Here is a 57,671-nt window from a genome sequence, read left to right on the forward strand (position 1 = left end):
CGCTTCGGCAATCAGGCGAAAATCGCCTATTGGAATTTGGTCCAGCTCGCCAATGCCTTGTATCCCTTGATTATGCGCGCCGAAAGTTTGCAACAAGCTTTATCGGCTTATACCGACACCTTCGACGCCGGCTGGCAGGCGATGATGGCCGCCAAATTGGGCCTAACAAGGTTCGAGCCCAGCGAAGACGAGACCTTGGTGAACGACTTAACCCAGCTCATGCAAGCCGCTGAAACCGATATGACTTTGTTTTATCGGCAGCTGGCTGACGTCGATGTCAGCGCGGAATCGAATTCGCCGGCGCAATTTTTAGCGCTGTTGCAGCGTACCAGCTACGAGCCGTTGAACGACGACCTCATGGAACAAGCTAGCCGCTGGTTCGCCATTTATCGCCTGCGCAGTCAGCGCGACGGCAGGCTACCGCTGGATCGCAGTTCAGCGATGAACGCGGTCAATCCGAAATACGTATTGCGTAATTATCTGGCGCAATTGGCTATTGACCAAGCCGAACAAGGCGATTTTTCTTTAGTCCAGGAGTTACTCGAAGTGCTGCGCCACCCTTACGCCGAACAAGCGGATAAACAGAGTTTTGCCGCTAAACGGCCCGATTGGGCTAAGCAGCGCGCCGGCTGCTCCATGCTGTCCTGCAGCTCCTAACGACTCGTCTCGGCAAATTTCGAACCAAGGTACTATGTCAACTTGTTCAAATTAGCTTATTATTCGGTCACAAAATCACGTTATTTATTTGGAATAAACTTCGGAGCAAAGCATGGCCAAAGAAATCGGCATCGTTAAAATCGCAACTGGCACCGTTACCGCCATTGCCGCCGACGGCAGTAAACGTATTTTGCAGGTCGGCGACCGCGTTTACCCAACCGATCTTTTGACCACTGCCGACGGCAGCACGGTGATGATACAACTTGCCAATGGCTCGTTTATTGATATGGGCGGCAACGACAGCATGCAGCTTGCTGCAGCGCTGCAGGAACAAGGCGAGCCGGGTCAGATCACCCAGAATCCGACACCCGCCGGTCCCAGCGCGGAAGATATTCAGGCGGCCTTACTGGCCGGCGCCGATCCAACCACAATAGCTGAAGCGACTGCCGCTGGCGGTGCGCCGGCAGCAGGAGGCGCGCCTGGGGCAGGTAACGAAGGCCATGTGCCGGTTATCGTCGAATATCTCAACCCTGTAGCACCGGTCACGAATGGTTTCGATACCACCGGTCCCAATGTCGCATTTCCGCCGATTGTGCCCGAAGTTTTGATTTTGAATCCGGAGCAGGCCGCTGCAACCTCCGGCAACCAGCCGCCGATTGCAGGCAATGACAGCGTTACAGGCTTAACACCCGGCAGCAGTGTTACGATCAACGTGCTGGGCAACGACAATGACCCGGATGGCACGCTCAACCCCGCCAGCGTGCAAATCGTCGGCAGTAATGGACCCGGTCAACCACTAGTTGTGCCTGGCCAGGGTATTTGGACTGTCGACACGATTACAGGCTCGATTACTTTTACGCCAACCCCCGGTTTTACCGGCAATCCGACTCTGATCACCTACACCGTCGAGGATGATTTGGGCCTGGAGTCCAATCCTGCCGAGGTCAGCATTGTTTACGTGCCTACTGTCACTGTCAGCGACGTCATCGTGGACGAAAGTGACGCTAGCTTACCCCCTGCCGAGACCGGCACTCTGCGTATTAACGGCCAAGCACCAACATCGGTTGTCTTGTCGGCCAGCGGGGCAACCTGGGACGCCGCTACACAAACCCTGACAGCCAGCGACGGCTCTTATCAGGTCGTTGTGAACAATGACAGTTATACCTTTACCTTGCTAAACGCTTTGACCCACATAAACACGGGCGCACCGGAATCGCCGGCTATTGGCTTTACATTTTCCGCGACGTTAACCGATCAGGACGGAAGGGTCGCCAATACGACGTTTAGTGCGAACGTGTTTGATGATGCGCCCTTCGTCAAAAACAGCAACGGGAATTTACAAGATGCCGCAGGTCAAACATTAACGGGCTTGATTGATTACGATCTGGGTTTTGACGGCTTTGGGAGTGCCGGTGGTGTAAATTTGACAAACAATAATGGGGCGTTAACGTCTCGAGCAGACGGTATTTCTTATTTGATTGTCGATAGCAACGGCGACCAGTTACAAGAACTTTATGCTTTTGTCGATAACGGTGCCCTGACGACCACATTTGCCGACCTCAGCGCTGACCGCATGGTATTTTCGCTGCTGCCGACAGTTAACGGCGCCGTAGATGGTGCGTACAAATTGGAATTGCACGATGTTTTGGATTTGCCTGCTGCGCCGAGCACCACTCTAGATTTTGGCAGCGCCGCGCTGGCTTTCGGTGCCGGAAAAGTTGCTGTAGGGAATTCTCTGCTTGTTGAGGGCAGCAACTTGTTTATCGACTCAGCAAACAATGACGTCGGTGTGGGTGATAGATTTTTGGATGCATCGGAAGTAATAACCTACAGGTTTGGTACTGTCGGCGGTTTCGATATTACATCTCCGCAATTAGTAAACTCGGTACAACTCAATGAAGCCGATGTTGGTAGTGCTTTGGATGTTTTTAGCTGGACAGCTTATAGGGGGCTAACCCAAGTTGATACTGGAACGGTTGTATTTAGCACGCCTGCTGGAGGTGGGCTTACGGACCCGATTGATGTGGTTGGTGGATACGACAGGCTGGAAATCCAGGTTAATTTTGGCAAGCTCGCGGTGGGAGGCCTGCAATATACCAGCGTAGCGCCACAAAACCTGCAATTACAATTTGGTTTTAATGCAACAGATGGTGATGGCGATAGCACCGGCGTTGGTAGCTTTACCGTCGATACCGGCGCATTGCTCAATACAGGCATCAGCAGTGTGCTGCCTGATTTGCAACACCCCGATAGCGTTATTCATTAATCAAGCGCATTTCGCAACAAAAAGCCGGCATAAGCCGGCTTTTTGTTGTCTGGGAACCAGCTTTAATCTGCTTTGCGCTGTTTTCCGTAGCCTACCATACCAATCAGACCAGACAAAAACAGCCATGTTGCGGCCGGCAAAGGTACTGCCGAAGTCGTATACGTAATAGTGGCTTGGACAAAAGGGTTGCTGCCTTGTCCAGCATTCAAGTCCGCGGTCACGTCAGGTGACAGCACCAAGGTGATAAGAATTTTGTTGTCCTGTGTCCAACTCTGCAATAAAGCACCCGGTAGCAGCGTGCTCCGCGACCACTCGACCAAATCGGCGTTTGTAACCGTGCTGTAATTGTTGGCGTCAACAAAGACAGCACTAGAGTTAACGGGTGGAGCAATAGGAGCGAATTTCAGATTGCTGATCACACTTTCGAATGTAACGGCGATGTTCTCAGGATTGGCAGTAGATGCGTTGATCGAGTAATCTCCGCGCGCATGGACAGTGAAGCTGCCGGCCACTAAATCCGCCAAAGGCGCATTATCAATAGCGAAAGTAAAAACCTGTCCATCCAGGGTTTGCTGGAACTCAGTGGAGGTAAAACTGACCAGCCCAGCACTAGCTTCTATGCTTGCCGTAGAAAGAAACAAGGCAACCAAGGGTTTAACTAGTTGATTACGCATAGGGATTTCCTTAAAAATGAGTACTGGCACAAATTTTACGTCATGTCGGCTTGCAAAGCCACCTGTACTTAAGGGCTGAAACTCATTAAATTCAATGCAATTCTGACCATACAATAACCTTTTGCCTGTTTCGAAAAACTAAACCGCTGCGTTTTTTGGCTACATCCAGGTTTTACCTGGATTCTAGCCGGATTTGCCGGTAGCGGATTACTAAAAAAATATGCTCAAACCAGTCATTTCGGGTATCCTTTTTAAGCTAATCCAACGTTTTCCAAGGTTCCGTAATGACCAACAATACCGATATTGCCGCCAAACACGATATTGATCCTGCTGAAACCCTAGAATGGATGGAGGCACTGCAAGCGGTGATAGAAAAAGAAGGCGGCGAACGTGCCAGTTTTCTGATTGAAACCCTGCTCAGTACCGCCAGACAAGCCGGCATGGACATTCCGTTCTCGGCTAATACGCCTTACATCAACACCATCCCGATAGATAGGCAACCCAAATTTCCCGGCAACACCGACATCGAACGCACCATCCGCTCTTACGTGCGCTGGAATGCAATGATGATGGTGTTACGCGCCAACAAATACACCAATGTCGGCGGCCATATCGCCAGTTTCGCGTCCGCCGTCACCTTGTACGATGTCGGTCAAAATCATTTCTGGAACGCTCCTTCGGACAAACACGGCGGCGACCTGATTTTCTCGCAAGGCCATTCCGCTCCCGGCACTTACGCTCACGCCTTTTTGTTGGGCCGTTTGAGCGAAGAACAAATGGACAGCTTTAGACAGGAAGTCGGCGGCAACGGCTTATCGTCTTATCCGCACCCTTGGCTGATGCCGGACTTCTGGCAATTCCCAACAGTTTCGATGGGTCTTGGTCCGATTATGGCGATTTACCAAGCCCGCTTCATGCGTTACATGCAAAACCGCGGTTTTGCCAACACCGAAGGCCGCAAAGTCTGGGCCTTCCTGGGCGACGGCGAAACCGACGAACCGGAAACCCTAGGCGCTATCGGCATGGCCGGTCGCGAAAAGCTGGATAACCTGATTTTCGTCGTCAACTGCAACCTGCAACGTCTGGACGGCCCGGTACGCGGCAACGGCAAGATCATTCAGGAGCTGGAAGCCAACTTCCGCGGCGCCAACTGGAACGTTATCAAAGTAATCTGGGGCCGGCGCTGGGATGCTATCTTGTCCCGCGACAAGGACGGACTGGTCGTCAAACGCATGATGGAATGCGTCGACGGCGACTATCAAACTTTCAAATCCAAGGACGGCGCCTATGTCCGGGAAAAATTCTTCAACACCCCGGAGTTGCAGGAATTGGTTAAAGATTACACCGACCGCGATATTTGGGAATTGAATCGCGGCGGCCACGACCCGATTAAAGTCTTTGCGGCATTCAACTCCGCAGTTAACCACACGGGTCAACCGACCGTCGTTCTAGCCAAAACCATCAAAGGCTACGGTATGGGTGACTCGGGACAGGCTCAAAACACCAGCCATCAACAAAAGAAGATGAGCATGGAATCGATCAAATACATTCGCGACCGCTATCAATTGCCGGTCAGCGACGAAGAATTGATCAATCTGCCTTACCTGCGTTTTGCGGAAGACTCTGCCGAACTGAATTACCTGCGTCAACGCCGCGTCGATCTGGGCGGCTATCTGCCGGCTCGCCGTACCAAGTCCTATCCGCTGGAAATTCCGGCCCTGTCAACGTTCAAAGCGTTACTGGAAGGCACCGGCGAAGGCCACGAAATTTCCACCACGATGGCATTTGTCCGCATCCTGAACATCCTGGTCAAGGACAAACAGATCGGCAAACGCGTCGTGCCTATCGTGCCCGACGAATCGCGCACCTTTGGGATGGAAGGCATGTTCCGTCAATTGGGCATCTGGTCGCAAGTCGGTCAGTTGTATACCCCGCAAGACGCCGAGCAATTGATGTTTTATAAGGAAGACAAACACGGCCAGGTATTGCAGGAAGGTATCAACGAAGCCGGCGGTCTGTGCGACTGGATTGCGGCCGGTACCGCGTATTCGACGCACGGCGTACCGATGATTCCGTTCTTTATCTATTACTCCATGTTTGGTTTCCAACGCGTCGGCGATTTGATCTGGGCTGCTGCCGATCAACGTACCCGCGGCTTCCTGCTGGGCGGCACCGCCGGCCGCACCACCTTGAACGGCGAAGGCTTGCAGCACGAAGACGGCCATAGCCATCTGATGTCCGCCACCGTACCAAACTGCTATTCCTACGATCCGACCTTCGCCTGCGAATTGGCGGTGATCATTCAGGACGGCTTGCGCCGCATGTATGTCGAGCAGGAAGACATCTTCTATTACATCACCCTGATGAACGAGAACTACGACCAGCCGGCCATGCCGGATGGCGCGGAAGCCGACATTCTTAAAGGTATGTATTTGTTCAAAAAAGGCCCCAACAGCAAAAAACCACGGGTGCAATTACTGGGTTCCGGCACCATCTTCATCGAAGTCATCGAAGCCGCCAAACTGCTGCACGATGACTGGGGCGTGGACGCCGATATTTGGAGCTGCCCCAGCTTTACCGAGCTGGCGCGCGACGGCCAAACCTGCGAGCGCTGGAACCGTTTACACCCGACCGAAAAACCGCGTGTCACGCATATCGAGCATTGCCTGGACAGCACCAAGGGTCCGATCATTGCCGCCACCGACTACATGCGCGTATTTGCCGAACAGATTCGGCCTTGGGTGAAACGCACTTACACGGTGCTGGGCACCGACGGTTTCGGCCGCTCGGACACCCGTGCCAAGCTGCGGAGTTTCTTCGAAGTGGACAGATACCACGTTACCGTCGGCGCATTACATAGTCTGGCGCAAGCCGGCGAGTTCGATGCCGCTAAAGTCGAGGTAGCGATTGCCAAATACAACATCAACCCTGACGCAACCGCTCCTTGGTTGATTTAACGGAAAGCAACATATGAGTTCTGTAATCGAAATAAAGGTCCCCGACGTCGGCAATGTCCCTGAAATCGACATCGTCGAAGTGCTGATCCAGCCCGGCGATGTGGTCGCGGTAGAGCAAACCCTGGCAGTGATGGAAACGGATAAAGCGACGATGGATTTACCATCCAGTGCGGCCGGCACCATCAAAACCGTGCATATCAAACCAGGCGATAAGGTCTCCGAGGGTACACTGATCGCCACGCTGGAAGTAGGCGACGCCGCCCCCGCAGCTCCCGCCGAACCGGCACCGGCAGTAACGCCTGCACCTATCGAAGAAGCCCCAGCTCCGGTTGCGGAAGCCCCAAAAGTAGAACCCGCTCAACCTGCCGCAGCGCCAGCTACGCCGGTCTTAACAAGTAACGAAGGGTTTAAAGCACACGCCACACCTAGCGTCAGACTGTTTGCCCGCGAATTGGGCGTGGACCTGAGCAAAATCCCAACCGGTAGCGGCCGTAAAGGCCGCATCCTGCAAGAGGATGTCAAAAACTTCGTCAAGCAAGTCATGGCCTCCGGCGGATCAACCGGTGGTGGCGCAGGTATTCCGGCTATTCCTGCCGTTGATTTCACCCAATTCGGCGAAATCGAGGAAAAACCGCTCAGCAAAATCAAGCGTCTGACCGGCCAAAATCTGACTCGCGTCTGGTTGAATTTGCCATTGGTAACGTATCACGACGAAGTGGCCATCGACGCGATGGAAGACTTCCGCAAGTCGGTCAACGCCGGCCTGGCGAAGGATGCTGTCAAAGTTACCGGCCTGATTTTCATCATGAAGGCCTTGGTCGCCGCGATGCAGAAATATCCGGCGTTCAACAGCTCGCTATCACCGGAAGGTGACAAACTGTATTTCAAAAAATACTTCCACATTGGTATTGCTGTCGATACTCCAAATGGTCTGGTCGTACCGGTCATTCGCGATGTGGATAAAAAAGGTATTTTTCAGCTGTCCGCCGAACTCGCCGAAAAAAGCGAATTGGCCAGAACCGGCAAGTTGAAACCAGCCGACATGCAGGGCGGTTGCATGACCATTTCCAGTTTGGGCGGCATCGGCGGCACCGCGTTTACGCCTATCGTCAACGCCCCGGAAGTAGCAATTTTGGGCGTGACTCGCTCCAAGATACAACCGGTGTGGAACGGCAAGGAATTCGAACCGAAACTGATGCTGCCGCTGGACATCACCTACGACCACCGCGTCATAGACGGCGCCGAGGGCGCGCGTTTCATGGAAGCATTGAAATCTTATCTGGGCGACATTCGGCGCTTGTTGCTGTAAACGGCAAGGATCAACTTTCTTGGGAGGCCCAGTATGCAAACACTGAATTTAGATAAACTACCGGATTTTGCCAGGCACGAATTGGAGGATTTTTATCAATTTTTGTTGCAAAAATACGCGGGGCAACAACAAGACCTTAAGGAATCAGCGCCGTTAGCGCCTCGCTTGGTTAAACCATTCGAGCCGCTGCCGCGCGAAGCGGTGTATGAGCGTTAACTGTTTTGTCGGCTCCAACGTCTGGCTTTATGCTTTCATGGATGAGAGTTCGCCCAAACACCAACAAGCTTTAAAGGTTATCGCACAGCCCGGCGTAATGCTTAGCACTCAAGTCGTGAACGAGGTCTGCAACAATCTGCAGCGAAAAGTTGGGTACACCGAACGGTTTACAGCTAATCAATCCCTTTGTTTGAGACCAATCTCGTGAAAATCGGCATTTTAATAGCGAGTAGTCAAAGTCATGGCCGAAAATCCTAGCAATCAAGGCGTTTATTTCCTGTCGTTATCGGTGGAAAACGTGCGCTGTTTTGCCGAGAAACAGACACTGGATTTGTCGGATGGCAGCGGCAGGCCTGCGCAGTGGACGGTGATATTGGGGGACAATGGCACGGGGAAATCGACTCTATTGGATGCGTTGACTAACTCAAAGCAAGGAATCAGGATAAAGCAAAGTCTGGCAAGAAATCCCTCTATTAATCCTTACATCGAATTCACGTATTCAATTGGCAATGGTCTGAAATTTACTGAGGATAAGCTTCTCGAAGAACGACATCGACTTAAGCCGCCTATTAAAGGACCTATCGATCTAACAAAGCCACCGTATCTTAAATATAAACAAGCGCTGTTTGTTTATAGTGCAAGCAGGAGATTAGAAAAAAAATATCAGTTCGATTTTGGTGAAGGTACCGAAGAATTATCTATCGGTGATGAAGATGAGTTGATCAATTCCGAAGAATGGCTCTTACAAACCGATTACATCGCCAATAAACCGTCTGAAATTCAGAAAATCTATAAAAACCGCCTGACGATTATCAGAGACACGCTGATTGCTTTATTGCCAGATGTCAGCGATATTCGCATTTCGACGCCCAGCGAAAAGTCACCAAACCCCAGAGTCGAATTCAATCTGCCCGACGGCTGGCTGTTGTTATCTCAGCTCAGTCTTGGCTATCAAACCATGACTGCCTGGATGGTGGATTTGGCAGCCCAATTATTCAAACATTATCCCAACAGCCCCAACCCCATCGCCGAACCGGCTGTTGTGTTAATCGACGAAATCGACCTGCACCTGCATCCCAAATGGCAGCGAACGATCATGGCTTATTTGAGCGAACGTTTCGTCAATACTCAGTTTATTGTTACCGCCCATAGCCCCTTAATCGTGCAGGCTGCGGAAAATGCCAATATCGTGGTGCTTAAGCGCGAAGGCGACTCGGTTAAAATTCATCAACATCCGCAAGACGTCAAAGGTTGGCGTATCGACCAGTTATTAATCAGCGACTTGTTCGATTTGCCCAGCGCCCGTTCGCCGCATTATGAAAACCTGTTGAACCAACGCCGGCAGATTTTGAGCCAAGCGCAATTGACCGATACCGATCAAGCCAAATTGTCTGAACTGGAATGTCAAATAGGAGAACTGCCCACAGCGGAAACCCCCGAAGATATTGACGCGATGAATATTATTCGCCGTGCGGCGGAGCTGTTGAAATAGGTCCGATGATTTTTATCCAGCGCAGCCAGGAACCCGCCGTATTGCAAAACAAGGGTAAAGCAGAACAACAGGCTTTTTGTGAGGCTTATGATGCTGGCAAACGCGAATTTAAATTCGATAGTGCGATTTACGGAAATCCCACCGTTAAAACCGCGTTATTAAAAATGCAGTGTGACAAGTGCTGTTTTTGCGAGTCGAAAATTTCCCATATTAGTTATGGCGATGTGGAGCATTACCGGCCCAAGGGCGGCTACAAACAAGCGGAACAGGACGAATTTCATGCTCCTGGCTATTATTGGTTGCCTTATACTTGGGAAAACTTGTTACTGAGCTGCACCTTATGCAATCAACAATTTAAGAAAAATCTGTTTCCTTTGTTGGACCCGCAGGAGCGAGCACTTAACCACCACGACGACATTACGTTGGAACAGCCACTGTTAATCAACCCTTCCGCCACCGATCCTCGGCAATATATCGGCTTTCGGCAAGAGATTCCCTATGCGATTGACGGCAATATCTACGGCAAAGCAACGATTGCTGTTGTGGGATTAGATAGAGAAGCGTTGAATGAAAAGCGGCGTAGCCACCTTGCGTTGATTAATCAATTAATTGCGGTGATAAAACTTGCGAACAAGCAACTCGAAAACACTGAACTTCAATCGGTAGCCGCGCAAGCAAAACAAATAATTGCCGAAGCGATATTACCAACGGCGGAATATTCGGCCATGATAAATGCACAATTACCGGCATTACACTGACGGCTTAAGCCTGCCGGACGATTTTGAATTGATAAAATAACCTAAATAGACATCCTCACTGGAGACAAATCCTATGACTAATTCCGTTACACACGCCGAAGTCTTGGTTCTTGGCGGCGGCCCCGGCGGTTACACCGCTGCCTTCCGTGCCGCTGATTTGGGCAAACAAGTGGTATTGGTCGAACGCTATCCGGTTCTGGGCGGTGTTTGCTTAAATGTTGGCTGCATTCCTTCCAAAGCCCTCCTCCATACAGCCCAAGTGATTCATGAAGCGGAAGCGATGGCGGAACACGGCGTCAGTTTCGGCAAGCCAAACATTGACTTGGACCAAATTCGTGCCTGGAAACAAAGCGTCAGCCAAAGCCTGAATCAAGGCTTGGGCAAACTGGCCAAGCAACGTAAAGTCACTGTAATCCATGGCGTGGGTAAATTTGCCACCGCCAACAGCTTAACGGTGACCAGCGAGGCCGGCGTGCAAACCGTCACCTTCGACAATGCCATCATCGCCGCCGGCTCGCAGCCAACCAAAATCCCCAGCTTTCCGCATGACGATCCTCGCGTTTGGGATTCCACCGACGCACTGGAATTGAAATCAGTACCGGAAGAACTATTGATCGTCGGCGGCGGGATTATCGGCCTGGAAATGGCGACTGTTTACCATGCGCTGGGTTCGAAAATCAGCGTGGTAGAATTGATGGATCAGATTATCCCCGGCTGCGACAAAGACTTGGTCACGCCACTGCAACGCAAAATCAAAAAGCAGTATGAAAACCTGTGGCTACAAACCAGCGTTAAGGCGATGGAAGCTACCGATGCCGGCATTAAAGTCACGATGGAAGGCAAAGGCGCACCGGAATCCGAAGTGTTCGATGCGGTATTGGTGGCAGTCGGTCGCCGCCCCAACGGTAAACTGATAGACGCCGATAAAGCCGGCGTGAACGTCGACGAGCACGGTTTTATCCCGGTCGATAAGCAAGGCCGTACCAACGTCAACAATATTTTCGCAATCGGCGACATCGTCGGCAACCCGATGCTGGCCCACAAAGCCACGCACGAAGGTAAAATCGCTGCAGAAGTCATCGCTGGCCATAAAGCCGGTTTCGATGCACTGACCATTCCTTCGGTAGCATATACCGATCCCGAAGTAGCATGGATGGGCCTAACCGAAACCCAGGCGCAGCAGCAAGGCGTGGAATTCAACAAAGCCGTATTCCCTTGGGCCGCCAGTGGTAGGTCCCTGGCGCTGGGCCGTAGTGAAGGTATTACCAAAATCCTGACCGACAAAACCACCGGCCGTGTTCTCGGCGCCGGCTTTACCGGGCCAGGTGCCGGCGAATTAGTGGCTGAAGCTGTGTTGGCTTTGGAAATGGGCGCGGACGCTACCGACATCAGCCTCAGCATCCATCCGCATCCAACCTTATCGGAAACCTTTGCATTTGCGGCGGAAATGATAGAGGGGACGATTACCGACCTGTATGTAAAGAAATAGTGCTTATTTTGCTAAACGCAAAATTCGTGAGTGGGTTAAACGGCAGCCTGCTATTTTTTGGCGAGAACGCCGACATCATATAGGAAGGAACAGCGAGTGGAAAAATTTGTCTTTGGGGCTGGCGAAGATGACAGAAAAAGGTTGCTGAATTTCGTTGATGCTCTGCAGCAGTTTTTAGAGAAGGTGATAAATAACGGCGAGTATTTTCAGCCGAAATTTCGCGACGATTATAAAAAAGCCTGGATCGAGCTTAATCCGAATTTTTCGGCGTTAAAAGACGGCTTGCAACGTGCTGAAACCCACACCTTGTTAGCGCAAGGCTTATTGGGAACGCAGCTAAATCTAAAGCTCGCCGTCATCAATCATTTTTTAGGCGAGTTTTTGCTTTACGGAATAGAAATTATCGGCGGCCACAAACTGCTTGAAAGACTTTTGGGTGTTGTCAGCAAATTACTGGCAAACATGGCAACCGCAGTGGGCACCGGCTTAGCCATTCAGAGCTTCGTAGATTTTCTTGTTGCCATGATCAAGGAAGACAGCTAGTGATTGTTCGCTTAGGCAATGCCTAAGCGAACGAAACCCGAACCACTAAAACGCTATTCAAGCGGCTTTCTTAACTTCTACGCCTCTAGCCAACAAGCCATCTCGACCTTTCTCCGCCAAAGCCAGGATTTGATAAGCCAAATCTTCGGCGATATTCAATTGCTTTAAAGAGGCGGCCAAATGCTCCATCACGATGTCGTAATGGAAATCTTCAGGACCGAGCTTGATCAAAAAACTATGAGCCGGCGTTAACAACGTGATGCTTCTTATCTCTTGCCCGCCAACGATATCCAGCAGGAAGGCAAAATCGTTGCCGGTAACCAAACTCGGTTTGGCGTTGGTGCGGGCAAACGCTGCCGTAAAATACCCATCCAATGCCTCTAATACTCTCTCATCGGCACTATTGAAACTATTGAAGTAAGCTTTCAAATAGGCTTTTAGCGCATCAGCCTGCTCAGCAGCCGGGCGGGTGAAGAAGAAGCGGTTAATCCGATAGTCGTCCAGCATTTTTGCATAAAACACATCGACTATTTTACCCATCAGGACGTGGTCGCTGAGAGCGGCGCGCAAGGCATGGATCTGAGGTGCTACAGTTGCGTTCATATTTTTCTCCGGATGATAGTTTTAATATACATCCCGAGCTTTCCAGTCACGGTGTTTTTGTCAACCTTTTAACCGGATTAACGCTATACAAAAGCCATACACGTAACTTTGCAAATACTAACCAGCTGACAAAGCGCCTAAAGCCCAAACGGCACTATTTTTTCGGCACATAGCCTTCCGGCAACTCGAAACCACCGGCAAACAAAAACTTCTCGCGCTCGGCTTCCAATATTTTTTTCGCAGCCGGATCGAAACTGGACAGCCGCTGCTCGTTAATTATCATGGTTTGCATCGCTAACCAGTCCTTCCAGGCCTGTTTTGACACATGCTCGAAAATGCGTTGGCCGTTGACACCCGGAAACGGTGGCGCATCCAGACCCTCAGCCTCAACGCCCAGTTTTACGCATTTAATCATTCTCGTCATTTTGATCCTCTGTGACATGTTGTTGCAGCAGACGCTTGATCGGCGCCGGCAGACCTAAAGTATTAATCTCGGCGGTTTTATACCAAACCGCCCGCTCGCCTTCCATCACATTGTTTATGGGGTTTTCCAACTTTGCCAGGATCGGTGTGTAGTCCAGATGATAATGCGAGAAACTGTGGCGCTGGTCTGGTAAAGTCTGCAACGCATGCATTCGGTAATTGCGTTGCAGGCACCAGTCTTGCAAAGCCTGGGGATCGGCAAACTCCGGCAGACTCCATAGCCCACCCCAAATACCGGTCGGCGGCCGCCTTTCCAGTAAAATCCGATTTTCCTTGTCTAGCAGCAGCAAAAAATATAATTGTTTGACCGGTACGTCCTTGCGAGGCTTGGAGCCTGGTAACTGTTTTACTAAGGCCAACTGCCTGGCCTGACAGCCTTCTGCAACGGGACAGATCTCGCATAGCGGCTTACTACGGGTGCAGAGCGTAGCGCCCAAATCCATCATTGCCTGGGTGTAGTCGCCGGTTCTTTGCGTCGGCGTATAGCGCTGACTAATTTGCCAAAGCTGCGCAGCCACTTTATTGTCACCTGGCCAGCCATGCACGGCATGAAACCGCGCCAACACGCGCTTGACGTTGCCGTCCAATATGGGCTGGCTTTGCCCGCAAGCGATGCTGAGTATCGCTCCCGCAGTGGAGCGGCCGATGCCAGGCAAGGCACTTAGCTCTGCGACGGTTTGCGGGAATACGCCGGCATTGCCGGCAACGATTTGCGCGGTTTTGTACAGATTTCTGGCGCGCGCATAATAGCCAAGCCCGGACCAGTGCTGTAAGACTTCGTCCAGTTCTGCGCTTGCCAGGCTTTGCACCGTCGGAAACCTGGCGACGAAGCGATTGAAATATGCAATCACGCTGACTACTTGCGTTTGCTGCAACATAATCTCCGACACCCACACTCGATAAGGATTAATGTCCAGTTGCCATGGCAAATCCTTGCGGCCATGGCTATCAAACCAATTAAAGAGCTTTTGTTGGAATTGTTCGGGGGACATGTCGATTGGGGGAAGGGAAAAATCAATTAGGCATAGCCGCCGAATAGTACCGTAAAGGATTTAGATAAGGCAAAAGCCGTTTTGCGCCTGTGATATCCGAGCCGGAAATAGCCAGACAATGCTTGAGTACCCTGCCAGGTTGTTTAGCAAGGAAGATTATCCGCTTTTTTGTGTGATATTCTCTATTTAAGGAATCAAGCCCGTCCAACGAGCTAAATGATTGATCAAATTCAGTCCCCTACAAACAGGAGTTGCAATGCTTATGTTTTCTCTGATTTCCTCATCTAGCAACGCATGGCAGCGGGCCGCCCAGCTATTCATTACCATTGCCAGCATCCTGACAATAGGCCAGCTCATTACACTAGTACCGGTAATGACGGAATTGGAAGTGGCCGGCGTATTCAAGGCCGCGGCCGTAGTCTGGTTTTTCGCCAGGCTGGCGGCATTAATCTTGTTTTATTTTTTTGCCGGCTACGTGATAGAAGCCATTCCCAATAGCGGCGGTGCGTTGTCGTTTGCCAAGGGCATTGCTGAGCCACTAACCGCTCTGTTGATTTTGATTACCGTACAGGCATTGTTTTGGGAATTATTGGCGCCGTTCGTCGATAGCTTAGGTAGAACGATTTACCATAGTAGCGCGATCATTCTGATCGTAAGTGTCAGTATTTGGTTTGTGGTCAGGGCGTATAGCCATGCAACTTACTTGGTCGATACCGTTGCCAAGCTGGTTGAAATGTTATCAAGGCTTCTCCCCCAACAAAAACTGACCTGTCAGCAATGCGGCGCCGACATTAGCGCAAATACTCATTTTTGTAATGCCTGCGGACATAAAACCCAATCATCCAATACATGTCCCGCGTGCGAAGCGCATGTTTCGGTTGATCAACAATATTGCCAAAATTGCGGATCTAAGCTTGGCAATACAACAGTTACGGACAGCTGAGGAAAGCTAGATCTACAGCTGAAGTCGCGTTGCTCATTCGATAGCTTGACCACACAGCAAAAATCGCCGATGAGTTGATAGGCTCCAAGCCGCCATGGTCAGCACAATTGCCGGCTACCTGTTCCAACTTATTGCATACCAAAGGCAATAGCCTTATGAACCAGCCCGCACTAGCGGCAAGGCTGGTACCAAATTAAATTTGCCAGCTTTTTGAGTTTTGGCAGATCACTCGGAAAGGCGCTTGGCTACTCGCTGATAAGCTTCCTTCAACTCCTCTCCAACGATTTTGGCCTTGGCGATGTACTCTTCGGAAGTCTCTATCGATTCGTCGGCAATTTCAGCGGCTTTACTTTTAATCTGCAACCACTGTTTTTCCGCTTCTGCAAATTCATCCTTGGCATCCATTGAAGCCAGATGCAACTTCAGTTGCAATTCCTCGCGAACCGAATCCAGATTAACGAGCAAACTTTCAAATTCGTTTTTTAATGACATGCCCCACCTCTTTGCTTGATTAAAATTACAAAGTCTTTTGGACCATTGCGGACAATTAAAGTTTAGTCTGCTGAATGCTTTGCTAGAAGCTTTTAAAAGCAATCCAGTGCGTTGAAATGAAACGGGGGAAGAACGAAAGTGGAAACCGCGGTTGATTTCCACTCTATCTAACAAAAAAGCCGTAGGTACCAATTGGCAACTACGGCTTAATCTTTAAACGATGGTTACTTCTTCGGCTTGTGGGCCTTTAGGGCCGCGGCCCAATTTGAACTGTACATGCTGACCTTCGTCCAGCGTTCTGTAGCTGTTGTTTGGGTTCAGAATGTTTTTGAAATGTACGAAAACGTCAGGGCCTTGTTTTTGTTCGATAAAGCCGAAGCCTTTGTCTGCGTTAAACCATTTTACGACGCCAGTTGTCATTGTAGACATAATAAGTCCTATTAAAATTTAGATAATGCCTTAGCTAAAGTAAGGCGGGTCACGCTGGTAAATGTGGAAATTACTTAATGAAAAACTAGGACGAAGGACTACTGAAGAGACATCGAGCTGGTAGACAAAGGGTAAATCGTATTTTCTAGCTGACTTGCATTCTAGGCTGATTCGACTGATTGTCAATTTAAATCGTAAAATCCAATATTTAGATACTTCTGGACTTATCTTCGCTATTCGGCGATTTGCGGGACTCCTCATGCTCAGCATAAACCTTTAACTACCAATGAATGCTTCATTAAAGCGATGCATCAGACGGCAATATTTGTTTGATGTTGGCGCGGCGATTTTGTTTTTCGGGGCGCTAACCCAGCAAGCTGAATTAAGACAAGCCGCGACTATTGCCGTTAGTGAACTAGCGGCGCAAGGCTACAAGATACCTAGCGAGGACGATCCGGTGCGGGTGTTTCCCGCGTTGACCAATGGAGGATTTAGCGGCCGCCATGCCGGCGGCTGGCGGCCCGGCAGTATTTATCTGCGGCAACAACCGCAAGGCGGGCTGAGCGAGGCGGTATATCTGCGTCACGAACTATTTCACGAAGCCAGTCATCGCAGCTGTGGCGGCCGCTTACCGGCTTGGGCTGAAGAAGCGGGGGCGATGTATTTTAGCGGCGAATTGGCGAGCCTAGCACCTGGAGACTGGCCCGGATCGCTTGAACTGCAACGCATCAAAAACCGGGTTAGGCAAGGCGCCGAGTTAGATAGCAATGACCGCGAGGCATTGGCCCGAATCTTGGTCAATACCGGCTGGCCGAACGAACCGTGTGCCGTGTCGGCAAAATTAAATGAAATGCTTGGTCAGGCATTTGATGATGCGGGGGATAGCTCCTTTCTGTTGATGAGCCTGCTGTCCGGGCGGATATTGGTAAGCGGCGGCGACCAAGTCAGCCGCTTACCCCCGGGTTCCTTGTTGAAAATTCCCTATGCGGCGGCATTGGCGCAAGCCGATCCGGATTTGCTAGGTACAGAACTGGCGGCGAGCGATACCGAAAAGCTTTTGCGGCGCCGCGAGCAATTTCAAGGCGAACGCTATCGTCTGTTATTGTCGCCCATTAAAGACCAAAAACTTCCGGCGCAAACTGAACCATCGGACCTGCAGACCTGGCGATCTTACCTGGGCGAACGTAACGCCGACGGCGATTTTGCTTTACAGACCAACTTGCCCGAACTGGCACTAACAATGCGGGCGGCCTTGCTATCGAAGCCGGAATATTTTCGCGGCCTGAGTCAAAACGGTATCCTGCCCAACTCCACCTTGGCGGGGCAACGCGAAACCGATAAAAAATTGTTGCGCCAACTTCAAGTTCTAGCAAAAACCGGCACGGTATCGACTGTTGACGGCCACCCCTTGGCAGGCCACTTAATGCTAGCCTGGCCAGCTACGCACCCGGTATTTCTGGCGATATTTCGGCAACGCGGCGTCAGTGGCGCAGCAATATTAAGCAAAGCTGCCGCCTTCCTAAGCACTTGGCAACGCGACTATCCCAGCCGCTTTGCGGCAGTTAGGGTTAGTTTGTTAACGCCTACCGATCCAGATAGCTGGAGTGCGGAGCCGGACTGTCCGTTAGTGGCTAACCAACACGGGCGCTTTACGGTTTGCGGGCAAATCAGGATCGTTTCCAGCGCACGGGGCAGCCGATCCGAGCGGGTGGTGAAAGGTGTTCTACGACAAACTGATGAACACCGAGTAACCGTGCTGGAAACTGATGTCGACAGCTATGTCGATGGCGTATTGGCTGCCGAGGCCCAAAATTTAGCAGGCAGTGCACGCGACGCGATGCGGGCCGTGATTGCCTGGAACGGCAGTCACGGCAGCCATAGGCACAATGAATCAAGCTCACTTTGCGACACCACGCATTGCATGGTCTATCTCGGCGAGTCGCCTGAGGACAAGCCGCGACACAGCAGCCACACGGATATTGCGTTACTGACGCTTTTGGACCAACTGGCGGCCAAATCCGGATTGAACTGGTTGCCGTTTGCCAACGGCGGTGATCAGCACTGGCAACGGCAGCTCTCAAGCGCCGAGCTAAGCCGGGCATTTGCGGAAAATCAAATTCTGGATATTCGCCGCGAACGGCGCAAAGACGGCGAGTTGTTTATCCGCTTATTTTATCCGACCAGCGAAGAGCTGCTCAGTTGCGAGATTTTTCGTAATACCCTGAAGCTACCTTCTTGCCCTGACTCGGTAATTGCTGCCGATGGTCAAATCTGGCAATTTGCAGGCATAGGCGCCGGGCACGGCCTGGGTTTATCCATCGCCAGAGCTCAGGCTTTGGAGGAGGGCGGTCGAACGGCGGAACAGATTTTGCGGGATGCTTACGGATCAAGCCGTTAGGTCAGGCGCTTCAGCCAGACCTAACGTATTATGCCGCCGAGTTCGATCAAGTGATGACGTCAGGCTCGGTTCTGCCGGTACGTTTTTTGACCTCGCACAACTGCTCGGCAATCTCTATTAATTCCGCCAGCGCGACTTGGGCATCCTGATCGTGCTTGCTGACATCACGCTCGTAGCGTTCCAAATAAATACGCAAAGTAGCGCCGACCGTGCCCGTACCGGACAGCCGGAACACGATGCGCGAGCCGTTCACAAAGCCAATGCGAATACCTTGGTTGCTGCTGACGCTACCGTCGACCGGATCGGTGTAACTGAATTCGTCGGCAAATTTAACTTCGTAATCACCCCAGCTTTTACCAGGCAAGCTGCTTAACTGGCTACGTAAATGCTCGACAATGCCATTGGCGATCTCCGAATCGACCGCTTCGTAATCGTGGCGACAATAAATGTCGCGACCATATTTTTGCCAGTGTTCATGGACAATGTCTTCCACCGATTCGCGTTTGCGCGCGATTAAATTCAACCAAAACAACACAGCCCACAAGCCGTCTTTTTCACGGACATGATTGGAGCCGGAGCCGAAGCTTTCTTCGCCGCAGATAGTAATTTTGTCGGCATCGAGCAGGTTGCCGAAAAATTTCCAGCCGGTTGGGGTTTCGTAGCAAGGCAGGCTTAGCTTATCGGCGACGCGGTCTACCGCCTGACTGGTCGGCATCGAACGCGCCACGCCGCTGATGCCTTTGGCATAGGCCGGGATCAGCTTGGCGTTGGCGGCCATAATCGCCAAGCTGTCACTGGGAGTAACAAATATGTTCGCGCCCATCACCATATTGCGGTCGCCATCGCCGTCTGACGCAGCACCGAAAGTAGGCGCATCGGCGCCGAACATGATTTCGCAGAGTTCGTGGGCATGGGCCATATTTGGATCGGGGTGGCCACCACCGAAGTCTTCCAGCGGTACCGCGTTAAATACCGAGCCGGGCGCCGCGCCCAGGGTGTCTTCCAGAATATGCTTGGCGTATGGCCCGGTGATGGCGTGCATCGCATCGAAACGCAAGGTGATAAAGCCGTTATGGATGCTTTGTTTGAGCAGGTCGAAATCGAATATCTTGGCCATTAATTCAGCGTAATCGGCTACCGAATCGATAATTCGAATTTTCACGCCACCTTTCTCGACTTCACCGATAAGGTCTAAATCTATATCGCCGAAACGGGCTTTTTTGTAACCGGTGATGGTTTTGGTATTCTCGTACAGTTTGTCGGTAAACTTTTCCGGAGCCGGGCCGCCGTTGCCGACGTTGTACTTGATCCCAAAATCTTCTTCAGGGCCGCCGGGATTGTGACTAGCTGATAGAACAATACCTCCGAAAGCATTGTATTTCCTAATAATATTTGATGCGGCAGGAGTGGACAACAAGCCGCCTTGGCCTATAATGAGCTCACCGAAACCGTTGGCTGCCGCCATTTTTATAATGATCTGGATAGCCTTACGGTTAAAGTAGCGGCCATCGCCGCCAATCACCAAGGTTTTGCCCTGAAAATCCTCCAGACTGTCGAAGATGGATTGGACGAAATTCTCTAGATATTTGGGTTGTTGGAAGACTTTGACTTTTTTGCGTAAGCCCGATGTACCGGGTTTTTGATCATCGTAGGGAGTCGTTTTGGTGATTGTTGTTGTCATATGCTACCCTTTGTAATACCTCGTTTCGAAAGGGTTAAATTACACCAAAATTTTGATTATTTACAGATTGCCATGATAAAGAAAAAATTATTAGGTGTTTTGATTGTGGTGGGCTGCACCGTATCGGCGCGCAGTTTCGCTGACCAGGATGTTTGGTTGCTGGTGGATACACAGACACAAAGCATGGAAGTCAGGAAGGGCGACAAGACAGTTGCCGTGCTGGAAAATATCGCTATTGGCCGCAATGGCGCCGGCGAAAAGAATCATCGCGGCGATGACATCACGCCGCTCGGTAACTATCGGATCGGCTGGATCAACGAAAGAAGCGCTTTCCGTAAATTCTTCGGTCTAACCTACCCCAATGTAGACAATGCCGATAATGCCTTGAAAAAAGGCAAAATCGATCTCGACACTTACGAAGCTATTGCCAGAGCGCATTCTGCCGGACAAATTCCGCCGCAAAATACCGATCTCGGTGGGCAAATCGGTATTCATGGTTTGGGCAGCGGTAGTCTGTCCATCCACAGATCCATGAATTGGACACACGGATGTATCGCGTTGACTAATGATCAAATTGATCAGTTAAGTCAATGGGTAGAAAAAGGGACACTCGTAACGGTGAAATAATGTTGGTAAAATCCAAAAAAATGTTGGACAATTACCACCGTTTTTCATTTATTATTTTTTGAAACCACAATCAAGGGGAAAACCATGATGAGAGCTATTACATTATCAGCAGTTGTTGCAATTGCAGCTTTGGCAACCGGTTGCGCAAGCACATCAGACCTGGAAGCTTTGGACGCAAGAGTTGGCACTTTGGAAGGCAAAGTTGCTACTGCATCTGCTGACGCTGCTTCTGCTAAAGCCGCTGCTGCTGAAGCTGCTGCAAAAGCTGCTGCTGCTGAAGCTGCTGCTAACCGTGCTGCTCAATATGCTCAAGACACCAACAGCAAATTGGACCGTATGTTCAAAAAATCACAACACAAATAAGCATTATTGCTGTTGTTGATTTTAAAAAGCCCGTGAGCCGCAAGGCCACGGGCTTTTTTGTTGCCTCTATTTTGCTGCCGGAGCAGCTTGGCCTTGCACGACAGGAGGCGTCTGGGTAGGACGCTCATAAATAGCCACCGGAATACCCGTCGCTTTTTCTACTGCCGCTTTTAAAACAGAACCTTTGATTACCGGCATTTGCCCACCGTTGGCTTGCTCTATCAAATTCAATGCCGTATGCAAGCGCTGTTCATAAGTAGCCGGCGTTTCTTCCATTTCCGGATAGACCTCCATATACAACGTGTCGTGATACCAGCCCACCTTAATGGATTGATTAACAATATTGACCTGAGTACCAACCTTGACCATCGGAAAAAACTGCTCGATGTCGGCCGGATACATTCGAATGCAGCCGTGACTTACCCGCATGCCGACACCGTTGGTTTTGTTGGTGCTGTGAATCAGATAGCCTGGTATGCCAAGTTTAAACGCAAACAGACCCAGCGGGTTATCGGGGCCGGGTGGATAATAAGGCTCCAACACATCGCCATCAGCCAAATGCTCGGCAATGATCGATTTTGGCGGAGTCCAAGAAGGATTTTCGGTTTTACCGGCTATATGGGTTTTACCTAGCGGTGTTTTCCAGTTGTCTTCCCGGCCGATGCCGATCGCATAGGTTACGACCCTGCTAGAATCCGGAAAATAATAAATACGCATTTCCGGCAGATTGATCACGATCCCTTGGCGCGGCGCATTGGGCAGTATAAAGCTACTGGGAATCCGCACCTGCGTGCCTTCGCGCGGCAACCAACGGTCAACATGGGGATTGGCCAGCACGATTTCGTCCTGACCCAGTCGGAAGTTGACGGCGATGTCAATCAGCGTGTCTTCCTGCTTGGCCGCGACATATTTGACCTCATGCGGCGGATTGCCTATCAAACTGTCACCCGGCCTATCCGGTGCCGGCAGCGTCAGTGCCGACGCCGCCGTACTGGCTGTCAGCAGCAAACTGAATAACAAACGGGTTTTCATTAGGCGTTACCTTCAGCAGTAAATAATTCAAGCAGACGCGGCAAAAACTGAGCAAGTTCCGCCGTCATAATAGAAAAATCGGCATCAAACTGCTCGACTTCGTCGAATGCCTCAATATCCGCGGCTTGCTCCTGGATAAGATCAAGAAACTTTAGCCGCTTGACCGCCAAGTTCTCATCCAACACAAACGAAATGCGTTCGGCCCAGCTTATTGCCAGCTTAATCACTTGCTTGCCGCTATCCAGATGATTCTTGATTTCCGGCAAGGCCAAGTCGTGACGCTTGCAACGAATAATCGAGCCTTCTTCTTCCGGCGAACGCAGCTCGCATTCGTCTTCGATCAAAATATCTTTAGGCGAGGTGTTGTCGATCAACCATTGCGTCATCACACTAGCCGGCTTGGCGGTGGCGGTGAGCGGTACGATAGGCAAGGAACCCAGACATTTACGCAATTGGCTGAGCATATCTTCGGCTTTTTTAGCCGATGCCGCATCCACGACCAGCCAGCCACCTTGACTATCGATATAAGCATAGGTTTTGCGGGAAAACGAAAACGCCCGCGGCAAAAGTTCGAATATCAATTCATCCTTAATCCGACTACGCTCTTTCGCGGGTAATTTGCGCGCCTCGCGTTCTTCAATTTCATTGATTCGCTCTTGCAACATTTCGTTGATCACCGATGCAGGCACCACTTTTTCTTCTTTTTTGCCGCATAGCATCAAGAAGCCGTTATTGGCATGCACCAGCGCATCCGAAGCTCTACCCAGTGGCGCGGTCCAGCCGAAACTAAACTCGTCGTGACTGCCACAGGAACGAAACGGCTGTTGTTGCAGTTTTTGCTCCAAAGCAACAGCATCCAAAGTAAATGGCTCGGTAAAACGGTAGACTGCAAGATTTTTAAACCACATGAAATGACTCTTTTTTAAAAACCGGCCATTATCGCAAATTTACGCACACCATATAAGCCAGCCCATTTAAAGACTAGCTAAAAAACACAGTTTGGCCGCAAATTTGCTTGGCGTGTAAACAAGTTATACACATAAAACTGTTTACGACAACACCAGAAAACGCTTGACAAAATAACTCGTTGAAATACAAAGTATCATTTGTAAATCATTGATTATTATTAACTAATGATAGTGACCTAATAATATACAATTTGACCGCAGCCCAGAGCTACCGGGGACCAGCAAAGGCTTTCGACATTTAATACACAGAGTTATCCACAGCTTCTGTGAATAACTGAATTTACCCAACTGCAATAATCGCTTAGCGACAAATCCAGACAAACAACTTTTAATGTGTCGCAGCAAGCAATGTCTTATTGCGTGGCAAGGTTTGCTAGAATGCCGCATAGCAAAGTCCCTCACTCACAACAAAGCGGTCACATCATGCTGTCAACCTGGGAAAACCTGATACTCGGCGCCCTGGCGCTGCTGCTTTTGTTCTGGATGCAGCCTGGCATCAAAGCCGCAATCGCGCGTAGCAAACAAACACCATCCGATTGGCCCAGCGTTATTGGGCCACTGCTGATGGTGGTGATGTTCGTGCTTTTCTTAATAGCAATGGTTTGACATGAACGACGAAGATTACCAAGAAGAATTCGAAGAAGAAGATTATTACGACGAAAGCCATTACGAGGAGGACGACGGCGAAAGCGACGACGACGAAGTCGAACGCTACGCGATACGCCCCAACAAAACCCGCATCAAAAAAGAAATAGCCGAAGTGTTTGCGATGGCTGAGGAAATTTGCGCACTATCCCCTGCACATATTGCCGAATTCGAATTACCCGAGAGCATAGAACAAGCCCTGCGCGACGCCGGCAAAATGGGGCAAAACTCCGCCAGAAAGCGCCTGTTGAAATACATCACCGCGCAGCTCAGAAAGCTGGATACCGCGGCGATTCATGAAAAATTGGCGCGGATGAAAAACCGCAGCGCCCATGGGGTCAGAGAACATCACCAGGCCGAACGCTGGCGCGATTTGTTGCTGGCAGCCAATGGCAATCAGCAACTGACCCAATTTATGGAAGAATTTCCGGGCGCGGATAGCCAACATTTGCGCCAATTGCAGCGTAACGCGCAAAAAGAAGCCAAGGAAGCCAAACCGCCTAAGTCGGCGCGCTTGTTATACAAATACCTGAAAGAACTGATTGCCGATGCATCCGGCCTGCCGCTCTCTGACGAGGAAGCGCAGGATAATCAGGATGCCGAGGATTAACACGCGATCAATTCCCCAATACCCGCATCTGGCCCAAGATCCAGCTTTGGCGTTTATGTACATAAGCGCTGGGCTGATCGGCTTTTAGCAATATTGGGTTCGGCAATGTCGCCGCCAACAGCGCAGCCTGATTGGCAGATAACTGCTGGGCGGAAATACCGAAATAACGGCGACTGGCCGCTTCTATGCCAAATAAATGATCGCCGAACTCGGCAATATTCAAATACATTTCCAGAATCCGCTGTTTGTCCCAAATAGCCTCTATTAATAACGTAAACCAGATCTCCAACGCCTTACGGCCGAAGTTTTTAGCCGGGCTTAAAAACAAATTCTTCGCGACTTGCTGACTGATCGTACTGGCCCCACGCAGTTTACCGCCGCGCAAATATTGGTTAAAAGCCTTGGTGATGGCGTCAACATCAAAGCCGTTATGCTGATAAAACAATTGATCTTCAGACGCGACCACCGCAGCAAAGGCGTGCGGCGAAATATGCCGGCGACTGACCCAGCGCTGATCAATGCCTCTATAGTGTCGGCCTTCGACCAGGTCGTCAACATGCTGATGCAGCATGAATGCCGACGTCGGCGCGGGCAGGTACCGCAATACGCCTACCAGCAGCAGCGAACTGAGCACAAAAAACAGCGCCGCATAAACCAGTCCGCGCTTGCAACGCTGCGGTAAAGAAAGCGCCGTTTTGGGTTGGCGCCAAAATTGGCGATAGCGGGCCGGATGACGGAAATGCTTCACGAGCGATTCGAGCGTTGTGACTGGGATGTTTATTATCCATGATTGAACACGGAATTGACTAACTGCGGCTTTTGCGGGAAATGCCGCAAAGCAAAGCCTTTATTGCGGCAAATAACATAGAAATTAACAGAATGGCCGTCGATTTTAGCGAAAAATCCTGGATCACGTAGCCTCCAGAGTTTGGCATGGATATTGTTATATAAAGACCGGTGTCAAGGATGTTTAAGTTCTCTCCCCCGTGAACATGGAAAACAAGACGCCAAGGATACCTGGATAAAAGCGCGGAAAACCGCTTTTATCCGGGCAGGGACGACGCCAAGCCCTCTACACCTCCTGCCTGCTCCAAATAATCAGTAAATATCCAACTCAACGTAGCGTGAGCCGCAAGACTGAGTTGTCCATACGCCCATCCTCTATCCCAAATAAAGCTCTTGCACGACGATATTCGAAAGGGGCTAACGGCACTGCTCTATCAGCAGCACCATCAACCCGTATTGAATTAATATTCCAATTTCAATGATCCCATGGCGGAAATAGGGGCACCAACGTTAGCGGTAGGCAACCAAGAAGTTGAGCCGGTGTAGTATTCCTTATCCAGCAAATTGTAGACATTGACTTGCGCGGTCAGACGAGTTTTACCTATAGGTTGCACATACGCCATCATGGCGTCCAGCCGGGTATAGCCTGGCAATTGATAGGTATTGGTATTGTCGCCTTCGCGTTTGCCGACGACTACACCGCCGAGACCGGCCTTGAAGTGCTCAGTGAATTGATAAGTACCCCACAGACTGGCTTGATGCTCAGGCACATTCAACAACCGATTGCCCTGCAAGCCGCTGTAATCCTTGGTATATCTTGCATCGGTGTAAGCGTAGGTCGTCACCAGGCTGAATTCATCGGTAATCTGGCCTTTAATATCCACTTCAATGCCCTGACTACGCGCCTCGCCGATAGTTTTTTGATCGGTGGGGTCCGGCGTGCTCAAGTCGAAAGTCATCAGATTATTTTTCGTTAAATGATAATACGCTACTGTTGACGACAGGCGTTTATCGAAAAACTCGGTTTTGAAACCGATTTCGTACTGCTCGGCAGCTTGCGGTGCAAAATTGCCGCCGGTAGCGGAACGGCCGTTATTCGTACCGAATGATTCAACGTAATTGCCATATACAGACAACCAATCCCAAGGCTGGTAAACGATACCTACCCGCGGACTGAATTTGTCTTCGTGTTGCATACTGAATCCAGCCTTGGTTTCATCCCAGGAAGTACCGCCGTAGCCGCCGTAACCTGCCATATCGTAACGCCCGCCGCCCATGATGTGCAGCTTATCCCACAAGGTAATTTGGTCTTGAAAATACACCCCGTACCAATCGTCGCGTGAGCGCCAAAACCAATTGGCGGGCTCGGCGCGCAGGGCGGCCATGTCGAAATTGCCGTATTGGGGATTGTTGATATCGAATGTCGGTATGGTGCCGTAACTAAAGTTATTGTCCGGCGCATCCTGGTTAAAAAAGAACCAATCGCCCCCCACTAAAACATTATGTTTGAGGCCGAAAGTTTGAAACTTTCCGGTGAGATCCAGGCTGGTAGAGTAAGAGCGGCGGTTACTGGTGCCGAGGATGCCAAATCGATCCAGAGTATGCCCATCCGCGTTAATTTTACTATTAGGCGCAACGCCGCCGAATACGATGTCGGTCTCGTCCCACTGAAATTTATGCCTGAGCCCCCAGTCATCATTAAATTTGAAGCTCCAATCCGCATAAATCAGCGTAGTGTCCTGACTGGGTTTGATGGCCGGATCGCCGGTAAATAAGGATCTGCGGTTTGTAATAGGCCGATTGCCCGATACCGGCACACCATAATCTTCCGTGTAATTTTCATGGCGTTTCTCTATTTCGACATTGGCCTCGAAGCGGTCGTTGGGCCGCCAAGTTAATTTCGGCGCAATAAATACCCGCTCGTGATCAACAAAATCTCTGAAAGAATTACCTTCGTCGTAAGCGGCATTAAACCGGTACAACAGGGTTTTATCCTTATCCAGCGGCCCGGTTGCATCCACCGTGGTACGAAATTCACTGAAGGAGCCAAATTGCTGCTGCAAGGAATAGTAAGGCACATCCAACGCCTTTTTGGTCACGTAATTTACCATACCGCCGGGTTGCAACCTTCCATAAAGCACGGATGCCGGGCCTTTCAATACCTCGAGCTGTTCGATATTCGCCGGATCGAACTTGCCCATCGAGCGCCTGAAACCATTGCGGTACATTTGATCGTCGGAAGCAAAGCCGCGAATGATGAAGCTTTCGTACATATCCGCCGTACCGTAAGCCCGTTGCACCCCACTGACGTTTTGCGTCAAGGCGTCTTCGATGCGGATCGCTTGCTGATCGTTCATGATCGATTTGGGCACAACCTGGATAGATACCGGGGTGTCCATGATCGCAATATCGGTTTTGGTCGCCGTTGATGCATTCGGCACCGCATAGAACTGGCTGAAAGGGTCGTTAGGGTCATATACCTTTTTACCCACCACATTCACCGCCGGCAAGGCCGTAGGGTCCTGTTTGTAATTCAGAGACTGTCTTTCGATCACTATATTGCCGTTCTCAGCCATGCGGTAACTCAATCCGCTGTCTGCCAGCAAACGTTGCAACGCGGCTTCCGGGGTGTAATGGCCGCTAAGGCCCTTGCTTTGCAGACCCTCGGTGATTGCCGTGTCGTAGACCAGTTGCAAGCCGCCGGATTCCGCCAAGCGATTCAGCGCGGTAGACAGAGAGCCCGCGGGGATACTGAAAGCCCGACTAACGCTATCTGCCGCCGCGGTACCGGAAACCGCCAACACAGCCCCTAATACCAGTGCCGAAGCATGTCCAAACAGGCCGCCGCTAAATGTTTGTTTCAACGCCATGAATTTCCCTCGCTGTTGTTAAATAATGACTATCGTTGTTTTGACGCACGACAGGCAGAAAACAGGAGGTGAGGCACAAAAATTCATGGCAACTAAGTGGCTGCTGCTGACATTGCAGGCCCCGACTCATCGAACGCTTTTCTCGGCATTTCGCTAAGCCGCTAATCAGTCCCCCTATTTTGCTTTCCGGTATCGTACCGGCCACCATCAAAAAATAGGTTATATGCCGCGCCAGATGCGCCATATAACCTATTCAACACCGGTTAAATCTGTGCGGGTAGCGCGCATGCGAACCGCCGATTTTGGATCCAAGCCAGCAATATCAGGATATTCAGCGCCTTGGTCCGCATTTGAATCATTACTGGCACGAATCAGGCATGGGACGGAGCTTCTGAAACCACTGAAACCCAGCCCTGCCTCATGACCCCGGACATCAGCTCGCTGTATCGACTGCATTGCAAGGAGCTGCTGCACCATTTGCTGCGGATAGTCAAATGCCCGGAAACCGCGGAAGATTTGCTGCAAGAAAGCTATCTGATCTTGGCCCGCACCGCCAACGATACCTCCATAGACCACCCGCGCGGATTTTTATACCGCACCGCCAGCAATCTGGCGATGGATCACCTGCGCCACCATAAAGTCGTCGAGCGTCATCAGGAAGCGGCGCGGCATCTGGACGAGCCGCAACTGGCCGGAGTAGAAGCCGAATTAGCCGATCAGCAATGGCGCACCCTGTTGCAGCAAACCATCTACGAGTTACCGCCGCGCTGCCGAGATGCATTTATCCTGCATAAAATTCATGGATTAAGCTACCGGGAAGTGGCTAATTTTCTGGATATTTCCGAGAGCGCCGTGGAGAAACACATTATCAAAGGCTTGATGTATTGCCGCAAACAGCTAGGCAGTCATTTCGGCCGCCCCTATCGGACCGACTGAGGTTTTTGCCGCCTTAACCGTCGTACCGATATTACCCAGGCATACGCCTAGCCCAGCGCCTTATAATGCAGCCATGACCGAAAACCAACCGTCCTCAGACTCTGATAAGCCCGATGCCATTAGCGAGCAGGCGATAATGTGGTTTGTCCGGCTGCGTGCCGAGTCGGTAACGGTAGACGAACGCCGGCTATTTCAAATCTGGCACCAAGCCAACCCTGCTCACCGCGAGGCCTATGCCGAAATCGCTGCATTTTGGGAGGATGCCGATTTCCACGCCACGCTGGACGCCGCCACGCTGTCGCCACAGATTTCGCTGAATAGTAAACCAGCCAACAGCCCAAGGCGGCGTTTAGATATCGCCCCCGACGCCAAACCGTTGTTAGCCGCAGCCGCCTGCCTAGTCATCGCCGCGCTTATTTATCAGCCGGCATTAAGCTGCTGGCAGGCCGACTACTGCACCGCCGTCGGCGAAATAAAAACCGTACAGCTCAGCGACGGCAGCCAAGTCACTTTAAACTCCGGTACCGCGCTTAACGTTAACATGCGTAATGGCCGGCGCCATGTCCAGCTAGTCCGGGGCGAGGCATTTTTTGAGGTGCAACACGACGCTCAACATCCTTTTCAAGTGGATGGCCGCTACAGCAACACACAAGTACTGGGTACACGTTTCGTGGTTAAGGAAGACGCCGACAGCGACACGGTCAGCGTGGTGAATGGGGTAGTGGAAGTCAGTCGGGATCGGCAAAATCCGGCCACCTTGAACGCCAATGACAGCGTGGAGGTCGGCGCTCGCCACCAAGGCGAAATCCGCCACCAGCCGGCCGACAACGCCACGGCATGGTTAAAAGGCAGCGTCTCGTTCGATAATGTGCCGCTCAAGAAGGTGATTGCGGAAATTGGCCGCTATCGACGCGGTAGCCTGATAATCCGCAATCAGGTATTGCAGGACATGAAAGTCAGCGGCCGTTTCGATATTCGCGACACCGATAAAACCCTGGAGTCGTTACAACAAACCCTGCCAATCCGGATTTACCGATTTACACCGTGGCTGGTGGTGATCGATTGAGCATCACAAAGCTTATTGCCTAGCCAAATCGCCCGACAAAGCTCGCCGCCATTCAGCCATATCTTCTTAGCTTCAAAAAATAGTTTTACCGTCAAGCTGAGGGAAAACGCATTTCGCCCGTCTCCATTGCAACCCCAATCTTTCGGGGGATCAATTCATTCGCTAAGGGAGAATCTAATGGCATCTTATCCGTTCCGCAAAGCCCACCGCAAAAGCAAGCCGACCCAATATAATCGTTGGCCTTTGTCGCTGACAATCGCCGCTGTGCTCAGCACACCTGCCGTCATTGCCGCCGAACAAAACATCGCTTTCGACATCCCCGCACAAAGCTTAAGCGGCGCATTAAATGCCTTTGCCGACGCCGCCAACGTACAGCTTAGTTATCCGGCGGAAATGACGTCAGGCTTGAAATCGCCCGGTGTCAGCGGCCAATTGACGGCCCGGCAAGCCTTACAAAAACTGCTGGCCGGCACCGGCGTAGTAGCCGGTGCCACCAGTAACGGCACCATTACCCTGCAAAAAGCGCCGGACTCGCACAACGATGTTTCAACCTTGTCGGCGGTCACGGTGTCCGGCAATCGCACTCGCAACACCGCCGCCGATCCTTACAGCAAGGACTATGCGGTGACAAAATCCTTTGCGTCCACTAAAACGGACACGCCATTGATGGAGAATCCCACGTCCGTGCAAGTGGTGTCACGTGCAGTGATGGACGACCAGAAAACCACCAAGGTCAAGGATGCGCTGGAAAACGTCAGCGGCGTGCGCGCTAATCCCTCGCTGGGTGGTGGCGTGGGCTTCATCGTGCGCGGCTTTCGCAACAACAACATTTACCGTAACGGCTTAATGGCCAGCGAGGCCTTCTTTGGCGACTTCGACGCCGCCAACCTTGAAAATATCGAAGTGATCAAAGGTCCGGCACAACTTTACGGCCGCACCGAACCCGGCGGCATGATCAATCTCACCACCAAACGCGGCCTGGATACGGCGTACTACTCGCTGGAACAGCAGTTCGGCAACTACGACCACTACCGGACCCAATGGGATGCCGGCGGGCCGCTGACCAGCGACAAGTCTTTGGTGTATCGCTTTTCCGGCGCCTACCAAAGTAACGGTTCGTTCCGGGATTTCGTGTCGGTGGACCGGATGGTGTTCAATCCCAGCATTACCTGGCGGCCCAGCGATTACACCGACGTGACGCTGGATATCGAGGGCACCGAAAAGACCGCACCGGCCGATTTCGGCATTCCATTTATCGGCAATCGCCCGGCCTCAATTCCGATCAGTCGTAACCTGGGCGATCCGAATACGCCGAACGGCGAGCAATCCGGCGTCAAAATCGGCAGCGAAATCAACCATCGCTTTAACGACGACTGGGCGATACACAACCGCTTTCTGGCCAGTCTCGCGGAAGGAGGTACTACGTTTGTCAATCCGGGGCCCGCATTTGACGCCGCAGCAGCGTTGAACCAGACTACCGGCTTGATGCAACGCAATATCTTCCGGCAAATCACCGATCAAGAACATTACGCTACCAACCTGGATCTCACCGGCAAATTTCAAACCGGCGATCTAAAACATGACATGTTGGTCGGATTCGACTTTTACCGCACATTCAACAAGTATGGCGGCGACGGCCGTTGGAAGAGCGCCGATCCGGCATTGGCGATCAACATCTACAACCCCTATCCCAGCTACGGCATTTCCCAGTCGACATTCAATAGCGCATTTGCGACTACCGGCGACACATTCGGCACCGCAGCGAATGGCGGCATCGGTAATCGCGCTTCAATCTACAACAGCTGGTACGGGGTGTATTTCCAAGATCAAATCACCTTTTGGGATAAGCTGCATATCATGGGCGGCGGCCGTTACGACTGGACCGAAACCGGCCGCGGCAACGGCTTTGATTTTGCTACCGCCGAGAGTCGTATCAACCAGTTCAAACGCGAGGACCAAGGTTTCAGCCCTAAAGTCGGCATCCTTTATGAGGCCATGGACGAACTCAGTCTTTACGGCAACTGGACCACTTCGTTCGGCGCTAACAACGCGCCAGCCGCTGATGGCCGCAGTTTTGATCCGCAGATCGGCGAGCAATTCGAAGTGGGTTTGAAAACTCAATTGTTTGACCAACGGCTATTGGCAACCTTGGCGTATTTCCATCTGGAAAAAGACAATATTCTGGTTGCCAATAATGCAACCCCCGATCCTTTCGACCGTATCGCCAACCTGCAACGCAGCCAAGGCATTGAGTTGGACGCCACCGGGTATTTGACCGACAAATTCAGTTTGATCGGCAGCTATGCGTTTACTGATGCGAGGATCATCAAGGACTACAGCGGCGGCACTCAGGGCAATCGAATGAGCAACGTGCCGGAGCATTCCGGTAGCCTGTGGCTGCGTTACGATATGAACGGCTACGCCGCCAAGGACGGTTTGAGCGCGGGTTTTGGCGGTGTTGCTGCCGGCCAACGCGAGGGAGACAATACCAACACTTTCCAAATGCCGGGCTATGTGCGGCTGGACGCTTTTTTGGCGTATAAGCAAAAAGTCGGCGGTTCCCGCATCACCGCCCAGTTCAACATCCGCAATTTGCTGGACAAGGAATATTACGAGTCCACCGACCCCGATTCCAACGTCGCGCCGGCCCTCGGCGTGTATCCCGGTGCGCCGCTGACGGCTATCGGCTCGATTCGGGTGGAATATTGAGGTAAATTGCCCACCTGTCCGCCACCGTCGAGAACCATCATGCGCCACGCCAAATTGATTACAAACACCCTTGCCGGCCTGTTGCTGTTTGCCGGCATCAGCCAATCGCTTTTGGCCAAACCGCTGCCGTTCCGCGAGTTGGACCTGCCGGTGGCCGGTTTCAGCCAGCAGCACCATTTGGCCAAGACCGCCGATGAGCATTTGATTGTCAGCTGGGTGGAAACCGACGCCGAAACCAGTACCGCCAAGTTCGCGGTCCTGGAAGACGGGGGCTGGAGCATCCCGCTCGCCGTCGTCCAAGTGAAAGGCAAGCTGGCCGATCCGCCGGTGGTGATCGGCTTGAGCGACGGTAGCCTGGCGGCGGCCTGGATGCCTTATCGGCAAGGTGCTACTGATCGCTATGCGGCGGACATCTTACTGGCACGTTCTATCGACGGTGGTTTAAGCTGGAGTCCGGCGTTAAAACCATACGGCGACGCGGCGCGAATTTATGACGCACAAATGTCTTTGGCCGCGCTTCCCGATGCACGGCTGGCGCTGGTCTGGACCGACATGCGCCACGCCAGCCACGACCCGGCGGCGGATAAGAAAACCAACCGCTATCAACTGATGGCAAGCGTCATCGACAAAAACTGGCAAGCCAGCCCGGAGATCGTGCTGGATGACGATGTCTGCTCCTGCTGCCGCAGCTATACCGACGCACAAGGCGAGCAATTGGTCACGGTCTACCGCGATCATGCCACCGGGGAAATTCGCGACATCAGCGCAGTGCGCTGGCAGGCTGGCGGCAATCCGCAAATCGCTAACGTGCATGCGGACGGCTGGGTGATCGGCGGTTGCCCCAGTAATGGGCCATCCATTGATCTGACGCCCACCGCCGGTGTGGCGGCTTGGTTCACTGCCGCCGACGGCAAAGGCCGGGTGAAATTGGCTTTCTCCACTGACCAAGGCGCGCATTTTAATTCGCCTATCGAGCTGGATGCCGACGCCAGCGGCTATACCAACGCCTTGCTGCTGGACGACGGCTCGGCCTTGGTCAGCTGGCGCGGCCGCAATGGTCCCGACGATGAGCTAAGGGTTGCGAAAGTGACCAGCAAGGGCAAAGTCAGCCGGCAAACCACGGTGTATCGCGGCAGCTTCCCGAAATGGCCCAGCAAATACCTGGCGCTGGCCCGCGTCGGCAAGCATGCTTTTGTCGCCTGGACCGATCCGCTTCAGAAGAAAGTACGCCTGGTCAGTTTATCCCTCGACTAAACAAGCCCCTAAAAGAGCAGATTGGTCTTGAGATATTCTCGTCCCGAGCCCTTCGCCAGCATTCCCAAACGCGGGATATGACACAGTTTATCCAGTTGTTTCGCCGCGTATTGCCCGCCGACTTCTCCCAATTGCCTTTAGCGGTTTGCGCCATCCCTCAAGCCCGGCGGGCTTTCCGGACAATCTCACGCTAAAAAACCTCTCTTTTCTAAGTTTGGGTGCAAATATTGCTTGCTTATTAACCCAGCCCTTAATGTCGCTCGCCTTAGCGCTCTTAAGGTACTGAGCCAGCCCGAACGGCATACCCGCGACAAATAGGGCCGGTTTAATCAACACCCTATTTGGCCGCCTACCTAAACTATCCGATGCTTGAATTGACTGCCGCCGACATTGCCGATCTGATGCACAAGCATCGCCACGAGTTATTGCGGTTTTTATCGCAACGCATCAGCTGTACGGATACGGCGCAGGATATTTTTCAAGAAACCTTCATTCGCTATGCTGGTTACGGCGGCAAAGATAGCGTGGAAAATCCCCGCGCCTTCATTTTCCGCATCGCCGCCAATCTGGCTACCGATTATCTGCGCAGCCACAGCCGCCATGCCGGCCCAGACCTGGAAGCCGCCGAAAATGAAGAGGCTGAAGTAGGCGTACAATCTGCGCTATCCGCCGAACGGACTGTCATGTCGCAACAACAACTAGAGCAACTGGTCACTGCGTTGGATGATTTATCGCCCAAATGCCGAGAAGTGTTTATCTTGCTCAAACTCAAGCATTGCAGTTACGCAGAGGTGGAACAAAGGCTGGGCATATCACAAACCATGATCTTTAAATATTTGACCCAGGCCATGCGCCATTGCCGAGCGAAGGTTGGCGATCTGGATTGACCGGGTTTGTTTATTAAGCCATCCATGACCATTCCCGACACTCGGCTGACCCTGTGTCCTTCAACACACGCCGGGCCAGCGGCATTTCAGGTCGGGTGAATAGTTTTTGCCCATCGGGCCTGAGTTTAACAACAAGCGTTTTATAATCAGGACACCGAGTTGACAGCACAGCCTCTTTCGATATGAACCCTTCCTTCCCGCCTTTTCCCGACGCCAGCGCCGAAGAGCAAGCCGAATACTGGCTGGCCCTGCGCGAATCGCCGTTCTACGACAGTGAACAGGAAAAATTGTGGCTGGCCTGGCTGGCGGCCAGCCGAGAGAATCGGGAAGCCTGGCAACAAACACAGCTTTTTTTTCGGCGCGTGGAGACCTTGCATCCGGCCCAAGTTCGCCGAATCGAACGATCAGTACAAAAAGCCGGCAGAGCAGTTGCGGCCGGGCCGGGTCTATGGCGCTGGCCCATTGCCGCCTGCCTGATGCTGGCAGTATGTTTGGGCTGGGCGTTTAGTGCCGGCTATTTTGCCGACTTCCGCACCGGCACCGGCGAGCAGCGCCGAATTCAGCTCAGCGACGGCTCGACGGTGATTTTGAATACCGCTTCGTCGTTGTCGGTGGATTTTTCCGAACAACAGCGGGTGATTCGATTGCACGGCGGCGAAGCCTATTTCAAAGTGGCCGCCGATGCCGCAAGACCGTTTGAGGTCGTTGCCGGCGGCGGTAGGGTTCGCGCTTTGGGCACGGCATTTGACGTTAAACAGTGGCGAGGCGATCTGGCAGTCACCGTTTACGAGCACAGTGTGCGCGTTGCGTTCGCCGACGGCGCGACCATCGAGCGCCTGCCGGAGGGCCAGCGCGTCGCGTCGCTCAACGGTAAAAGCAGCGCGCCGGAACAGGCCAATCTCAGGCAAGCCGCCGCTTGGCAGGAGCGGCGCCTGGTGTTTAAGGAAAAGCCGCTGCAACAAGTCATCGACGACTTGAACCGCTACCGTCCGGGAAAAATCGTCATCGCCGATCCCGACTTGGCCGCGCATTTGGTGACCGGCGTATTCGATGCCAACGACCCGGAAGCGGCGTTGACGGTTATCGAGACCACCTTGGCGGTTAGCGAAACCCGTCTGACCGACGCATTAATCGTTCTGCACCGCCATTATTGACCCGGCCCTATTTATCGGTGAAATGCCGTTCGCACCCTCAGGGGCATAAAGGTGAACGGCATTTTTGGGCCGGATTAATAATTTTTAGCCCCTGCCAATAAGCCCTGGATAAATTCGCCAGTACTGCCTACACGGGATTATTGACCGGGTGAATTTCATAGCTTTTACGGAGCGGCGTGGCGCCGAGCCTAGGCCCCATCCGGTCGCTGAGGGCATTGCGCTGCGCCCTCGGCCAAAAATATTTTCTCAGCCAGGTTATAAAACCCATCCCTCCCTTCGTCTTTGCTTTGGAACCCCTGCGGATACGCCGACGGAACACCTTCCCTCGCCAACCGCCGTCATCACAATCACAAGCCAGGATGCCCAATGAGTCAGCGCACAATACCGCCCTTTAACCCGTTCTGTTTAACCGTTTTTGCCGTCGCGATGAGCGCCAGCCCCTGGTGTGCGGCGGAAACTGCCATCGAGTTTGCCATCCCGGCCGCACCGTTGGCGGATGCCTTGCTGCAATTTTCCGAAACCAGCGGCATCAAGGTGTTCTTCAGCTCTCAATTGGCCGGCAACCTGCGCGGCAACGCCGTACAAGGCCGCTTTACAGCGCAACAGGCGCTGGACAAACTGTTGAGCGGAACCGGTCTGACACCACAAACCGCGACCGATGGCACCGTGACGCTGGAAAAGTCGGCAAAGCCAATCGAACCGCAATCGGCGGCCGGTACGACAACTTTGCCGAGCGTGACGGTGCTCGGCAAAACCCTGTCGGACCCTAACGATCCCTATAACTCGGACTATCACCTACCCAACGCCAGTGCCGCCACGAAAACCGATACGCCGATCATGGAGTTACCGATGTCGGTACAAGTTATTCCCAAACAAATATTGAAAGACCAACAGGCAATTCGAATCAAGGATGCGCTGAAAAATGTCAGCGGCATAAACTGGGCGACCGACCCGATGTACGAAGGCTTTCAGTTACGCGGTTTTCAGAGCGATGGCACCACCACGGTTTATCGGAACGGACTGCGCATCCGGCGTGCCGTGCAAGAGGTGGCCGATCTGGAACGCTTGGAAGTCCTGAAAGGTCCGGCCGCGGCTGCGTATGGTCGGATCGAACCCGGCGGCTTGATCAACATTGTCACCAAAAAACCGCTGGATACCCCGTATTACGCATTGGAACAGCAGTTTGGTTCCTACGATATGTTCCGTACCACGGCGGACGCGACCGGGCCAATCAATCAGGACCGCTCATTGTTATACAGAGTCAATTTGGCCTATCAGAACAATGAATTTTTCATCGATAAAATGGATCAGGAACGGGTGTTTTTCGCGCCGTCCCTCACATGGAAGCCCAGCGACCGCACCGAAATCAATTTGAATTTGGAGTATCTCTACGATACCCGCACCAGTTATACCGGCTTACCCGTACAAGGCAATCGTCCGGCCAATGTACCGATCAGCCGTTACTACGGTTTTGGCTCGGATAATGAAAAATCGGTATTCGACAAGTTTTTGATCGGGTTTGATTGGTCGCACCAATTCAACGACGATTGGAAAATCCAGCATCGCTTTCACTACTACAAGCTGGATTACCAAATCAACAATTCTTCATTTTTCCCAGGACCGGTCAATCCCGCTAATAATCGCACCTCGGTTAGAAATGTGACCGATAGGCCGATCGACATTACCGATACCGTCGCGACCAGTATCGATCTCACCGGCAAATTCAAACTATTTGGAACCGAGCATCGGGTATTGGCGGGATTCGATTATTTTTGGGAAGACTTCGAAGGCCAGGGTTTCTTCGGTGCCCCCGCGCCGGCCAGCCTTAGGCCGGTGGTCGATATTTTCAATCCGGTCTACGGACAAGTTCCATCCGCTGCCAGCCGGGGTTTCAATAATTTCAGCACCTTAGAACAATATTGGTACGGCGCTTACTTTCAGGATCAAATCACCCTGTTCGATAAGCTGCATATCATGGGTGGCGGGCGCTACGATTGGGCAACGCGCAGCAGCGGCGCAGCCTCGACTTCCATCGCGGCCGCCAGAAACAGTGAGACTGAAGTTAAAAACGAGGCTTTCAGTCCGCGCGTGGGTGTGGTCTATCAACCCTGGCCCTGGCTGTCACTGTACGGAAATTACACGGAATCGCTGGGCGGGGCGAACAGCGCGTTGGCATCAACCGGCAAACCGCTGGATGCCGAAACCGCGCAGCAGCACGAGGTTGGATTCAAAACCGAATGGTTCGATAAGCGGCTGATGACCACGGTTGCCTTTTACGAATTGACCAAACAAAACATCGCGACGCCGGACCCGGTAAATACCCGGTTTTCCGTGCAAACCGGCGAGGCCCGCAGCCGTGGTATCGAAGTAGACATATCGGGCCAGATTACCGATGGCCTGAACTTGATCGCGACTTACGCCTATACCGATGCAGTCATCACACAAGATAACAGCGGTAATCAAGGCCGCAAGCTATGGAACGTGCCGGCTAATTCGGGCAGCTTCTGGGCCAAATACGCATTTCAAGATCCCGCTTTGCGTGGCCTAAATGTTGGCGCCGGCGCCTATCTGGTTGGCGAGCGCCAAGGTAATAATTTGAATAATTGGCAAATGCCGGGCTACGTCAGAGTCGATGCTTTGCTCGGCTATTCCTGGGAGATAGGCAAGTCCAAAGTGACCGCGCAGTTGAACGTCAATAATCTGTTGGATAAGACCATTTATGAAACATCGGCATTCAACGGCTATTTAACTCAGCCGGGCGCGCCGCGCAATTTCATGGGCTCGATCCGCGTGGAATTCTGACGCCGGATGGCTCGGTCATGCTATCAAGCCGATCATGGTGAGCCAGTTCAAACCATGATCGGCTTGGTTTCAAGGTAAAGGTATTTGGCTTGGAGAAATTCCGATTAACGCCTTGCCGGTCTAACTCGTAGCGCGTGAGGAATTTTGGCCCGGAAACGTCTTATCCAAATGAAACACATAAAAACAAGGGTTAGCGAATTTGGATACAAAGCCCTGACTCTTCAAATTCTCAACTCAAATCTGTTACTGCGATGAATGTAACCAATCCTCAATCCGGCCTTATCGTTCGCAGCGAACCAGAGCACCATTCGCTTGCCCGCCTCAAAGCCCGCCGCCAACGTTGGCTAACCGTGCATCTTTGGTTGGGGCTGACGCTTGGCTTGTTACTGTCTATTTACGGCATCACCGGCAGCGTCTTGGTGTTTTATCCCGAGATCGACGAATCGTTGCATCCCGAGATGTTGACGGTACAACCGCCGGAACATGCCGAGTATCGGCCCCTGGCTGAAATTTTCGCGGCCGGCAAAGCTGCCATGCCACCACAAGCCAAACACAACTTCGCCACGTATCCGCGTAACGAGTTTGCGAGCTTCAAGCTGCGCTTCGCGGTGGCGGATGCCAACGGTGCGGTGGAACGCTGGGAAGTAGGCGTTGATCCTTACACCGCGAAAGTCACCGGTAAACAGCTCCAGGAACGATCCGGCGATTGGTTGCCCAACACCTTCATCGGCCTAATGTTCAAGTTGCACTATGCCTTATTGTTGCCCAAAGACATCAGCACAGTAGTGGTCGGCCTGTCCGGCATATTATTGATCATCTCCACGCTGACCGGCCTAATCGTCTGGTGGCCGCTGACCAGCAAATGGCGGCAAGCACTGGTATTTAAAGCCGGTGCCGGCAAGGTGCGCTTCAATTACGACCTGCATAAAACCAGCGGCTTTTACACCGCGTTGGTGATGATTCCGGTGCTTTTTTCCGGGGTTTACATGGTGCTGCCGCATAACGTGGTGCCGGTGCTGGAATTGTTTTCGCCGGTGACTTACCGCTACTGGTTTCATTCCACGCCATCTACGCCGGATGCGCCGACCATCGGCATGGATCAAGCCGTGGCTATTGCATTGAAACAATACCCAACAGGCCGGCCACACTGGATTTACGGCGCGCCGAATCCCAGCCAGACTTACACTGTATGCCAGGACGGCGTCGATGCACCCGACAGTATCTTGCAACGCCGCTGCACGGTAATCGACCGTTACAGCGGCAAGATTCTGGACTTGGACGATCCCAGCCTGCCGACCGCCACGGCCGGCGAAATCTTCACCCATTGGCAATGGCCGCTGCATTCCGGCCAGGCCTTCGGCATGACCGGGCGGATTTTGGTGTTTATCACCGGACTGGCCTGCCCGGTGCTATTCGTCACCGGGGTGATTCGCTGGCGGCAAAAATCCAGGACCAAGCAAGTACGGAAGGGCTGATTCCGATCCGTTATCAGGTGCCGAAACGAGTGGTCAATATTTTCGACCGACACGAGGTGCCTGAATTTGCCGCTCCGCAAGGCGTGCTTAGAAGCAGGATGCGCAATTTAAAAGTGCGTGATATGCCGCACTTTGCTCGTCGCGCTTTCGAGGGTTTTGGCATCAATCCCGCCGACTGACGGATCAAGCGCCGTACAACACTGACTTCCCAGGTTAGTGGCTTAAAAGTTGCTGCAGCGGAAGACGTTTCATTGCCGACTATGTGTTCATGGATGCAATTACCGATTCCGATTTACTGGCCAGCTTTCTGCTCTATCAGAAGGAGCTCCAGCAATTTTTGACGCATAAGGTCAATTGCGCGGAAACCGCGGCCGATTTGATTCAGGAAACCTATCTGCGCATCGCCCGCTATTCCGCCGACGGCGAGATCGTCAACCAGCGGGCGTTTGTGTTCCGCATCGCCGACAATCTGGCCCTGGACCATTTGCGCAGCCGGGCCAGACACGAGCAACGCGACGGCGGCTTGGTCGAGGAAGACCTCGTTTGCAGACAACCGCAACCGGACAGCATGCTGGAGGGGCAGCAACAAATGGAATTGTTCGAAAAACTCATCTACGAACTGCCGCCGCAATGCCGCAAGGTGTTCTTGTCGTGCCGAGTGGAAGGCAAGCGTTATTCCGAAATCGCCGCCGAGCTGGGCATATCGATACGTACCGTGGAGGCCCATATGTACAAGGCCTTGAAGCATTTGAAAGACCGCATCGATTTCCTTTGATGCGCCGTGCGTTCGTATCATGCAACTTAACCCCGTTCTAAAATCGTGGCATCATGCCTGCCTCGGCTCAACGCTTCGCGCTCCCAACCATGTCCGATAAGCTCCAATCCGCGTCTTCCGATTTGCTCTCGGACCAGGCACTCGCCTGGTTTGCCCGCTTGCAAGCGGATGACGTCAGCGACGATGTGCGCCGCCAATTTGAAATTTGGTACCACGCCGATCCTCGGCACGCCGAAGCCTACGATAAATCCCGCAAGCTATGGAGCCTGCTGCAACAGCCGGCGGAGCGGGTTCAACAACGCCTGCAAGCGGATGCCGCCCAATTTAAAACCGAGACTTTTTCCACCGGAAGGGCGCTGGGTGTGGGGCGCTTACAATCGTCGGCGAGCGGCCGAAACCTGCTGCGTTTTGCTTCAGCCTGCCTGGGGCTGTTGTTGCTGGTGGCCGGCTGGCGCTTACCGGAGCACTGGCAAAACTGGCGCAGCGATTACCATACCGCAGCCGGTCAGCAACTCAGTATCGAATTGGAAGACGGCTCTCGGCTGACTTTGAACACCGATACGGCACTGGCGGTCCGTTACAGCGACAACTTGCGGGAGATCGAATTGTTGCGCGGCGAAGCCTATTTCGAAGTCGCGCCTAATAAGCAACGGCCGTTCGTCGTCGACGGCGGTCAGGCGACCGCGCGCGCCGTCGGTACCGCCTACAGCGTTCGTAAACAAGCCGACGAGTTGCGCGTCGTTGTTAGCGAAGGCACCGTAGAAGTTGACGCCGATAGTGCTAAGGCGTTGGTGCACGCCGCCGAGCAAGCCGAATACCGGCAAGGCCGGCTGCAAGCCGTTGCTCGGCTCGACAACGACGATGCATTGGCCTGGCGACGACGCCAAACTGTGTTTCACCGCCAACCTTTGACGCAAGTATTGGAAGAAATTAACTGCTATCGCAGCGGCCGGATTGTCGCGGTCAATCCGCGGTTGGCCGAGCGGGTGGTCAACGGTGTCTTCAACAACGCCGACCCCGATGCTGTGCTGGCCGCGCTGACCACCACGCTGCAAGCCAAGGCCTTGCGGATGCCGGGCGATTGGGTGTTGTTGTATTGACGTAATAGATGGGCGCGCCTTGCGCCGTTAGCCAACGAATATAAAAATATTTTTCTCGGCACTAAGGGTAAGCCCGAACCCGCGTCGTCTTTGTCGGTAACACCTGCCATCGACAAAGGAGATAGACGCATGAAATACCCCGCACACACTTGCCGTGCCCCACTCTACGTAGCACTTGCTGCCGGCCTATTGACGCCTACTGTTATCCTGTCTGCCGAGCAAACCGCGCAAACCTTTGATATTCGCTCCCAAGCGCTGTCCTCCGCGCTGATCCGGTTTTCCGCACTCACCGGCTTGCAAGTGCTGTATGAAGGCGACATTGCCGAGCGCATCACCGCGCCGGAATTAATCGGCCGTTATACGCCGGAACAGGCTCTGCGGAACTTGCTGCGCGGCTCCGGGCTGCAGTACCGGTTCAGCAACGGCAATACCGTCACCTTGGAAAAGGCGGCGGCGGTGGAACCGCAGTCCGCCGCCGGTACGACAACCTTGCCGACGATGACGGTGACGGGTAAAGCCTTAGCAAGCGAAAGCCCAAGCCTGACTACGCCATCGCTCCAAGAATCGCAAATCAAACTGAATCGCGTGGCGGGCGGTACGTCGGTGATCGACGGCAAGCGGATCGAAGAAGGCGCGCCCTTGTCGGTCAGCGATGCCTTGGCGACGGCGCCGGGCGTTTATGTGGGCGACATTAGTGCCGGCGCGACCGGTGGATCGCGCATCTCCATCCGCGGTTCGGACGGCAATTCCGATATTTCGCCGATTCGCGGAATAAAATTTCTGCGCAACGGCATGCCGTTTACTCACGCCAACGGGACGTTCGATGTCGAGGCGCTCAATCTTTATGCTATCGAGCATATCGAAGTCTATCGCGGTGCCAATGCCTTGGAATACGGCGGCAGCAATTTGGGCGGCGCCATCAACTACATCACGCCGACCGGGTATACCGCCAATGGGTTGAAAATCGGCATCGTCGGCGGCACCAACGATTATTACCGACCTTATTTCAGCGGCGGTAAAGCGTTTGAAAACGGATTGGATGTTTTCGGCACGTTTTCCTACGTCAATACCGATACGACCCGGGAAAACAATCATCAAGAGCAGTTTTTAGGCCATGGCAATGTCGGCTACCGCTGGAACGAAAATCACGAAACCCGTTTGTATTTCGATGCGCAAAACCATAATTTCTTGTGGCCGGCAACGCTGAGCAAGCGACAAATCGACCAAAATCCCCAGCAAAACCCCAACGATTGGTCCTTACCTAACGGCTTTTCATCTTACCGCTTCGATCTAAAGCATTCGGTAAAATTGCATGGCGGCGATCGACTCGATGTCGGCACTTATTACTCGATCAATAACTATCGTTACGACTATACCGATAGCGGCAATCACGACCAGTGGCAGGATGTCGGCTTTAACTGGCGGCATGAGATCAACGGCCAGTTATTGGGTTTAAATAACCGGGTAGTTTGGGGCGGTCTGACCCAATGGCAATTTATCAACGATAAAAACTACGGCATCGTCGGCAGACAGCTTGGGCCGTTGTTGACGGCGGAGCGTGACCGCTGGCTGAATGTCGAAGCGTTTATGGAAGATCAATTGAGTTTGACCGACAGGTTTACCTTGATTGCCGGCATTCAATTGAATTATCGCGATGTGAATTACGAACGGTACGAAGGTTATGTGGCTAGTGCCGCCAGACCCAGCAACCAAGCCAATCAAGATTTCTTCACGGCTAACCCCAAGCTGGGCTTTACTTGGCAAGCCACCGACGAAGCACAGATTTACGGCAATGTCAGCCGTAGCGCTGAACCGCCAAAAATGGCCGATCTTGCCAACATTTATCTCCAACCCAAACGAAATCTGCAAACTGCCAGCACCGTGGAAATTGGCACGCGCGGGCAAGCCCAGCGCTTGAAATGGGACTTGGCTTTTTATCAGTCCTGGGTTAACAACGAGTACTTGATTGTTTCCAATCCCAGAAATCCAACGGCCTTTTCCTCCACCAACGCCGATAGCACGACCTTGCATCGTGGTGTCGAACTCGGCTTGGAAACCACTTTACCGCTAAATCTGGCGGCGTCGGGCGATAACTTACGGCTCAGCGGCAACTACACCTGGAATGACTTTACGTTTGACAGCGACCCCGCGCTTCGCAATAACCGCTTGCCCGGCATTCCCGAACACAATGCTTTCGTCGAAGCGCTGTACCAGCATCCCAGCGGCTTTTACATCGGCCCCAATGCCCGCATCGTCAGTTCCAATTATGCGGACTTCGCCAACACCCTGGCCGCCAAACCTTATGCGCTGTTGGGCGCACGCATGGGTTGGGATGACGGCAAACATTGGAAGTTGTTCGTCGATGGCCGAAATTTGACCGACGAGCATTATGCGTCGTCGGTGTGGGTTCTAGGCAATGCGAATGGTGCCGATTTGGACCAGTTCAATCCCGGCGCGACCCGCTCGGTATTCGGTGGCGTGGAATACCGGTTTTAAGCACTGGCGGGTTGTCAATTAGTAGGCCTAAACGTGCCGGGGCATACCGCTCCGGCCCGAAATGACGGTGGGAATGGCACTTAGTTCCCGCCAAACCCGGTCGATACGATGCGGATTTCCTACGCCTAAACGTCTTATGCAAGAAAGGCAGCCAGCGCTTGATCCGGACAAGAGCAGTATCTGGTTCCCTGGCTTCTTTTTCGAATATTGACGATAACCGTACTCCCATCATGAACAGTAATCTCTATCAACCTGACACGCTTATCCAATCCAAGCCGCAAAACCGAGAGTTGTCTCGCCTGAAAGCCCGCCGCCAACGCTGGCTGACCGTTCATTTATGGTTGGGTCTGACGCTGGGTTTGCTCCTGTCGATTTACGGCATCACCGGCAGCATCCTGGTGTTTCATGCCGAAATCGACGAATGGTTGCATCCCGAGATGTTGACGGTGCAGCCACTGGCGCATGCCGAATATCGACCCTTGGCGGAAATTTTCGCAGCCGGCAAGCAGGCGATGCCGCCAGCCGCGAAGCATACCTTCGCCACTTATCCGCGCAACGAATTCGCGGCCTTCAAACTGCGGTACGCGGTTGCTGGTGCTGACGGCTCGCTGGAAAACTGGGAAGTTGCCGTTGACCCGTATACGACTAATATCACGGGTAAGCAACTCAAGAGGAGCTCCAGCAACTGGCTGCCCAGCACTTTTATCGGCTTGATGTTTGAATTGCATTTCGCCTTGTTGATTCCGGGAGAACTCAGCGAGCCGATAGTCGGTATGTCCGCCGCGTTATTAATTATTTCGACCTTGACCGGCCTGGTCGTCTGGTGGCCGTTGACCGGACATTGGCGCAACGCCTTGACCTTTAAAGCCAAGGCCGGCAAGGTGCGCTTCAATTACGATCTGCATAAAACCAGCGGATTTTACACCGCCTTGGTGATGGTGCCGGTGCTGTTCTCAGGGATTTACATGGTGCTGCCGCATAACGTGGTGCCGGTACTGGAACTGTTCTCGCCGGTCACCTACCGTTACTGGTTTCAATCCCAACCGCCTTATCCAAACGCCCCGGCCATCGGCATGGATCAAGCCGTGGAGATTGCCTTGAAACAATATCCGACGGGCCGGCCGCACTGGATATACGGTGCCACCGAGCCTACTAAGACCTATACGGTTTGTCAGGACGGCGTCGATGCGCCAGGCAGCATTTTGCAGCGCCGCTGCACGGTGATAGACCGTTACAGCGGCAAGATTCTGGATCTGGACGACCCTAGCTTGCCGACCGCTACGGCCGGTGAAATCTTCACCCACTGGCAATGGCCGCTGCATTCCGGCCAAGCTTTCGGCATGCCGGGAAGAATTTTGGTGTTTATCACTGGATTAGCTTGCCCGGTGCTGTTTGTCACCGGGGTGATCCGCTGGCGGCAAAAGCGCAGAGCCGGCCAAAATAGCCGCAAAGATTTTGCCGTGTGATATGCCGCGACTTTTTCAAAAACCGCGGCATATCACACAGCGCTCAATCAGTGGGTATAGCCAAGCACCGACGCAAGCTAGCGTAGCGGTCGGCGCAAACCGCTACCTCAGGTCGTTTTCAGCGTCATGGCCTGAACATTGCTGGTTTCGCGCCAGCCGTCCCTCCGCAAACAATCACCAATGCCCAAAGACCTTTCCGGATTTCTGCACACGCTGTTTCTGCAACACGCGCACGAAATCGGCAGCTTTTTACGCGGCCGTTGGCCGAGAGAGCCCGATGTAAGCGACATTGTGCAGGAGACTTTTCTGCGCTTATCGCAATATCCCGATCCGCAAACCATTCATAACCCCCGGGCATTTTTATTTCAGACCGCCGCCAATCTAACGGTTGACCGGCATCGCCGCCGCGAAACGCGCGCACGCTTCGATGACGCCGACGCAGACATCGAGCATGTTGCCGACCAAAGCCTTTCGCCCGAGCATTATTGGCAAACTCATCAGCAATTGGAGAAATTCTCCAGCTGGTTGGACGAATTGCCGGAATTGCGCCGTCATGCCTTTGTTTTATACCGGATCGAAGGCTGTTCCCATGCCGAAATTGCCCGGCGCCTGGGCATTTCGGTACGTTGCTCCGAGCGTTACGTGATGCTGGCAATGCAACATATCAGCGCCAAACTCAGCGCTGAACCGGAGCACGCTTGGCGGTAATTGCCGTCTAGCCCGTCTATGCCTATGTCCGGTAAACTGCTGCCCCACTCAATTGAACAGAAGACCAGCGTGACCAGCATTCAATCTTGCAGTCAAGCGACCCGCGAGCAGGCGATAAGCTGGTTGCTGCGTCTGCGCGATGCGCCCGGCAACCCGCAAATCCGCCAGGAATTTGCTGATTGGCTGGCAGCCGATCCACTGCATGGGCAGGCTTACCAACAGGTTGAAGCGCAATGGGCCTGGATGGAACCGTTCAAACAACAAGCCTTCCTGGCGCGCAACGAGGCCTTACGTTACCGGCCGCCTACTCGCAGGCCGGTTTGGCTGCGCTGGGCAAGCTATAGCGCTGCCGCGATTGTCTTGCTGGGCGTCGGCCTGGCGTTATTCTCGCCGCAAGGTTGGTACGGATTCCCCCATAGCTATGGCACCGGCAAGGGCCAAAGACAGACCTTGACGCTAGCAGACGGCTCCAGCCTGGAACTCAACACCGACACCGAGGTGCGAGTGCATTTCAACCGTCGTCAGCGCCATGTCGATCTGGTGCGCGGCGAGGCTTTTTTTAACGTGACTCACGATGCCGAAAGGCCATTCACCGTGCATGTTGGCAATGTCAGCGTGCGCGACATCGGTACGGCATTCGATGTCTACAAACAATCCGACCGGGTCAGCGTCGCTGTGCAGGACGGTTTGGTAGAAATGACCGGCCAAGGCAGCAGCCGCGAATTGCACGCCGGTCATCAGTTGGCTTATAGCCATGACCAGCGCTTCGTCGAAGCATTGCAATCCGACATCGCCACCGTCACTGCCTGGCGGCAGGGCCAGCTGATTTTTCGCGGCCGGCCTCTTGGCGAAGCGCTGGCGGAAATCGGCCGTTATCACGACGTACAAATCCGCCTGCCCGATCCTAAACTGGCCGAACTGCGCGTCAACGGCAGCTTCCGCACCGAGCAACTGGACAATATGCTGAACGCGGTTGCCATGTTGTTGCCGGTCAAAGTTAAACATGTCGGCGAGCGCGAAATCGTGCTGGAAGCAGCATCATCGCGCAGCGCGAATGATTAACTCGGGGTTTGAAAACTGTTCGCCTTTATGCAGCTTGGCTACATACCCGTTTAAGACGTGACCCAACGGGCGTTGACAACACCAGCCCCGAGCGCAACCAAAGCGCCCAGCCCAAACGAGAATAGCGGCCATACCTAAGGCCGACTCAATCATTCGCCCCTAACGCCGGGTCGTCGCAAAATAAACTATCGTTTTGCTGGCGGCTTTTTTGATCGACTGCGTCTATGCCCATGACCCCTTAACCAATGGAGACATGGGGCATGACATTGACGATAAAACGCCTGGCGACCGCAATCGCGCTGATCTCGGCGCAAGCCTACGCCGAGGACGACAAACGCCATTTCGATATTCCCGCCCAAAGCTTGGCCTCCGCGCTTCAACAACTGGCAAATCAATCCGGCAGAGCGATGCTGTATGCCGAACAATCCGCCGCCGGCAAGACCAGCCCGGCGCTGCAAGGCGAATTTAGCGTCGAGGAAGCCGTCCGTCAGTTAATAAACGGCAGCGGCTTGACTTATAGTATTGGCGCGGATGGTACTGTGACTTTGAAACCAGCATTCTCCGGCAGCGATGCGACAACTTTAGGCGCGGTGTTAGTCAAAGGCACGAGTGACCCGAGCGATCCTTACAATAAAGATTACGCAGTCTCCAACGCTGTGACCGGCACCAAAACCGATACGCCTTTGTTCGACACCCCCATTTCCGTGCAAGTGCTACCCAAAGCCATCATCGACGACCAGCAAGCCATCGGGCTGGAAAATGCCCTGAAAAACGTCAGCGGCGTTGCCAAGGGCTGGGGGTTTGGTAACGATAAAGATGAGAATCTCTATATTCGTGGCTTCACCAATACCAATAATATTTATCGTGACGGTGTATTAACACCCAATACGCCCATTTCACTGGCTAATGCCGAGCGTATTGAGGTGTTGAAAGGGCCTTCGGCCATGCTCTACGGTCGTGCCCAACCCGGAGGTCTAGTCAATATCGTGACTAAACGACCGCGAACAGATGCATATTATTCGCTACAACAGCAATTTGGTTCCTTCGATACTTACCGCACCTTGCTGGATGCCACCAATAAAATCACCGAAGACGGTGCATTGGCCTATCGTCTGAATTACGAACATTTGGACGGCGCGACATTCAGGGATAACCATCCGGTCACTCGTGACTTTGTGGCGCCGAGCCTGACTTGGAATATTAGCGACAAAACCCGACTGGATCTGGATTTTATGTATCAGAACATCAAAGACGTCGCCGATTCCGGCATCCCTTACAGCTTGCAGCAGTCAGGAGCGATTCCAGGCAAAATTCCATTTCACTTTTCCGGCAACGAACCGACCGACTTTGCCGACAAAGAGGCTTATACCGGCGGCTTAACCCTGACCCACGAGTTTAATCAAGACTGGAAAGTGCGGGCAAAATATTCAACCCATAACCAAACATTTTTAACCGCACAGACTTCTTCGAATGAAAACGTCGATCTTCTGGGTAATTTGGCTAGAGGTTTTATCAAGACCAGCGACGATTTTCAAAATCAATATGGCACCGTGGACATAACCGGTCATGTCGAGACGGGACCGTTGAAACATGCTGTTTTGCTGGGTGCGGATTACTACCATTCCAAGAACAGAAATCTGTTTAGCGCTTATACGACCGCTCCCAATATCAATGTCTTCAACCCACAATACGGATTTACCGAGTTGCTGGACCTGCCGCTAGGAGGACAGAACGATACCGTCAATGAGTGGTATGGCATTTACATTCAGGACCAAATCTCGTTGTGGAATCAATGGCATTTATTGCTGGGCGGACGCTTCGATAATGCCATGCACAGCAATTACGATGCGCAAGGCGTTTCCACCAATCACACCGACGACGACAACTTTAGTCCGCGCATAGGTTTGTTGTACCAACCCGTGCCGTGGCTAGGTGCTTATGTTAATTACGTCAACGGCTTCAACGCCTTTAATGCCGGACGGCCTATTGACGGTTCCGCCTTCGCCCCGGAAAAATCCAAGGAAATGGAGTTTGGCTTGAAAGGCGAATGGTTGGATGGACAATTGCGCGCCAATCTGGCGTTCTTCGAATTGACCAAAAACAATATCAAATCGCAGCTGCCAGCCCCTAACAACAGCTTTTACGCCACAATCGGCGCGGCACGCAGTCGAGGCATCGAGTTTGACTTGCAAGGGCAGTTGACCGATTACTGGAACATCATTGGCACTTATACCTACATCGGCGCAGTTGTCACCAGCGGCAACGAGTCTCCGTTCAGCGGCGTGGGCAAAGCCGGCAATCGCCTGGAGAATATCCCCAGAAATACCGCCAGTTTATGGTCCACCTATGATTTTTCAGGTCTGGGAGCACAGGGCTTCAGTGCCGGCGCCGGGGTTTACGTGGTTGACAAGCGCTCCGGGGATGTCGATAACAGCTTCGAAATACCCGGCTATACCCGCGTCGATACGATGTTGAAATACCAGCACAAAGCCGGACCTTCCCGTATTACCTGGCAATTTAATATAGAAAATCTTTTGAATAAGGAATACATCGCATCCAGCAACGGTTACGGTAATTTTATTTACCAAACCATGCCCAGTGCCCCACGGACTTTCTTGGGCTCGGTAAAGGTGGAGTTTTAGTCACATAGGCCGGGTTAGCTCGATAAAGCGCAACTCGGCCTACGTTTCATCGTTTTGACGCCGGCGACGGATCAACGCTTATCTTGCCTGAATTCATTCATATCGCGGTTATCGACCCGGTCGTAAATGTCTTCCACGTTTAAGGTCAAACCTATGGATTCGAATGTGACCGCATCGCCCAAAAAATAATATTCCGACAGCCAGTGCTTGTTCCGGCGCAACACCTGCACCGAAACGATGTCCTGTTCTATCAACACATACTCCTGCAAGGACGGCAAATTGATGTAGCGCAGCAGTTTGGTGGTGGTGTCGGTTTTGCGGGTCGAGCGCGACAGTACTTCGACGATGATCACAGGAGACGTAGAGAAAACATCGTCGCCGGCCATTTTGCTGCAATCCACCAGTACATCGGGATACACGTAATCCTTACCCATCCGCACTTTGATGTCGGCCATGAACGTTGCAAAGGGCGTGCCTTTTAAGTGGTTTCGGAATTCGCCCAAAATATTGGCCGAGATACAGTTGTGGTTATAGCCGGCCCCGGCCATCGCATAAATCCGGCCGTCGATATATTCGCGCTTAACGTCGGAATGTATCTCCGTTGTCAGATACTCCTCTTCGCTCAGATAAAAACTGTCTTGCTCTTGCTGTAACGCCATGACTCGCTCCCAACTATGCTTGCGTTGCTTGAAGATATTGTTAGGGACCTGGCCTGGGAATACAAGGGGGAATTCTCGACTAACGGCAGCAGGATTGCTCAGGTTTGAGCATGCCGCGCTCGGCAATTGCCCCTGAAATTGATAATGCGGAAAAAAACCTGTGTGATTTGGCGTATCTAAAAGCCATTTTGCGTGATCTAACGCACCCGGTTCCACAAAAACTCCCGCCGCCCAAACACAAGCAACCACCGTTACGGGTAACTCAAGCAACTGTTTGCAAACGGTTTAATCGCAGCCAAAACCTGTCTATCGATTTGAATTCGGCCGGATGGAATGTTTTTTGCGAGGTATTCCGTTCGATCAACCCCACCAAACCGGAATTGGTCCGGCTGCCACGCCGTTAAGTCCAGCTTGGTAGTTTGCCTAACCGTTATCTTTTTCGTCACCGAGTCTTGTTAGTGCCAAAATCCAAACCATCGCTGTTTGATCGGCTATTTCAGCGGCATAGCCAGGAACTCCGGGTGTTTGCCGGCCTGCGTAGCGGCAATGAGTTTGCCGAGGATTTGGTACAGGAAGCTTATTTGCGGCTGATGCAGCATCCCGAACCGGAATCAATCGATAATGCCAGGGCCTTTCTATATCGAACGATCGCCAATCTCAGCGTCGATCAACATCGCCGGCAAAACGTCCGCGACCGTTTTCATGCCGAAATCAACGACGACGACCAGGTACTGCATGACATACCGACTCCCGAGCCATTACCGGAAGATAAATTAGCCTCGCAACAGGAGTTGCATGCCTTAAACAGCATTTTGCAGGAATTGCCGGAGGCAACCCGCAACGTCTTCGTGCTTTACCGGCTGGAAGGGTTGTCACACAAGGAAATTGGCCGGCGACTGGGCGTTTCCGAACGTAATTCCGTACGCTTGCTCGGGATCGCCGCGCAACACGTTCTGCTGCGCTTTGCTTCGTTGGATGACTGAGCGCATGGGCGGCGCAACGGCTTTTCTCACCGCTTCATTTGCCGGATTTTAAATGTTGGGCGGCTACGTGATAATGCTCGCCAAGCGCAACCTAATGTCCTCTGTTTAACATGCCCAACATCCAGACCTCAACCGTTATCCAGCAACAAGCCATAGAGTGGATTCTGCGGCTGGATTCGGCTACCTGCACGCCTGCAGATCGCCAGGCCTTCGCAGAGTGGCTGGCGCTAGGCGAAGACCGGCGACGCATTTATCAGCAGTTGGCCAGCCGTTGGAACAAACTGGATCGCTATAAGGGCCGGGATTTTCCGGTGCGTCGGCAAGTGCTGAGCTACCGGGCACCTCACAAGCGAACGCGCCGCCTTAGCACGCTGGCGTTAGCCGCTTCGCTGCTATTGGGCTTGGGCATCGCCACTTTTTCGGAGTACGGCTGGTACGGCTACCCTCGCCACTATGCGGCCGAGCGCGGCAGCCGCCAAACCGTACATCTGGCCGACGGCTCGCGTTTGGAACTGAGCGGCGATACCGAGCTGACTCTGCGAGTCAACCGTTGGCGGCGCTCGGTTGAATTGATCAAGGGCGAGGCATTTTTTAGTGTGGCCCACAACCCGCAACAGCCGTTTGAGGTGCAGGCCGGCCATGGCAGTATCGTTGATATTGGCACCGAGTTTGACGTGCGCTTGCAAAATCGGCAGGTCGCTGTCGCGGTGCTGGAAGGCGCGGTAAAGATTGTGACGAGCGGCAGCCGGGAAATCAGCGCCAATCAAGTACTCGCTTACGATCAGCGCGGCGACTTTCTGGAAAGCCAAGACAAACCGGCCACTATCACAGCCTGGCTACGCGGCCAACTGGTGTTCGAAAACCGGCGGCTGGATGAGGTATTAAGCGAACTGGAACGCTTTCACGACACGCGCTTGACCCTGGCCGACCCGAGCCTGGCCAAGCTAAGGGTCAGCGGCACCTTCCATATCGGTAATCTCGACGGCGCGCTGAATGTGATCGCGATGACGCTGCCGGTCAATATTCAGCGGCCTTCGCCGGGACAGGTAATATTGGCCGGACGCTGAGGCCGCCAAGACCGCACAGCGCGTCTTCCCCTCCAATAATTTTTGGCGTCTTTTTCGGCTTGGTGCGTTTCATTCTGGAAACCCAAGCAAAAGGAGAAGATGGATGAAGTTTTTAATACAACCGGCGTTGCTCGGCGCCTTATTGGCCACTGCCTGCGAAGTGCGGGCAACCGAAACTACCTACAGCTTTGACATCCCGGCCCAGGAACTGGCGGCGGCGTTGCCGAAACTGGCGGCGCAATCCGGCGTACAAATTTTTTACGCTCACGATAGTGTGGCAGGCCGCAACGGACCGGCGTTACGAGGCGCGATGACGCTAAACGAAGCACTCAGTAAACTGCTGTCGGCCAGCGGCCTGAGTTTTGCGATTGCCGGTGACGGTTCGGTATCGATCAAGGCGGCGGGCAAGGACGCGACGATGTTACAACCGGTGAATGTTATCGGTCAGACGGTTTACAACGCCACCGATCCCTACAATACCGATTACAACCGCCCCAATGCCACGACGGCCACCAAGACCGATACCCCGATCATGGAAACCCCGGTTTCGATTCAGGTAGTGCCTAAAGCCGTGCTGGCGGACAAACAGTCCATGACCTTGCCCGATGCGGTCAACGGCCATGTCAGCGGCGTATTGGGCCGCACGGGCGGCGGCTTTTTGTACGACAACTTCATCATTCGCGGCCTTGCCGGTTCCGGTTTTGGCGATGCCTACCGCAATGGCTTGTTCAATCGCCAAGACATTTACGATATTGCCAATATCGAGCAGGTGGAGATATTAAAAGGCCCGGCCGCAGTGCTTTACGGGCGGATCGAGCCCGGCGGCTTGGTGAATTATGTGACCAAAAAACCGCTGGATACTGCTTACTATTCTCTGCAACAACAGTTCGGCTCTTACGATCAATATCGCACCCTGGTCGATGCCACCGGACCAATTAATGACGACAAGACGCTGCTCTATCGATTCAATGGCTCTTACACGGATAATCAGTCGTTCAGGGATTTTGTCGGCAACGAACGAGTGTTTGTGGCGCCGGTCGTCACCTGGCGGCCGAATGAAAAGTTCGAAACCAATCTCGAGCTGGAATACAAGCATGACAACTTTAACGCCGATTTTGGCATTCCCGCGATTGGCAACCGCCCGGCAGCCATTCCCTTCGACCGCAGCCTAAAAGATGGCTTTCAGCGCCAAACCGTGGAAAGTACGCTGGTGGGCTACGACTGGACTTACCACTTTAACGACGATTGGAAAATCACCCAGCGTTATCTGTTTAAGGATTGGTCGCTAAGCGGTCCGGCCATTTTCAACGGTGGCTTACAGGCTAACAACCGCATTCTGAATCGTTCCGCCTCCGTGGGTGTACAAGATGTAAGGACCCATTCCGGCAACATCGATTTGAACGGTAAATTCGAAGTCCTGGGCAGCAAGCACAATCTGTTGATTGGCGTCGACGGCTTTCACGCCACGACCGAGGCGCCATCGGCAAATGGCTCAGCTGCTTCTATCGATATATATAACCCGGTTTATGGGCAAGTAAACTTTGCCGCCTTGTCGACCTACAACAGATTCTTTTATCGCGAGGAATCGTGGGTGGGCGCATACGCCCAGGACCAGATAACGCTATTTGATAAGCTGCACATTTTGTTGGGCGGTCGCTACGACAACGTCACCACCGGCGCTATCGCCTCGACGGCCTCCCTGGATGCGGCCAAAGCCGGACGGATAGAGCGGGAAGACAACGCTTTTAGCCCGAGAGCCGGTATTCTTTACCAAGTCCAGGATTGGCTGTCGATTTACGGCAGTTATACTAAATCTTTCAGCGGCAACAATGGCGTGAGCGTCGGCGGCACCAGTTTTGAACCGCAGATTGGTAAGCAATATGAAATCGGCCTTAAAACGGAGTCACAGGACAAGCGCTTTTCATCGACCCTGGCGTTTTTTCATTTAACCAAGAGCAATCTGCTAACCGACGATCCTAACGAAGCCAATCCCGACTACCAGATTCTGGCCGGCAAAATCCGCAGTAAAGGTATTGAGTTGGATCTGGCTGGGCAAATTACCGAGCAACTGCATTTGTTGGGGACGTATGCCTATACCCAGGTTAATTATGTGCAAAGCTTCAGCGGACTAAAAGGCAATCGCTTGGAGAATGTACCCGAGCACCAGGGCAGCCTGTGGGGTACCTGGCAGTTTACCGATACTTTTAAAGCGGGCTTAGGTGCTGTTGCAGTTGGTAGCCGGCCATGCGACACCGCCAATACCTGCTCGTTGCCCGGCTATGCTCGTGTGGATGCGATGGCGGCGTATAGCCCTCGCATTGGTCAACACAAGCTTACTTTGCAGCTGAACATCAATAATGTTTTGGATAAGGATTACTACGCAAATACGTCGGGCGGACGCCACACCAGTATTCCCGGCTCACCCATCAGCGTATTGGGTTCGTTGAAATATGAGTTCTAAAAGCCGCTAAGGATAAGGATGGACGAAAAACTCCGCGCATCCACCACCCCAAACCGTTCATGTATCGACTGAATTCTCGACACTTGCTCTCACTCCTGCATCCATGCGAATCGAGCATGAACGGTTTGGCGGGAAAAGTCATTCGGGACGTTATTTTTTAGCGAAATCCTCTTAACCAGGCCCTATTTATCCCGAACATTCCGTTCGAGCTGAGGGCCGGGTAGTAATCGGCGACAAACCGGGCGAGTTGTTGAGCAGGGCCGGCAGCACGTCCTTGATGATCACCGGCGACATGGAAAAAACATCGTCGCCAGCCATTTTTCTGCAACCCAGGGATAAAGCGGGATAAACATCATTACCCATCCGCACGTTGCCCCCGACCACAAAAACGGGCCATTTTTGCGCAATGCGGCACTGTTATTCAAAAAACCAAGCGCATCGGCAACATTTGAGAAACGCTGAAACCTTGTCGCTGGTAAAAGCGCTGAGCTTGCAGATTATCGGCATCGGTCAACAAGCTGAGCCGGCGACAGCCATTTTGGCGGGCAAACGCGACCGCGTGTTCCAACAACCGGCTACCAAGACCTAGGCCGCGAACCTCGCTTGACACGACCATATCTTCCAGCCAGGCCACCCGTTCGCCCAGCGCGGTGGAGACGGTGTAAAGCAGATTCACCATACCGACAATTTGGCATTCATGCCGCGCCACCAGAATATGGCCGATGTTTGGGTCTGCAATGATGCGCGCCAAGCCCCGATGCTGAGCGGCATAATCGGGCTGGAACTCGGCTTCTTGACTGAATAATTCGCCTAGTAGCTGACAAAGCGCCGGGATGTCGGCCGCATTGGCTAAGCTTATTTCCATCCCCGTCTCCGGCTAAGCATTAAAAGCGTTGTGTAACACCCGATTTCGGCGCAAGGTAAAGATTGGTTCGGCATTGAGCAAAGCGCTGGGCAACTTAATCCTTAACAGCTTCAACCTGGATGAGCACCTTGACCTCATCGCCCACCGCCGGCACATATTTGTCGACGCCAAACTCAGAGCGTTTTATCGTGCCCACGGCATCGGCGCCACAGGTGTACTTTAATCTGATGACATTCATCCCGCAGTAAAAGCGCTCGACGTCCAAATGCACGGGCTTGCTGATGCCGTGCAAGGTCAAAATGCCGTCGGCACCGACCAGTTTCTCGCCTTGAAAACTGAGCGTGTCAGATTTAAAGGTCATCAGCGGAAATTGCCCGCTATCGAAAAACTCCTTGCCGCGTAAATGCTCTTCCAACTCCTTCAAACCGGTACTGATAGACGCGGTGTTGACGCTGATGTCTATGCTGCCTTTACCCGCCGCGGCATCCAATGTCACTTTGCCGCTGGTTTCGTTAAAACGGCCGCGTTGCGTGGAAAAACCCAAATGGCTGATTTCAAAGCTGGGGAAGGTGTGATGGCTATCGATGGTATAGCTATCGGCGGCCAGCACGCTAAAACTCAACAGGCCGGCAGCGGTTATGGAGCAAAGTTTTCGAATCATGACTATCTCCTTTGTGGGTTAAAAAACGAGCGACACTGCATTATTGCAGAGACTTTGTGATAATAGATCAGCTTAACTCTATCACTCTGGTCATTTGCCGCTCTCATGCAACGAATCTATTACTATTACGCGGCCTTGGTGGGCTTCTTCGGCCTGTTTT

49 protein-coding genes (2 of these 49 only partly in view) are annotated in these 57,671 nt (G+C 52.7%); 34 read left to right on the forward strand and 15 right to left on the reverse strand.

Annotated features, from left to right (window positions below; genetic code table 11):
- Positions 1–657, forward strand: the 3' portion of a protein-coding gene (locus JWZ98_RS21125; protein WP_205451692.1) for a protein adenylyltransferase SelO. 948 nt of this gene lie to the left of the window's left edge; 657 of the gene's 1,605 nt are visible here — the last part of the coding sequence; the start codon falls outside the window, past its left edge; it ends in the stop codon at positions 655–657.
- 112 nt (positions 658–769) lie between these two features.
- On the forward strand, positions 770–2,923 hold the full coding sequence (locus JWZ98_RS21130) for a retention module-containing protein (RefSeq protein WP_205451705.1): 2,154 nt from the start codon (positions 770–772) through the stop codon (positions 2,921–2,923).
- Positions 2,924–2,985: 62 nt separating this feature from the next.
- On the opposite strand, the gene JWZ98_RS21135 is transcribed toward JWZ98_RS21130, so the two are convergent.
- Entirely contained in the window at positions 2,986–3,597 is a 612-nt protein-coding gene (locus tag JWZ98_RS21135) for a VPLPA-CTERM sorting domain-containing protein (protein WP_205451707.1), read from the reverse strand.
- A gap of 284 nt (positions 3,598–3,881) precedes the next feature.
- Between JWZ98_RS21135 and aceE the strand changes: the two genes are divergently transcribed.
- The 7 genes from aceE to JWZ98_RS21170 all read left to right on the forward strand — a co-directional run bounded on the left by aceE (position 3,882) and on the right by JWZ98_RS21170 (position 12,361).
- Positions 3,882–6,554: a pyruvate dehydrogenase (acetyl-transferring), homodimeric type gene (aceE, locus tag JWZ98_RS21140; RefSeq protein WP_205451715.1), complete on the forward strand. Its 2,673-nt coding sequence runs from the start codon at positions 3,882–3,884 to the stop codon at positions 6,552–6,554.
- A gap of 13 nt (positions 6,555–6,567) precedes the next feature.
- A complete protein-coding gene (aceF, locus tag JWZ98_RS21145; protein WP_205451717.1) occupies positions 6,568–7,863 on the forward strand; it encodes a dihydrolipoyllysine-residue acetyltransferase in 1,296 nt (431 codons plus the stop codon).
- 33 nt (positions 7,864–7,896) lie between these two features.
- Positions 7,897–8,079, forward strand: coding sequence for a hypothetical protein (locus JWZ98_RS21150; RefSeq protein ID WP_205451718.1), 183 nt, complete (start codon positions 7,897–7,899; stop codon positions 8,077–8,079).
- A 241-nt stretch (positions 8,080–8,320) separates the two neighbouring features.
- Positions 8,321–9,571 carry an AAA family ATPase gene (locus tag JWZ98_RS21155; protein WP_205451720.1) on the forward strand — a complete coding sequence of 417 codons (1,251 nt, stop codon included), beginning with the start codon at positions 8,321–8,323 and terminating at the stop codon, positions 9,569–9,571.
- Positions 9,572–9,576: 5 nt separating this feature from the next.
- Positions 9,577–10,329 (forward strand): hypothetical protein, encoded by a 753-nt coding sequence (locus JWZ98_RS21160; protein ID WP_051670268.1) that lies wholly within the window; start codon positions 9,577–9,579, stop codon positions 10,327–10,329.
- Positions 10,330–10,402: 73 nt separating this feature from the next.
- Positions 10,403–11,818 (forward strand): dihydrolipoyl dehydrogenase, encoded by a 1,416-nt coding sequence (gene lpdA, locus JWZ98_RS21165; RefSeq protein ID WP_205451722.1) that lies wholly within the window; start codon positions 10,403–10,405, stop codon positions 11,816–11,818.
- A 96-nt stretch (positions 11,819–11,914) separates the two neighbouring features.
- Entirely contained in the window at positions 11,915–12,361 is a 447-nt protein-coding gene (locus JWZ98_RS21170) for a hypothetical protein (RefSeq protein ID WP_033158250.1), read from the forward strand.
- Positions 12,362–12,418: 57 nt separating this feature from the next.
- Here JWZ98_RS21170 and JWZ98_RS21175 read toward each other — a convergent pair whose 3' ends face one another.
- From JWZ98_RS21175 to mutY, 3 genes are all read right to left on the reverse strand, one after another.
- Positions 12,419–12,964, reverse strand: coding sequence for a hypothetical protein (locus tag JWZ98_RS21175; RefSeq protein WP_205451724.1), 546 nt, complete (start codon positions 12,962–12,964; stop codon positions 12,419–12,421).
- A gap of 154 nt (positions 12,965–13,118) precedes the next feature.
- On the reverse strand, positions 13,119–13,388 hold the full coding sequence (locus JWZ98_RS21180; RefSeq protein WP_205451726.1) for an oxidative damage protection protein: 270 nt from the start codon (positions 13,386–13,388) through the stop codon (positions 13,119–13,121).
- Positions 13,372–14,439, reverse strand: a complete 1,068-nt coding sequence (mutY, locus tag JWZ98_RS21185; protein ID WP_205451727.1) for an A/G-specific adenine glycosylase — start codon at positions 14,437–14,439, stop codon at positions 13,372–13,374. The genes JWZ98_RS21180 and mutY overlap by 17 nt, the downstream gene beginning before the upstream one ends.
- Before the next feature lie 256 nt (positions 14,440–14,695).
- Between mutY and JWZ98_RS21190 the strand changes: the two genes are divergently transcribed.
- The gene (locus tag JWZ98_RS21190; RefSeq protein ID WP_205451729.1) at positions 14,696–15,382 is read left to right on the forward strand and encodes a zinc ribbon domain-containing protein; all 687 of its coding nucleotides are present in this window, start codon (positions 14,696–14,698) and stop codon (positions 15,380–15,382) included.
- A gap of 225 nt (positions 15,383–15,607) precedes the next feature.
- Here the strand turns inward: JWZ98_RS21190 and JWZ98_RS21195 are convergent, their stop codons facing one another.
- Complete coding sequence (locus JWZ98_RS21195; RefSeq protein ID WP_020484270.1) at positions 15,608–15,874, reverse strand: hypothetical protein; 267 nt, start codon at positions 15,872–15,874, stop codon at positions 15,608–15,610.
- A gap of 213 nt (positions 15,875–16,087) precedes the next feature.
- Complete coding sequence (locus tag JWZ98_RS21200) at positions 16,088–16,294, reverse strand: cold shock domain-containing protein (RefSeq protein WP_033158255.1); 207 nt, start codon at positions 16,292–16,294, stop codon at positions 16,088–16,090.
- Between the two features lie 295 nt (positions 16,295–16,589).
- Here JWZ98_RS21200 and JWZ98_RS21205 point away from each other — a divergent pair, with 295 nt between their 5' ends.
- On the forward strand, positions 16,590–18,701 hold the full coding sequence (locus JWZ98_RS21205; RefSeq protein ID WP_205451731.1) for a hypothetical protein: 2,112 nt from the start codon (positions 16,590–16,592) through the stop codon (positions 18,699–18,701).
- A gap of 46 nt (positions 18,702–18,747) precedes the next feature.
- Here JWZ98_RS21205 and JWZ98_RS21210 read toward each other — a convergent pair whose 3' ends face one another.
- Positions 18,748–20,382, reverse strand: a complete 1,635-nt coding sequence (locus JWZ98_RS21210; RefSeq protein ID WP_205451733.1) for an alpha-D-glucose phosphate-specific phosphoglucomutase — start codon at positions 20,380–20,382, stop codon at positions 18,748–18,750.
- Between the two features lie 72 nt (positions 20,383–20,454).
- Between JWZ98_RS21210 and JWZ98_RS21215 the strand changes: the two genes are divergently transcribed.
- Both JWZ98_RS21215 and JWZ98_RS21220 read left to right on the forward strand, forming a co-directional pair.
- Positions 20,455–21,009 carry a L,D-transpeptidase gene (locus tag JWZ98_RS21215; protein WP_240348124.1) on the forward strand — a complete coding sequence of 185 codons (555 nt, stop codon included), beginning with the start codon at positions 20,455–20,457 and terminating at the stop codon, positions 21,007–21,009.
- 84 nt (positions 21,010–21,093) lie between these two features.
- The gene (locus JWZ98_RS21220) at positions 21,094–21,372 is read left to right on the forward strand and encodes an Lpp/OprI family alanine-zipper lipoprotein (protein ID WP_165385904.1); all 279 of its coding nucleotides are present in this window, start codon (positions 21,094–21,096) and stop codon (positions 21,370–21,372) included.
- 66 nt (positions 21,373–21,438) lie between these two features.
- Here the strand turns inward: JWZ98_RS21220 and JWZ98_RS21225 are convergent, their stop codons facing one another.
- Both JWZ98_RS21225 and rdgC read right to left on the reverse strand, forming a co-directional pair.
- A complete protein-coding gene (locus JWZ98_RS21225; protein WP_205451741.1) occupies positions 21,439–22,404 on the reverse strand; it encodes a L,D-transpeptidase family protein in 966 nt (321 codons plus the stop codon).
- Positions 22,404–23,312: a recombination-associated protein RdgC gene (gene rdgC / locus JWZ98_RS21230; RefSeq protein WP_205451748.1), complete on the reverse strand. Its 909-nt coding sequence runs from the start codon at positions 23,310–23,312 to the stop codon at positions 22,404–22,406. Before rdgC ends, JWZ98_RS21225 begins: the two co-directional genes overlap by 1 nt.
- A 438-nt stretch (positions 23,313–23,750) precedes the next feature.
- On the opposite strand from rdgC, the gene JWZ98_RS21235 reads away from it, so the two are divergent.
- On the forward strand, positions 23,751–23,978 hold the full coding sequence (locus JWZ98_RS21235; protein ID WP_225892965.1) for a hypothetical protein: 228 nt from the start codon (positions 23,751–23,753) through the stop codon (positions 23,976–23,978).
- Between the two features lies 1 nt (position 23,979).
- On the forward strand, positions 23,980–24,627 hold the full coding sequence (gene yjgA, locus JWZ98_RS21240) for a ribosome biogenesis factor YjgA (protein ID WP_205451750.1): 648 nt from the start codon (positions 23,980–23,982) through the stop codon (positions 24,625–24,627).
- 7 nt (positions 24,628–24,634) lie between these two features.
- On the opposite strand, the gene mtgA is transcribed toward yjgA, so the two are convergent.
- Both mtgA and JWZ98_RS21250 read right to left on the reverse strand, forming a co-directional pair.
- A complete protein-coding gene (gene mtgA / locus JWZ98_RS21245; protein ID WP_033158262.1) occupies positions 24,635–25,375 on the reverse strand; it encodes a monofunctional biosynthetic peptidoglycan transglycosylase in 741 nt (246 codons plus the stop codon).
- Positions 25,376–25,874: 499 nt separating this feature from the next.
- Positions 25,875–28,283: a TonB-dependent receptor gene (locus tag JWZ98_RS21250; protein ID WP_205451752.1), complete on the reverse strand. Its 2,409-nt coding sequence runs from the start codon at positions 28,281–28,283 to the stop codon at positions 25,875–25,877.
- A gap of 420 nt (positions 28,284–28,703) precedes the next feature.
- On the opposite strand from JWZ98_RS21250, the gene JWZ98_RS21255 reads away from it, so the two are divergent.
- From JWZ98_RS21255 to JWZ98_RS21325, 15 genes are all read left to right on the forward strand, one after another.
- The gene (locus JWZ98_RS21255) at positions 28,704–29,219 is read left to right on the forward strand and encodes an RNA polymerase sigma factor (RefSeq protein ID WP_205451754.1); all 516 of its coding nucleotides are present in this window, start codon (positions 28,704–28,706) and stop codon (positions 29,217–29,219) included.
- 73 nt (positions 29,220–29,292) lie between these two features.
- The gene (locus JWZ98_RS21260) at positions 29,293–30,285 is read left to right on the forward strand and encodes a FecR domain-containing protein (RefSeq protein WP_205451756.1); all 993 of its coding nucleotides are present in this window, start codon (positions 29,293–29,295) and stop codon (positions 30,283–30,285) included.
- Positions 30,286–30,462: 177 nt separating this feature from the next.
- Positions 30,463–32,994 (forward strand): TonB-dependent receptor, encoded by a 2,532-nt coding sequence (locus JWZ98_RS21265; protein WP_205451758.1) that lies wholly within the window; start codon positions 30,463–30,465, stop codon positions 32,992–32,994.
- Between the two features lie 39 nt (positions 32,995–33,033).
- On the forward strand, positions 33,034–34,248 hold the full coding sequence (locus tag JWZ98_RS21270) for a sialidase family protein (RefSeq protein ID WP_205451760.1): 1,215 nt from the start codon (positions 33,034–33,036) through the stop codon (positions 34,246–34,248).
- A gap of 365 nt (positions 34,249–34,613) precedes the next feature.
- On the forward strand, positions 34,614–35,135 hold the full coding sequence (locus tag JWZ98_RS21275) for a sigma-70 family RNA polymerase sigma factor (protein WP_171696894.1): 522 nt from the start codon (positions 34,614–34,616) through the stop codon (positions 35,133–35,135).
- A gap of 182 nt (positions 35,136–35,317) precedes the next feature.
- Positions 35,318–36,289 (forward strand): FecR family protein, encoded by a 972-nt coding sequence (locus JWZ98_RS21280; RefSeq protein ID WP_205451761.1) that lies wholly within the window; start codon positions 35,318–35,320, stop codon positions 36,287–36,289.
- Positions 36,290–36,655: 366 nt separating this feature from the next.
- Positions 36,656–39,091, forward strand: coding sequence for a TonB-dependent receptor (locus JWZ98_RS21285; protein ID WP_205451763.1), 2,436 nt, complete (start codon positions 36,656–36,658; stop codon positions 39,089–39,091).
- 251 nt (positions 39,092–39,342) lie between these two features.
- Positions 39,343–40,566 carry a PepSY-associated TM helix domain-containing protein gene (locus tag JWZ98_RS21290; RefSeq protein ID WP_051670272.1) on the forward strand — a complete coding sequence of 408 codons (1,224 nt, stop codon included), beginning with the start codon at positions 39,343–39,345 and terminating at the stop codon, positions 40,564–40,566.
- Between the two features lie 268 nt (positions 40,567–40,834).
- Positions 40,835–41,341: a sigma-70 family RNA polymerase sigma factor gene (locus JWZ98_RS21295; protein ID WP_033158272.1), complete on the forward strand. Its 507-nt coding sequence runs from the start codon at positions 40,835–40,837 to the stop codon at positions 41,339–41,341.
- Positions 41,342–41,430: 89 nt separating this feature from the next.
- Positions 41,431–42,441, forward strand: a complete 1,011-nt coding sequence (locus tag JWZ98_RS21300) for a FecR family protein (protein WP_205451765.1) — start codon at positions 41,431–41,433, stop codon at positions 42,439–42,441.
- Positions 42,442–42,570: 129 nt separating this feature from the next.
- Entirely contained in the window at positions 42,571–44,937 is a 2,367-nt protein-coding gene (locus tag JWZ98_RS21305) for a TonB-dependent receptor (protein ID WP_101053886.1), read from the forward strand.
- 230 nt (positions 44,938–45,167) lie between these two features.
- Complete coding sequence (locus JWZ98_RS21310; protein ID WP_205451767.1) at positions 45,168–46,403, forward strand: PepSY-associated TM helix domain-containing protein; 1,236 nt, start codon at positions 45,168–45,170, stop codon at positions 46,401–46,403.
- Positions 46,404–46,583: 180 nt separating this feature from the next.
- Positions 46,584–47,111 (forward strand): RNA polymerase sigma factor, encoded by a 528-nt coding sequence (locus JWZ98_RS21315; RefSeq protein ID WP_101053880.1) that lies wholly within the window; start codon positions 46,584–46,586, stop codon positions 47,109–47,111.
- A gap of 69 nt (positions 47,112–47,180) precedes the next feature.
- On the forward strand, positions 47,181–48,173 hold the full coding sequence (locus JWZ98_RS21320; RefSeq protein ID WP_240348126.1) for a FecR family protein: 993 nt from the start codon (positions 47,181–47,183) through the stop codon (positions 48,171–48,173).
- Positions 48,174–48,433: 260 nt separating this feature from the next.
- Positions 48,434–50,815, forward strand: a complete 2,382-nt coding sequence (locus JWZ98_RS21325) for a TonB-dependent receptor (protein ID WP_205451768.1) — start codon at positions 48,434–48,436, stop codon at positions 50,813–50,815.
- Between the two features lie 71 nt (positions 50,816–50,886).
- Here JWZ98_RS21325 and JWZ98_RS21330 read toward each other — a convergent pair whose 3' ends face one another.
- A complete protein-coding gene (locus JWZ98_RS21330) occupies positions 50,887–51,474 on the reverse strand; it encodes a Uma2 family endonuclease (RefSeq protein ID WP_205451769.1) in 588 nt (195 codons plus the stop codon).
- Between the two features lie 458 nt (positions 51,475–51,932).
- Here JWZ98_RS21330 and JWZ98_RS21335 point away from each other — a divergent pair, with 458 nt between their 5' ends.
- The 3 genes from JWZ98_RS21335 (at position 51,933) to JWZ98_RS21345 (ending at position 55,985) form a co-directional block, all read left to right on the forward strand.
- Positions 51,933–52,457, forward strand: a complete 525-nt coding sequence (locus JWZ98_RS21335; RefSeq protein ID WP_240348127.1) for a sigma-70 family RNA polymerase sigma factor — start codon at positions 51,933–51,935, stop codon at positions 52,455–52,457.
- Between the two features lie 110 nt (positions 52,458–52,567).
- Positions 52,568–53,524, forward strand: a complete 957-nt coding sequence (locus JWZ98_RS21340; protein ID WP_171696903.1) for a FecR family protein — start codon at positions 52,568–52,570, stop codon at positions 53,522–53,524.
- 103 nt (positions 53,525–53,627) lie between these two features.
- A complete protein-coding gene (locus tag JWZ98_RS21345) occupies positions 53,628–55,985 on the forward strand; it encodes a TonB-dependent siderophore receptor (protein ID WP_205451770.1) in 2,358 nt (785 codons plus the stop codon).
- Between the two features lie 186 nt (positions 55,986–56,171).
- On the opposite strand, the gene JWZ98_RS21350 is transcribed toward JWZ98_RS21345, so the two are convergent.
- From JWZ98_RS21350 to JWZ98_RS21360, 3 genes are all read right to left on the reverse strand, one after another.
- A complete protein-coding gene (locus tag JWZ98_RS21350) occupies positions 56,172–56,348 on the reverse strand; it encodes a hypothetical protein (protein WP_205451771.1) in 177 nt (58 codons plus the stop codon).
- Between the two features lie 58 nt (positions 56,349–56,406).
- Entirely contained in the window at positions 56,407–56,850 is a 444-nt protein-coding gene (locus JWZ98_RS21355; protein WP_205451772.1) for a GNAT family N-acetyltransferase, read from the reverse strand.
- Positions 56,851–56,944: 94 nt separating this feature from the next.
- A complete protein-coding gene (locus tag JWZ98_RS21360) occupies positions 56,945–57,511 on the reverse strand; it encodes a YceI family protein (protein ID WP_205451773.1) in 567 nt (188 codons plus the stop codon).
- A gap of 105 nt (positions 57,512–57,616) precedes the next feature.
- Here JWZ98_RS21360 and JWZ98_RS21365 point away from each other — a divergent pair, with 105 nt between their 5' ends.
- On the forward strand, positions 57,617–57,671 hold the 5' portion of the coding sequence (locus JWZ98_RS21365; RefSeq protein WP_205451775.1) for a DUF2069 domain-containing protein. The gene runs 290 nt beyond the window's last position; the window shows 55 of its 345 coding nt (coding positions 1–55); it begins with the start codon at positions 57,617–57,619; the stop codon falls past the right edge of the window.

Source organism: Methylomonas sp. EFPC1 (assembly GCF_016925515.1).
GTDB lineage: Bacteria > Pseudomonadota > Gammaproteobacteria > Methylococcales > Methylomonadaceae > Methylomonas > Methylomonas defluvii.

Coding starts and splice junctions, on each gene's coding strand:
- JWZ98_RS21155 (WP_205451720.1), top strand. CDS start 8,321: ATGGCCGAAAATCCTAGCAATCAAGGCGTTTATTTCCTGTCGTTATCG.
- JWZ98_RS21350 (WP_205451771.1), bottom strand. CDS start 56,348: ATGGGTAATGATGTTTATCCCGCTTTATCCCTGGGTTGCAGAAAAATG.
- aceE (WP_205451715.1), top strand. CDS start 3,882: ATGACCAACAATACCGATATTGCCGCCAAACACGATATTGATCCTGCT.
- JWZ98_RS21160 (WP_051670268.1), top strand. CDS start 9,577: ATGATTTTTATCCAGCGCAGCCAGGAACCCGCCGTATTGCAAAACAAG.
- JWZ98_RS21280 (WP_205451761.1), top strand. CDS start 35,318: ATGAACCCTTCCTTCCCGCCTTTTCCCGACGCCAGCGCCGAAGAGCAA.
- yjgA (WP_205451750.1), top strand. CDS start 23,980: ATGAACGACGAAGATTACCAAGAAGAATTCGAAGAAGAAGATTATTAC.
- JWZ98_RS21275 (WP_171696894.1), top strand. CDS start 34,614: ATGCTTGAATTGACTGCCGCCGACATTGCCGATCTGATGCACAAGCAT.
- JWZ98_RS21315 (WP_101053880.1), top strand. CDS start 46,584: ATGCCCAAAGACCTTTCCGGATTTCTGCACACGCTGTTTCTGCAACAC.
- JWZ98_RS21255 (WP_205451754.1), top strand. CDS start 28,704: ATGACCCCGGACATCAGCTCGCTGTATCGACTGCATTGCAAGGAGCTG.
- JWZ98_RS21210 (WP_205451733.1), bottom strand. CDS start 20,382: ATGACAACAACAATCACCAAAACGACTCCCTACGATGATCAAAAACCC.
- JWZ98_RS21200 (WP_033158255.1), bottom strand. CDS start 16,294: ATGACAACTGGCGTCGTAAAATGGTTTAACGCAGACAAAGGCTTCGGC.
- JWZ98_RS21295 (WP_033158272.1), top strand. CDS start 40,835: ATGGATGCAATTACCGATTCCGATTTACTGGCCAGCTTTCTGCTCTAT.
- JWZ98_RS21235 (WP_225892965.1), top strand. CDS start 23,751: ATGCCGCATAGCAAAGTCCCTCACTCACAACAAAGCGGTCACATCATG.
- JWZ98_RS21220 (WP_165385904.1), top strand. CDS start 21,094: ATGATGAGAGCTATTACATTATCAGCAGTTGTTGCAATTGCAGCTTTG.
- JWZ98_RS21250 (WP_205451752.1), bottom strand. CDS start 28,283: ATGGCGTTGAAACAAACATTTAGCGGCGGCCTGTTTGGACATGCTTCG.
- JWZ98_RS21325 (WP_205451768.1), top strand. CDS start 48,434: ATGACATTGACGATAAAACGCCTGGCGACCGCAATCGCGCTGATCTCG.
- JWZ98_RS21135 (WP_205451707.1), bottom strand. CDS start 3,597: ATGCGTAATCAACTAGTTAAACCCTTGGTTGCCTTGTTTCTTTCTACG.
- JWZ98_RS21345 (WP_205451770.1), top strand. CDS start 53,628: ATGAAGTTTTTAATACAACCGGCGTTGCTCGGCGCCTTATTGGCCACT.
- JWZ98_RS21175 (WP_205451724.1), bottom strand. CDS start 12,964: ATGAACGCAACTGTAGCACCTCAGATCCATGCCTTGCGCGCCGCTCTC.
- JWZ98_RS21290 (WP_051670272.1), top strand. CDS start 39,343: ATGAATGTAACCAATCCTCAATCCGGCCTTATCGTTCGCAGCGAACCA.
- JWZ98_RS21305 (WP_101053886.1), top strand. CDS start 42,571: ATGAAATACCCCGCACACACTTGCCGTGCCCCACTCTACGTAGCACTT.
- JWZ98_RS21265 (WP_205451758.1), top strand. CDS start 30,463: ATGGCATCTTATCCGTTCCGCAAAGCCCACCGCAAAAGCAAGCCGACC.
- JWZ98_RS21360 (WP_205451773.1), bottom strand. CDS start 57,511: ATGATTCGAAAACTTTGCTCCATAACCGCTGCCGGCCTGTTGAGTTTT.
- JWZ98_RS21340 (WP_171696903.1), top strand. CDS start 52,568: ATGCCCAACATCCAGACCTCAACCGTTATCCAGCAACAAGCCATAGAG.
- JWZ98_RS21355 (WP_205451772.1), bottom strand. CDS start 56,850: ATGGAAATAAGCTTAGCCAATGCGGCCGACATCCCGGCGCTTTGTCAG.
- JWZ98_RS21190 (WP_205451729.1), top strand. CDS start 14,696: ATGCTTATGTTTTCTCTGATTTCCTCATCTAGCAACGCATGGCAGCGG.
- JWZ98_RS21180 (WP_205451726.1), bottom strand. CDS start 13,388: ATGACGAGAATGATTAAATGCGTAAAACTGGGCGTTGAGGCTGAGGGT.
- mutY (WP_205451727.1), bottom strand. CDS start 14,439: ATGTCCCCCGAACAATTCCAACAAAAGCTCTTTAATTGGTTTGATAGC.
- JWZ98_RS21310 (WP_205451767.1), top strand. CDS start 45,168: ATGAACAGTAATCTCTATCAACCTGACACGCTTATCCAATCCAAGCCG.
- lpdA (WP_205451722.1), top strand. CDS start 10,403: ATGACTAATTCCGTTACACACGCCGAAGTCTTGGTTCTTGGCGGCGGC.
- JWZ98_RS21285 (WP_205451763.1), top strand. CDS start 36,656: ATGAGTCAGCGCACAATACCGCCCTTTAACCCGTTCTGTTTAACCGTT.
- JWZ98_RS21270 (WP_205451760.1), top strand. CDS start 33,034: ATGCGCCACGCCAAATTGATTACAAACACCCTTGCCGGCCTGTTGCTG.
- rdgC (WP_205451748.1), bottom strand. CDS start 23,312: ATGTGGTTTAAAAATCTTGCAGTCTACCGTTTTACCGAGCCATTTACT.
- JWZ98_RS21215 (WP_240348124.1), top strand. CDS start 20,455: ATGATAAAGAAAAAATTATTAGGTGTTTTGATTGTGGTGGGCTGCACC.
- JWZ98_RS21225 (WP_205451741.1), bottom strand. CDS start 22,404: ATGAAAACCCGTTTGTTATTCAGTTTGCTGCTGACAGCCAGTACGGCG.
- JWZ98_RS21130 (WP_205451705.1), top strand. CDS start 770: ATGGCCAAAGAAATCGGCATCGTTAAAATCGCAACTGGCACCGTTACC.
- JWZ98_RS21260 (WP_205451756.1), top strand. CDS start 29,293: ATGACCGAAAACCAACCGTCCTCAGACTCTGATAAGCCCGATGCCATT.
- JWZ98_RS21205 (WP_205451731.1), top strand. CDS start 16,590: ATGAATGCTTCATTAAAGCGATGCATCAGACGGCAATATTTGTTTGAT.
- JWZ98_RS21150 (WP_205451718.1), top strand. CDS start 7,897: ATGCAAACACTGAATTTAGATAAACTACCGGATTTTGCCAGGCACGAA.
- aceF (WP_205451717.1), top strand. CDS start 6,568: ATGAGTTCTGTAATCGAAATAAAGGTCCCCGACGTCGGCAATGTCCCT.
- JWZ98_RS21195 (WP_020484270.1), bottom strand. CDS start 15,874: ATGTCATTAAAAAACGAATTTGAAAGTTTGCTCGTTAATCTGGATTCG.
- JWZ98_RS21300 (WP_205451765.1), top strand. CDS start 41,431: ATGTCCGATAAGCTCCAATCCGCGTCTTCCGATTTGCTCTCGGACCAG.
- JWZ98_RS21330 (WP_205451769.1), bottom strand. CDS start 51,474: ATGGCGTTACAGCAAGAGCAAGACAGTTTTTATCTGAGCGAAGAGGAG.